General features: G+C 67.0%; 55 protein-coding genes, 1 tRNA gene, 1 other RNA gene and 1 pseudogene (2 of these 58 only partly in view). 23 read left to right on the top strand and 35 right to left on the bottom strand.

Annotated elements, in window-relative coordinates:
* Both ACOEQ2_RS07520 and ACOEQ2_RS07515 read right to left on the bottom strand, forming a co-directional pair.
* Positions 1 to 515, bottom strand: partial view of an SDR family oxidoreductase gene (locus ACOEQ2_RS07520; protein WP_419730753.1) — the 5' portion only. It extends 259 nt beyond the left edge of the window; only the first 515 of its 774 coding nucleotides appear in the window; the start codon lies at positions 513 to 515; its stop codon lies beyond the left edge, outside the window.
* 193 nt (positions 516 to 708) lie between these two features.
* Positions 709 to 1,503, bottom strand: a complete 795-nt coding sequence (locus ACOEQ2_RS07515) for an SDR family NAD(P)-dependent oxidoreductase (RefSeq protein ID WP_419730752.1) — start codon at positions 1,501 to 1,503, stop codon at positions 709 to 711.
* A gap of 100 nt (positions 1,504 to 1,603) precedes the next feature.
* On the opposite strand from ACOEQ2_RS07515, the gene ACOEQ2_RS07510 reads away from it, so the two are divergent.
* The gene (locus tag ACOEQ2_RS07510; protein ID WP_419730751.1) at positions 1,604 to 2,494 is read left to right on the top strand and encodes a LysR family transcriptional regulator; all 891 of its coding nucleotides are present in this window, start codon (positions 1,604 to 1,606) and stop codon (positions 2,492 to 2,494) included.
* A gap of 132 nt (positions 2,495 to 2,626) precedes the next feature.
* On the opposite strand, the gene ACOEQ2_RS07505 is transcribed toward ACOEQ2_RS07510, so the two are convergent.
* The 5 genes from ACOEQ2_RS07505 to ACOEQ2_RS07485 are packed head-to-tail and all read right to left on the bottom strand — an operon-like array spanning position 2,627 to position 8,402.
* Positions 2,627 to 3,547, bottom strand: a complete 921-nt coding sequence (locus ACOEQ2_RS07505; protein WP_419730750.1) for an SMP-30/gluconolactonase/LRE family protein — start codon at positions 3,545 to 3,547, stop codon at positions 2,627 to 2,629.
* Between the two features lie 3 nt (positions 3,548 to 3,550).
* Positions 3,551 to 4,663, bottom strand: coding sequence for a substrate-binding domain-containing protein (locus ACOEQ2_RS07500; protein WP_419730749.1), 1,113 nt, complete (start codon positions 4,661 to 4,663; stop codon positions 3,551 to 3,553).
* Positions 4,664 to 4,707: 44 nt separating this feature from the next.
* Positions 4,708 to 5,769: an ABC transporter permease gene (locus ACOEQ2_RS07495; RefSeq protein WP_419730748.1), complete on the bottom strand. Its 1,062-nt coding sequence runs from the start codon at positions 5,767 to 5,769 to the stop codon at positions 4,708 to 4,710.
* Positions 5,766 to 7,319: a sugar ABC transporter ATP-binding protein gene (locus tag ACOEQ2_RS07490; protein ID WP_419730747.1), complete on the bottom strand. Its 1,554-nt coding sequence runs from the start codon at positions 7,317 to 7,319 to the stop codon at positions 5,766 to 5,768. Before ACOEQ2_RS07490 ends, ACOEQ2_RS07495 begins: the two co-directional genes overlap by 4 nt.
* A gap of 27 nt (positions 7,320 to 7,346) precedes the next feature.
* A complete protein-coding gene (locus ACOEQ2_RS07485; protein WP_419730746.1) occupies positions 7,347 to 8,402 on the bottom strand; it encodes an L-idonate 5-dehydrogenase in 1,056 nt (351 codons plus the stop codon).
* 171 nt (positions 8,403 to 8,573) lie between these two features.
* Between ACOEQ2_RS07485 and ACOEQ2_RS07480 the strand changes: the two genes are divergently transcribed.
* From ACOEQ2_RS07480 to ACOEQ2_RS07465, 4 genes are all read left to right on the top strand, one after another.
* Positions 8,574 to 9,350, top strand: coding sequence for an SDR family oxidoreductase (locus ACOEQ2_RS07480; RefSeq protein WP_419730745.1), 777 nt, complete (start codon positions 8,574 to 8,576; stop codon positions 9,348 to 9,350).
* Positions 9,351 to 9,365: 15 nt separating this feature from the next.
* Entirely contained in the window at positions 9,366 to 10,298 is a 933-nt protein-coding gene (locus ACOEQ2_RS07475; protein ID WP_419730744.1) for a 2-hydroxyacid dehydrogenase, read from the top strand.
* A 123-nt stretch (positions 10,299 to 10,421) separates the two neighbouring features.
* Positions 10,422 to 10,718 carry an ArsR/SmtB family transcription factor gene (locus tag ACOEQ2_RS07470; RefSeq protein WP_419730743.1) on the top strand — a complete coding sequence of 99 codons (297 nt, stop codon included), beginning with the start codon at positions 10,422 to 10,424 and terminating at the stop codon, positions 10,716 to 10,718.
* A gap of 68 nt (positions 10,719 to 10,786) precedes the next feature.
* Entirely contained in the window at positions 10,787 to 11,533 is a 747-nt protein-coding gene (locus tag ACOEQ2_RS07465) for a glucose 1-dehydrogenase (RefSeq protein WP_419730742.1), read from the top strand.
* 56 nt (positions 11,534 to 11,589) lie between these two features.
* Here the strand turns inward: ACOEQ2_RS07465 and ACOEQ2_RS07460 are convergent, their stop codons facing one another.
* From ACOEQ2_RS07460 to ACOEQ2_RS07450, 3 genes are all read right to left on the bottom strand, one after another.
* Positions 11,590 to 11,805: a DUF1127 domain-containing protein gene (locus ACOEQ2_RS07460; protein WP_419730741.1), complete on the bottom strand. Its 216-nt coding sequence runs from the start codon at positions 11,803 to 11,805 to the stop codon at positions 11,590 to 11,592.
* A 102-nt stretch (positions 11,806 to 11,907) separates the two neighbouring features.
* Entirely contained in the window at positions 11,908 to 12,045 is a 138-nt protein-coding gene (locus ACOEQ2_RS07455; protein ID WP_419730740.1) for a hypothetical protein, read from the bottom strand.
* A 17-nt stretch (positions 12,046 to 12,062) separates the two neighbouring features.
* A complete protein-coding gene (locus ACOEQ2_RS07450; protein WP_419730739.1) occupies positions 12,063 to 13,001 on the bottom strand; it encodes an oxidoreductase in 939 nt (312 codons plus the stop codon).
* Between the two features lie 365 nt (positions 13,002 to 13,366).
* On the opposite strand from ACOEQ2_RS07450, the gene ACOEQ2_RS07445 reads away from it, so the two are divergent.
* Complete coding sequence (locus ACOEQ2_RS07445; RefSeq protein ID WP_419730738.1) at positions 13,367 to 13,888, top strand: CinA family protein; 522 nt, start codon at positions 13,367 to 13,369, stop codon at positions 13,886 to 13,888.
* Between the two features lie 355 nt (positions 13,889 to 14,243).
* Here the strand turns inward: ACOEQ2_RS07445 and ACOEQ2_RS07440 are convergent, their stop codons facing one another.
* A complete protein-coding gene (locus tag ACOEQ2_RS07440) occupies positions 14,244 to 15,179 on the bottom strand; it encodes an isopenicillin N synthase family dioxygenase (protein ID WP_419730737.1) in 936 nt (311 codons plus the stop codon).
* Between the two features lie 3 nt (positions 15,180 to 15,182).
* Positions 15,183 to 15,779, bottom strand: a complete 597-nt coding sequence (locus ACOEQ2_RS07435; protein WP_419730736.1) for an NUDIX domain-containing protein — start codon at positions 15,777 to 15,779, stop codon at positions 15,183 to 15,185.
* A 127-nt stretch (positions 15,780 to 15,906) separates the two neighbouring features.
* Between ACOEQ2_RS07435 and ACOEQ2_RS07430 the strand changes: the two genes are divergently transcribed.
* The 3 genes from ACOEQ2_RS07430 to ACOEQ2_RS07420 all read left to right on the top strand — a co-directional run bounded on the left by ACOEQ2_RS07430 (position 15,907) and on the right by ACOEQ2_RS07420 (position 17,505).
* Positions 15,907 to 16,494 carry a TIGR00730 family Rossman fold protein gene (locus ACOEQ2_RS07430; RefSeq protein ID WP_419730735.1) on the top strand — a complete coding sequence of 196 codons (588 nt, stop codon included), beginning with the start codon at positions 15,907 to 15,909 and terminating at the stop codon, positions 16,492 to 16,494.
* Positions 16,495 to 16,567: 73 nt separating this feature from the next.
* Positions 16,568 to 16,644: transfer RNA gene (locus ACOEQ2_RS07425), tRNA-Pro, on the top strand.
* A 258-nt stretch (positions 16,645 to 16,902) separates the two neighbouring features.
* Positions 16,903 to 17,505: a hypothetical protein gene (locus tag ACOEQ2_RS07420; RefSeq protein ID WP_419730734.1), complete on the top strand. Its 603-nt coding sequence runs from the start codon at positions 16,903 to 16,905 to the stop codon at positions 17,503 to 17,505.
* Between the two features lie 198 nt (positions 17,506 to 17,703).
* Here the strand turns inward: ACOEQ2_RS07420 and ACOEQ2_RS07415 are convergent, their stop codons facing one another.
* The 11 genes from ACOEQ2_RS07415 to queA form a co-directional block, all read right to left on the bottom strand.
* On the bottom strand, positions 17,704 to 18,219 hold the full coding sequence (locus ACOEQ2_RS07415) for a site-specific integrase (protein ID WP_419730733.1): 516 nt from the start codon (positions 18,217 to 18,219) through the stop codon (positions 17,704 to 17,706).
* A gap of 705 nt (positions 18,220 to 18,924) precedes the next feature.
* Entirely contained in the window at positions 18,925 to 21,699 is a 2,775-nt protein-coding gene (locus tag ACOEQ2_RS07410; protein ID WP_419730732.1) for an MGH1-like glycoside hydrolase domain-containing protein, read from the bottom strand.
* Positions 21,618 to 22,346, bottom strand: a complete 729-nt coding sequence (locus tag ACOEQ2_RS07405; RefSeq protein ID WP_419730731.1) for an N-acetylmuramoyl-L-alanine amidase — start codon at positions 22,344 to 22,346, stop codon at positions 21,618 to 21,620. The genes ACOEQ2_RS07410 and ACOEQ2_RS07405 overlap by 82 nt, the downstream gene beginning before the upstream one ends.
* Positions 22,347 to 22,352: 6 nt before the next feature.
* Entirely contained in the window at positions 22,353 to 23,195 is an 843-nt protein-coding gene (locus ACOEQ2_RS07400) for a TerB family tellurite resistance protein (RefSeq protein WP_419730730.1), read from the bottom strand.
* A gap of 143 nt (positions 23,196 to 23,338) precedes the next feature.
* The gene (locus ACOEQ2_RS07395; RefSeq protein ID WP_419730729.1) at positions 23,339 to 23,521 is read right to left on the bottom strand and encodes a hypothetical protein; all 183 of its coding nucleotides are present in this window, start codon (positions 23,519 to 23,521) and stop codon (positions 23,339 to 23,341) included.
* A 226-nt stretch (positions 23,522 to 23,747) separates the two neighbouring features.
* Positions 23,748 to 24,044 carry a hypothetical protein gene (locus tag ACOEQ2_RS07390; protein WP_419730728.1) on the bottom strand — a complete coding sequence of 99 codons (297 nt, stop codon included), beginning with the start codon at positions 24,042 to 24,044 and terminating at the stop codon, positions 23,748 to 23,750.
* Between the two features lie 240 nt (positions 24,045 to 24,284).
* Positions 24,285 to 24,638, bottom strand: a complete 354-nt coding sequence (locus ACOEQ2_RS07385) for a hypothetical protein (RefSeq protein WP_419730727.1) — start codon at positions 24,636 to 24,638, stop codon at positions 24,285 to 24,287.
* Positions 24,639 to 24,723: 85 nt separating this feature from the next.
* Entirely contained in the window at positions 24,724 to 24,966 is a 243-nt protein-coding gene (locus ACOEQ2_RS07380) for a ribbon-helix-helix domain-containing protein (protein WP_419730726.1), read from the bottom strand.
* On the bottom strand, positions 24,966 to 26,012 hold the full coding sequence (queG, locus tag ACOEQ2_RS07375; protein WP_419730725.1) for a tRNA epoxyqueuosine(34) reductase QueG: 1,047 nt from the start codon (positions 26,010 to 26,012) through the stop codon (positions 24,966 to 24,968). The genes ACOEQ2_RS07380 and queG overlap by 1 nt, the downstream gene beginning before the upstream one ends.
* On the bottom strand, positions 26,009 to 27,130 hold the full coding sequence (tgt, locus tag ACOEQ2_RS07370; RefSeq protein WP_419731162.1) for a tRNA guanosine(34) transglycosylase Tgt: 1,122 nt from the start codon (positions 27,128 to 27,130) through the stop codon (positions 26,009 to 26,011). The genes queG and tgt overlap by 4 nt, the downstream gene beginning before the upstream one ends.
* Positions 27,131 to 27,140: 10 nt before the next feature.
* Complete coding sequence (queA, locus tag ACOEQ2_RS07365) at positions 27,141 to 28,226, bottom strand: tRNA preQ1(34) S-adenosylmethionine ribosyltransferase-isomerase QueA (RefSeq protein ID WP_419731161.1); 1,086 nt, start codon at positions 28,224 to 28,226, stop codon at positions 27,141 to 27,143.
* A gap of 120 nt (positions 28,227 to 28,346) precedes the next feature.
* Here queA and ACOEQ2_RS07360 point away from each other — a divergent pair, with 120 nt between their 5' ends.
* Both ACOEQ2_RS07360 and ACOEQ2_RS07355 read left to right on the top strand, forming a co-directional pair.
* The gene (locus ACOEQ2_RS07360; protein ID WP_419730724.1) at positions 28,347 to 29,723 is read left to right on the top strand and encodes an MATE family efflux transporter; all 1,377 of its coding nucleotides are present in this window, start codon (positions 28,347 to 28,349) and stop codon (positions 29,721 to 29,723) included.
* 114 nt (positions 29,724 to 29,837) lie between these two features.
* Positions 29,838 to 31,295 (top strand): MATE family efflux transporter, encoded by a 1,458-nt coding sequence (locus ACOEQ2_RS07355; protein WP_419730723.1) that lies wholly within the window; start codon positions 29,838 to 29,840, stop codon positions 31,293 to 31,295.
* Positions 31,296 to 31,316: 21 nt separating this feature from the next.
* On the opposite strand, the pseudogene ACOEQ2_RS07350 reads toward ACOEQ2_RS07355, so the two are convergent.
* Positions 31,317 to 31,450 (bottom strand): annotated as a pseudogene (locus ACOEQ2_RS07350) (SDR family oxidoreductase); the annotation flags it as partial.
* 154 nt (positions 31,451 to 31,604) lie between these two features.
* On the opposite strand from ACOEQ2_RS07350, the gene ACOEQ2_RS07345 reads away from it, so the two are divergent.
* Complete coding sequence (locus ACOEQ2_RS07345; protein ID WP_419730722.1) at positions 31,605 to 32,006, top strand: hypothetical protein; 402 nt, start codon at positions 31,605 to 31,607, stop codon at positions 32,004 to 32,006.
* Position 32,007: 1 nt separating this feature from the next.
* Here the strand turns inward: ACOEQ2_RS07345 and ACOEQ2_RS07340 are convergent, their stop codons facing one another.
* Positions 32,008 to 33,099, bottom strand: a complete 1,092-nt coding sequence (locus tag ACOEQ2_RS07340) for an NADH:flavin oxidoreductase/NADH oxidase (RefSeq protein WP_419730721.1) — start codon at positions 33,097 to 33,099, stop codon at positions 32,008 to 32,010.
* 73 nt (positions 33,100 to 33,172) lie between these two features.
* Here ACOEQ2_RS07340 and ACOEQ2_RS07335 point away from each other — a divergent pair, with 73 nt between their 5' ends.
* Positions 33,173 to 33,544: an ArsR/SmtB family transcription factor gene (locus ACOEQ2_RS07335; protein ID WP_419730720.1), complete on the top strand. Its 372-nt coding sequence runs from the start codon at positions 33,173 to 33,175 to the stop codon at positions 33,542 to 33,544.
* Here the strand turns inward: ACOEQ2_RS07335 and ACOEQ2_RS07330 are convergent.
* The 5 genes from ACOEQ2_RS07330 to ssrA form a co-directional block, all read right to left on the bottom strand.
* Positions 33,483 to 34,142, bottom strand: a complete 660-nt coding sequence (locus ACOEQ2_RS07330; protein ID WP_419730719.1) for a flavin reductase family protein — start codon at positions 34,140 to 34,142, stop codon at positions 33,483 to 33,485. The genes ACOEQ2_RS07335 and ACOEQ2_RS07330 overlap by 62 nt on opposite strands.
* Positions 34,143 to 34,144: 2 nt before the next feature.
* A complete protein-coding gene (locus ACOEQ2_RS07325; RefSeq protein WP_419730718.1) occupies positions 34,145 to 34,537 on the bottom strand; it encodes a VOC family protein in 393 nt (130 codons plus the stop codon).
* A gap of 17 nt (positions 34,538 to 34,554) precedes the next feature.
* Complete coding sequence (locus ACOEQ2_RS07320; RefSeq protein ID WP_419730717.1) at positions 34,555 to 36,228, bottom strand: fumarate hydratase; 1,674 nt, start codon at positions 36,226 to 36,228, stop codon at positions 34,555 to 34,557.
* A gap of 80 nt (positions 36,229 to 36,308) precedes the next feature.
* On the bottom strand, positions 36,309 to 36,878 hold the full coding sequence (locus ACOEQ2_RS07315; RefSeq protein ID WP_419730716.1) for an SspB family protein: 570 nt from the start codon (positions 36,876 to 36,878) through the stop codon (positions 36,309 to 36,311).
* 137 nt (positions 36,879 to 37,015) lie between these two features.
* Positions 37,016 to 37,338, bottom strand: a transfer-messenger RNA (tmRNA) gene (gene ssrA, locus ACOEQ2_RS07310).
* A gap of 53 nt (positions 37,339 to 37,391) precedes the next feature.
* On the opposite strand from ssrA, the gene thyX reads away from it, so the two are divergent.
* Positions 37,392 to 38,348, top strand: a complete 957-nt coding sequence (gene thyX, locus ACOEQ2_RS07305; protein ID WP_419730715.1) for an FAD-dependent thymidylate synthase — start codon at positions 37,392 to 37,394, stop codon at positions 38,346 to 38,348.
* Between the two features lie 76 nt (positions 38,349 to 38,424).
* Positions 38,425 to 38,601, top strand: a complete 177-nt coding sequence (locus tag ACOEQ2_RS07300; RefSeq protein ID WP_419730714.1) for a hypothetical protein — start codon at positions 38,425 to 38,427, stop codon at positions 38,599 to 38,601.
* A gap of 24 nt (positions 38,602 to 38,625) precedes the next feature.
* Here the strand turns inward: ACOEQ2_RS07300 and ACOEQ2_RS07295 are convergent, their stop codons facing one another.
* A complete protein-coding gene (locus ACOEQ2_RS07295; protein ID WP_419730713.1) occupies positions 38,626 to 39,825 on the bottom strand; it encodes an Mrp/NBP35 family ATP-binding protein in 1,200 nt (399 codons plus the stop codon).
* A gap of 200 nt (positions 39,826 to 40,025) precedes the next feature.
* On the opposite strand from ACOEQ2_RS07295, the gene ACOEQ2_RS07290 reads away from it, so the two are divergent.
* The 5 genes from ACOEQ2_RS07290 (at position 40,026) to ACOEQ2_RS07270 (ending at position 46,587) form a co-directional block, all read left to right on the top strand.
* Complete coding sequence (locus ACOEQ2_RS07290; protein WP_419730712.1) at positions 40,026 to 41,231, top strand: OpgC family protein; 1,206 nt, start codon at positions 40,026 to 40,028, stop codon at positions 41,229 to 41,231.
* Between the two features lie 18 nt (positions 41,232 to 41,249).
* Positions 41,250 to 41,882: an SGNH/GDSL hydrolase family protein gene (locus ACOEQ2_RS07285; protein WP_419730711.1), complete on the top strand. Its 633-nt coding sequence runs from the start codon at positions 41,250 to 41,252 to the stop codon at positions 41,880 to 41,882.
* A 119-nt stretch (positions 41,883 to 42,001) separates the two neighbouring features.
* A complete protein-coding gene (locus ACOEQ2_RS07280; protein WP_419730710.1) occupies positions 42,002 to 43,702 on the top strand; it encodes a DegQ family serine endoprotease in 1,701 nt (566 codons plus the stop codon).
* 10 nt (positions 43,703 to 43,712) lie between these two features.
* Positions 43,713 to 44,795, top strand: a complete 1,083-nt coding sequence (locus tag ACOEQ2_RS07275) for an FUSC family protein (RefSeq protein ID WP_419730709.1) — start codon at positions 43,713 to 43,715, stop codon at positions 44,793 to 44,795.
* 73 nt (positions 44,796 to 44,868) lie between these two features.
* Positions 44,869 to 46,587 (top strand): methyl-accepting chemotaxis protein, encoded by a 1,719-nt coding sequence (locus ACOEQ2_RS07270; protein ID WP_419730708.1) that lies wholly within the window; start codon positions 44,869 to 44,871, stop codon positions 46,585 to 46,587.
* A gap of 4 nt (positions 46,588 to 46,591) precedes the next feature.
* On the opposite strand, the gene ACOEQ2_RS07265 is transcribed toward ACOEQ2_RS07270, so the two are convergent.
* A complete protein-coding gene (locus ACOEQ2_RS07265) occupies positions 46,592 to 47,197 on the bottom strand; it encodes a hypothetical protein (RefSeq protein WP_419730707.1) in 606 nt (201 codons plus the stop codon).
* Between the two features lie 66 nt (positions 47,198 to 47,263).
* Complete coding sequence (locus tag ACOEQ2_RS07260; RefSeq protein WP_419730706.1) at positions 47,264 to 48,847, bottom strand: alginate export family protein; 1,584 nt, start codon at positions 48,845 to 48,847, stop codon at positions 47,264 to 47,266.
* Between the two features lie 376 nt (positions 48,848 to 49,223).
* On the opposite strand from ACOEQ2_RS07260, the gene ACOEQ2_RS07255 reads away from it, so the two are divergent.
* From ACOEQ2_RS07255 to ACOEQ2_RS07245, 3 genes are all read left to right on the top strand, one after another.
* A complete protein-coding gene (locus tag ACOEQ2_RS07255) occupies positions 49,224 to 50,732 on the top strand; it encodes a glucan biosynthesis protein (RefSeq protein ID WP_419731160.1) in 1,509 nt (502 codons plus the stop codon).
* A gap of 41 nt (positions 50,733 to 50,773) precedes the next feature.
* A complete protein-coding gene (mdoH, locus tag ACOEQ2_RS07250; protein ID WP_419731159.1) occupies positions 50,774 to 52,858 on the top strand; it encodes a glucans biosynthesis glucosyltransferase MdoH in 2,085 nt (694 codons plus the stop codon).
* Between the two features lie 124 nt (positions 52,859 to 52,982).
* The gene (locus ACOEQ2_RS07245) at positions 52,983 to 53,222 is read left to right on the top strand and encodes a hypothetical protein (RefSeq protein ID WP_419730705.1); all 240 of its coding nucleotides are present in this window, start codon (positions 52,983 to 52,985) and stop codon (positions 53,220 to 53,222) included.
* A gap of 25 nt (positions 53,223 to 53,247) precedes the next feature.
* On the opposite strand, the gene ACOEQ2_RS07240 is transcribed toward ACOEQ2_RS07245, so the two are convergent.
* Together ACOEQ2_RS07240 and ACOEQ2_RS07235 are read right to left on the bottom strand one after the other, a co-directional pair.
* Positions 53,248 to 54,012, bottom strand: coding sequence for an SDR family oxidoreductase (locus tag ACOEQ2_RS07240; RefSeq protein ID WP_419730704.1), 765 nt, complete (start codon positions 54,010 to 54,012; stop codon positions 53,248 to 53,250).
* Between the two features lie 61 nt (positions 54,013 to 54,073).
* Positions 54,074 to 55,040: the 3' portion of a substrate-binding domain-containing protein gene (locus tag ACOEQ2_RS07235; RefSeq protein WP_419730703.1), read on the bottom strand. Its footprint extends 59 nt past the window's final position; the window shows 967 of its 1,026 coding nt (coding positions 60-1,026); the start codon falls outside the window, past its right edge; the stop codon is at positions 54,074 to 54,076.

Here is a 55,040-nt window from a genome sequence, read left to right as displayed (position 1 = left end):
TGCGACAGGGATTCGACAGCCGCGAAGGTCGACGTGACCGCAGCCAGGCCGAGCTTTGCCCGTGCCCCGGTGCCGCCTGTGAGGAAGGTCATCGAGCCGCCAGCCGGCATGTGCGGGGCGGCATGGCGGGCGCAGGCCCAGGTGCCCAGGAACTTGCCCTCCAGGTAGCTGCGGACGCCGCTCATGTCGGCATCCATGAAAGATCCCCAGGACCCCAGTTCCGGTCCGGCGGTGACGACGAGGTGGTCGAAGGGGCCGATGGACTCGAACGTGGCTTGCACGGCCACCTCGTCGCGGATGTCCAGGACGACCTGGTCAAACGCCGCCAGGTCGGGCCGCTCAGCGGCCGAGACGTTGCGGCGGCTGGCGACCGTGACGGCCGCGCCCATGGCGTGGGCGGCCTGGGCAACCCCGAGGCCGATCGCCTTTTTTCCGCCAACGACGACCACGCGCTTGCCGGTGAGGTCGAACGATGGTGCCGGCGGACGTGTCTGCTCGGATGTGGATTTGCTCATGACTGGTGCCCTGCAATTTATGGGTAAGTCCGGGCGTAAGCGCATCGAGGGGACGATTGGCGGCTTGCCAACGCCCGCGCGAGCGCCTGGCCATCGGCGCCGCAAGCTATGATCGCTCAGCCGAGGAGATCCCGCGGATCACGACCTGGACGAAAGACACTTGCAAGAACGCAAGCCGCCCTGGAAGCGGCCCTTACGCTATCGTCCGAACGACGCCACCATCGACACGCAATGAAGCACCTGTTGTGGCAGACGCCTGCTCCGAACAGACATAGACGACCAGGTTTGCGACTTCCTCGGTTGTCGCGAAGCGATGGAGGAGCGTGGTCGGGCGCGACGTTTTCAGGAACTGCTGCTCGGCTTCCTCACGCGTGATGCCTTGCGCGTCTGCGTTCGCCTGCGCCCAGCCTCCCATGATCTCCGAATTCGTCGGACCAGGGAGCACCGAATTGACGGTGACGCCGGTTCCGCCGACCACCTCGGCCAGGCCCCTCGAAATGGCGAGCTGAGCGGTCTTGGTCATGGCGTAGTCGATCATGTCCTTGGGGATTGCGAGCGCGGACTCGCTGCTGATGAAGACGACGCGCCCCCAGCCGCGCTTCATCATGTTCGGGACATAGTGGCGGGACGCGCGAATGCCGCTCATGACGTTGAGCTCGAAGAGTTCGGTCCACTCGCTGTCCTCGACGTCGAAGAAGGACTTCGGGCGCCCGGTTCCGACATTGTTGACGAGAATGTCCGCATCCGGCACCTGCGAAAACAGGTCTGCCGCACCTTCCGGAGTCGCGAGATCCGCGATGACGCCGGTAAACTCTGCGTTCGGCAGGAGTTCGCGAAGCTCACGAAGCGCCGTGGAGACGCGCTTCTCCGTGCGGCCATTGATCACGACCGCGGCGCCGGCGCGCGCCAGCCCCTCGGCGATCGCCCGGCCGATCCCGGCGGTCGATCCGGTGACAACGGCCTGGCGACCCTTCATCTCGATAATCATGACATCGTTCCTCACGTTCGGAGAGACTCCGACGTAGGTGATGTCAGGGCCAGCCATAATCCCTTAGGTTGCCATATGATCAAGTCCTGTGAGGAATGAGTTGGACAGGCTTCATGAGCTGAATGCCTTCATAGCCGTGGTTGAGGCGGGCGGTTTTTCCGCTGCGGCGCGAACAACCGGCGATTCGCAGTCTGCCATCAGCAAGGCAGTCGGCTCATTGGAGAAGCGGCTGGGCGTGATGCTGTTCAACAGAAGCACACGGCGGGTCACCCTGACGGATCAGGGACAAAGATACTATGATCGCACGAAGCCGCTCATCGATGAGATGCAGGATGCGGATACCGAACTGACCAAGGGCACACTCGGTGTATCGGGTCTCATTCGAATCGCCGCATCCGCTACGTTCGGCCGCCTTCATATATTGCCCCTCATCCCCATCCTGTTGTCACGCAACGCCGGCCTGCAGGTGGACCTCATCCTCTCGGACACAGTGCGCGACATGGTGGAGGACCGGATCGACCTGGCGATCCGTGTGGGGGCGGTCGATGAACCCGATGCGGTTGTCAGGCGCGTCGCGGTGACCCCGCTGATCTGCGTCGGATCCCGTCAATATTTCGAGCGCCACGGCATCCCTGAGGTTCCGATGGAGCTTGTCGACCATAACTGCCTTCTGTATGGCGGCCTGGCAGAGTCGAAGAATTGGCCGTTTGTCGGGCGCGACGGCCGGTTCAGCGTGCCGGTTCGGGGGAACCTGTCGTCCAACAGCGTGGAAACGATCCGGACAGCTGTTCTGGCCGGTGTCGGGATTGGCATGTTCGCTGGAGTTTCTCTTTCCGAAGAGCTCAGTCATCCTGATATTATGATCATCCTCAAAGACTTCACGGGTGATGTCAGGGATATAAACCTCGTCTGGCCGAAACGCCGTTTCGTACCGGCCCGCGTCCGCCAGGTGACCGACTTCTTTGCGGAAGCCATTCCGCAGCGGATCTGAAATCGTGCCGGCTCGGTCACCCGTGCGACCGCTGCCGGCTCTCGAAGCGGAGCCGGCTGCCGATCGGTCGGTACAATTCTCTACAGAATGACGGCCTGCCCTGAACCGCCGGACGTGGGCGCGGCGACGTGCTCAGGCCTGTCCCGGCACCCGGGCGCCGCGACGGTTCAGGTAGATCGCATAGACCTCGTGCGTCGCGCAGATGAACAGCCGGCTGTTCCGGTGGCCGCCGAATGTCACGTTGGCCACATGCTGGCCGATCTTGATGCGCCCGATCAGGTCGCCCTCGGGGCTCACGCAATGCACCCCGTCGCCGGCGCTGGTCCAGATGTTGCCGTCGGTGTCGGCGCGGAACCCGTCCGCCGCACCCACCGACGGCGCGTAGAAGTCGCGCTCATTGCCGATGCGGCCGTTCTCCGCGTCCAGCACATCGAACTTGTGGATCTGCCGCTGCACCGTCTCGTCGTGCATGCGGCCGGTATCCGCAATATAGAGATGGCGCTCGTCCGGCGAGAAGCACAGTCCGTTCGGGCCGCTGAACGCATCCGTCACCACCTTCAATTGGCCGTTGCGTGGATCGAAGCGGTACACCTGGGTGGGCAGCTCCTCCTCGGCGAGGCCGAAGCCCTCGTAATCCTGCGCGATGCCGTAATGCGGATCGGTGAACCAGATGGTGCCGTCGGACTTCACCACCACGTCGTTCGGCGAGTTCATGCGCTTGCCCTCGTAGCGGTCGACGAGGGTTGTGAGGGTGCCGTCATGCTCGGTGCGCACGACCGCACGTGGGCCGTGCAGGCACGATATCAACCGCCCCTGCAGATCGCGCGTGTTGCCGTTCGAGTAGTGGCTCGGCTTGCGATACACCGAGATGCCTTCGCCCTCGATCCAGCGCAGCATCCGATTGTTCGGGATGTCGCTGAATAGCAGGCAATTCGCATCGCCGAACCAGACCGGCCCCTCGGCCCACCGGCAGCCATCGGCGATCCGCTCGAGATCCGCATTGAACAGCGTGTACTGTTTGAAGCGCTTGTCGATGACGTCGTAGATGCTCACGGTTCAGCGTCCCCAGATCTGCCGGTAGGCGGCACGGTAGTTGTTGTCCGGGTCATAGATGTCTTTCTTGCCGCCATCCAGGTCGACGTTCTTCGCCGTGACCAGGTGCACCGGCGCCACGTAGCCCGATGCGGGCTGTCCCGCGAACCCGCGATTGAGCTCGTCGATCACCTGCCAGCCCTGCAGCAGCAGCGGCTCGGGCACCGTCGCCGCCTGGAACTGGCCGCCGCGGATGCGCTCGTACGCCGAGTTGCTGCCATCGCCGGCGCTGATGTTCACCGGCGGCCCGGCGGGATCACGGCCGGCGGAGATCAAGGGCGGTCCGATGAAGTCGTAATACAGGTCGTTGATCGCCAGGCTGTAGGTCCATTTCGTGCCATAGCGCTGTAGCAGCGACGTGGTCAGCTGCGAGATGCGCGTGGACGTGTCGGCGAGCGGGGTGTCCTCGAACGACAGCACCGTGCAGCCGGTGCAGGTCTTCATCTCGTCGCGCATCATCTGCGCCTTCGCCAGTGCGATCGCGTAGGCGCTGTCGGTGTAGATGATGACCCCGGCCTTGCCGTCGCTCTCGGCGATCGCGTAATCGGCGGCCACCTTAGCCACCCTAGCGCTGTCGCTGCCGACATTGCTGACGACGTCGTACTCGGGCAGCGGACCGGGTTTCGGCGCGCCGTGCCAGGCCGCGATCTTGATGCCGCTTGCCGCCGCCTGCTTGATGTCGGCGCCGTTCTGCACGATGTCGTAGCCGCCGATGATGATGCCGGCCGGCTTCAGCGCCACCGCCTGGCTGAACGCGGAATGGATGCCGGACACGCTGCCCTGGCCGTCCAGCACGCGCACGTCCCAGCCGATCGCCTTGCCGGCTTCCTTGACGCCGTCGCTGACTTCCTGGATGCCGCCATTGCGCAGATCGGCCGCGACATAGATCACCGTCCGCGCGCTGGCCGCCTTCGGGCCGGTGGTGGGACCGTCCCACTTGGAAGCCGGTGCCGTTGCCGCGGCGACAACCGTTTTCGCCCGCGCCACCACGTCATCCTGGGCATGCGCTGCGCCGGCGCCGATCACCACCGCCAGCCCGATCCCGGCCGAGGCTAATTTCGCTCTGTTCGATGTCATGGCTTCCATTCCCCGTTGATGGCCGCGTTTGTGCGGCGCGTTTTTCATGTGCCGGCTTTATCCGGTACTGGTGGTCGTGCACGTTGCAGCACCCGGCCCATGGCGCGTCGCCGTCCGGTCCAGCCGGCCAGCCCGATGGCGATCAGCAGCGTGGCGCCGTTGAAGGCGGGCTCCACCCAGAAGGCGCCGCCCAGCTGCTCGATGCCGGAGATGCCGATCGCCAGGATCACCACGCCGACCACCGTGCCCCAGATATTCACCCGTCCCGGCGTGATCGTGGTCGAGCCCAGGAAGGCGCCGACCAGCGCCGGCAGCAGGAACTCCAGCCCGACGCTGGCCTGGCCGACGCGCAGCCTGGCGGCCAGGATGATACCGGCGAACGCGGTGATCAGCCCCGACACCATGAAGGCCAGCATGGTGTAGCGCCGGGTCGGGATGCCGTTCAGTTCGGCGGCCCGCGGGTTGGCGCCGATCGCGTACAGGTAGCGGCCGAGCGGCGTGTAGGTCGAGATCACCCACAGCGTCAGCGCCAGCCCGATCACGTAGAAGGCCGGGATCGGTATCCCGAAGATGCGCGCGATATCGAGCTCGAAGAACGCCTGCGGCAGATGCCCGATCACCTGCCGGCCGCCGGTCCACCACAGCGCGATCGCGTAGGTGATGGTGCCGGTGCCGAGTGTCGCGATGAAGCTGTCGATCTGCACCACCTCGACCAGCAGCCCGTTGAGCAGCCCGAACACCAGCCCGAGGGCGAGCACGATCAGCACCGCGAGCGGCCACGGCACGCCGCTGATCTGCAGCGAGATCGCCAGGATGTGCCACAGCACCACGCCGTATCCGACGGTCAGGTCGATCTTGCCGGTCATCATCGGCACGGTTGCGGCCAGCGAGAGCATCGCCACCACCGCCTTGTCGCCCAGCATCGAACGCACGTTCAGCCAGGTCGGAAAGGTGTCCGGCAGGATCGCCGAGAACAGCAGCGCCAGCACGACGGTCAGCACCACGAGCCCGTAGACCGGCAGCAGCCCCATGACCCGGCGGCCGAGCGGCAATCCGCGCTGGCTGCCCGGTGCCGGCTCGAGGGCGGTGGATTTCAGCGACGTCATGCCGGATGTCCTTCGTATGGCGCGGCGGCGGCGAGGGGGGCCGATTGCGGGGTGCCACCGGCGGAGGCAGCGGCGAGCAGGCTCTGCACCGACAGCGCGTCGCGGCCGATCTCCGCGCACACACGGCCCTGGCTGAACACCACCGCCCGGTGGCAGATGGCCGCGACCTCCTCGAAGTCGGTGGCCACCACGATGATCGAGAGCCCGCCCGCCAGCGCCTGGCGCAGCAGCCCGTAGATCTCGGCCTTGGCGCCGACATCCACGCCCGCCGTCGGCTCTTCCAGGATCAGCAGCCGCTTGGCGATGCCGAGCCAGCGCGCCAGCACCACCTTCTGCTGGTTGCCGCCCGACAGCGTCTCCACCGGGCGGCCCGGGTCGTTCGGACGCAGGCTCATCCGCGCCCCGGCCGCGATGCAGTCGGTGCTCTCGGCGCCGGGCGTGCGCAGGCTGAACAGCGCGTGGCCGTGCGCGCCCGGATTGAGGAACACGTTTTCCCGCACGCTGAGCGGCATCCCGAGGCTCTCGCCGACCCGGTCACCGGCGACCAGCCCGACCCCCGCCGCCATCGCCGCCGCTGGCGACACGGGCCGATACTCCCGCCCGCCCAGCGTCATGCGGCCGGCCTCGATCGCGCGGCAGCCGAACAGCGCCCGGCCGATCGCGTCCTGGCCGGCACCGCGCAATCCCACCAGCCCGACCATCTCGCCCTGTCGCAGCGTCAGGCTGACCGGCCCGGCCTCGTCCGCCACAAGCCCGTCCAGCACCAGGCATGTCTCCGTCCCGGCGGCTCCGGGGTGCTGGAACACCTGCTCCGGCGGACGGCCGACGATCATCGTGACCAGGTCGGTGGGGTCGGTCTCGGCGATCCGCTTCACCGCCACCAGCCGGCCATCGCGCAGCACCGCCACGTCGTCCGCCACCTGGAACACCTCGTCGAGCCGGTGCGACACGTAGATCATGCCGATCCCGGTGCGGCGCAGGTCACGCAGGACCGTCAGCAGCCGGACCACCTCGTCGGCGGGCAGGCTGGCGGTCGGCTCGTCCAGCACCAGGATCTCGGCCTTCGCCGCCAGCGCCCGGCCGATCGCCACCAGCGACCGCTCGGTGCGGCTCAGATGCATGATGCGCGCGTCCGGATCGATGTCGGCGCTCATCGCCTGCAGCACCGACAGCGCCTGCGCCCGCGACGCCGACCACGAGATCAGCCCGTGCCGGCGCCGGTAGCCGACACCCAGCGCGATGTTCTCGGCCACCGTCATCCAGTCGATCAGCCCGAGATCCTGATGGATGAAGGCGACCGACTGGCGCGCACCCTTGGCCGCCTTCAGGTGATGATACGGCTGGCCATGCACCAGGATCTGCCCGGCATCGGGGGTGTGGATGCCGGCCAGCATCTTGATCAGGGTGGATTTGCCGGCGCCGTTCTCGCCGAGCAGCGCCAGGATCTCGCCGGCGCGCAGGGTCAGCGACACACCATCGACCGCGAGTGTGCCGCCGAAGCGCTTGGAGACGCCGTCAAATTCCAACAAGGCCGCGTCGGCAGTGTTCATTGCGGCTGCTCTCCCGGCCCCTGTGTCTCAGCCGATATCCAGATGGACCTTGATGGCGCGTCGCCGGTCGCCGGCCATGAGGAACGCGTCGTTGGCCTCCCGAAGCGGAAAGGTTGCCGACAGGATCGGGGTGACATCGATCCGTCCCGCGGCGAGCGCCTGCACCGCGATGTCGAAGGCCTCGTGGAACCGGAACGACCCCACCAGGTCGATCTCGCGCGACATCAGCAGGTTGACCGGCAGCGGCACCGCACCCGGCGGCAGCATGCCGAGCTGGACGATGCGACCGCCCGGCCGCACCAGCAGCGGCATCCGCACCACCGAGGCCGCGGCACCGGTCGCCTCGATGGCCACGTCGAAGCCACCGAGCTCGTCCGCCGCACGGTCGAGCCGGTCCGGATCTGCCTGCACGTCGATGGTGTCGGTCGCACCCATGCGGGCCGCCACCTGCAGCGGCTCCGGAAACAGGTCGGTGATGGTGACGCTGGCAGCCCCGGCGTGGCGGGCGGCGGCGAGGCACAGCAGCCCGATCGGCCCGGCGCCGGCGATCAGCACATGCCGCCCGACCACATTCCCGGCGCGGGCGATCGCATGCAGCGCTACGGCGAGCGGTTCGGCACAGGCGGCGAAGCGGTAGGACATCGTTTCGGGCACGGCGACGCACTGGTCCGCGCGCAGCACGACATGCTCGCTGAAGCCGCCCTGCACGTGCGGCATCAGCGCGGCACTGCCGAGAAAACGCATGTTGCGGCACAGATTGCTGCGGCCGGCGCGGCAATAGCGGCAATGCAGGCAGGGCCGGCTCGGATTGATCGCGACCCGGGTGCCGACCGTCAGTCGCGACGGCAACGGCCAGTCCGCCGCGGGCGCCAATTCCGCCACCGTGCCGGACACCTCATGCCCGAGGGTGAGCGCCTCGCGGACGCGAAAATCGCCGACGCCGCCCTTGTTGAAATAGGAGAGATCGGAGCCGCAGATCCCACCGCAGGCAACCCGCACACGGGCCTCGCCCGGAAGCAGCGCACGATCGTCCCGATGTTCCACGCGCAGGTCATGCGCGCCGTGCAGCACGGCAGCAAGCATGTGGTTCCCCCTCGGTCACTACCGGCTTTTGCTGCCGGCTCTTGCAATGTGACCGTTCCCATCGCTATGCCATTTCGCCCCGGTCGACGGAAGCCCATTTGTCGGTTCAGCCGCACCAGTGTGAGCCAGCCGCGCGAGCGTGAGCCAGCTGCGGCAGCATAAGGATGTTCTATGCCGGGGATCAGCGCCTTCGACCTGACCGGCCGGCTCGCGCTCGTCACCGGATCCAGCCAGGGGATCGGCTTCGGCATCGCCGGCGGGTTGGCTGCAGCCGGCGCCCGTGTCGTGCTCAACGGCCGCAACGAAGCCCGTCTCGCCGAGGCGGCCGCCCGCATCGGCGAGACCGCGTTCAGTCCGGCGGGTGGCCTCGGCGTGTTCGACGTGACCGACGCGGATGCGGTCGAGGCCGGCATCGCACGGATCGAGCGCGAGGCGGGCCCGATCGACATCCTGGTCAACAATGCCGGGATCCAGCGACGCATGACGCTGGAGGAGTTTCCGGTCGAGACCTGGCACGAGGTGATGCGCACCAACCTCGACAGCGTGTTCTTCGTGGGCCAGGCGGTGGCGAAACGCATGATCCCGCGGGGCCACGGCAAGATCATCAATATCGCCAGCCTGCAGAGCGAGGCCGCGCGTCCGACGATCGCGCCGTACACCGCCTCCAAGGGGGCCGTGAAGATGCTGACCCGCGGCATGTGCGCCGACTGGGCGCGCCATGGCTTGCAGATCAATGCGATCGGGCCGGGCTATTTCGAGACCGAGCTCAACCGTCCGCTGCGCGAGGATCCGGTGTTCGACGCCTGGCTGTGCCGTCGCACGCCCGCCGGACGGTGGGGCCGCGTCGAGGAACTGAACGGTGCTGCGGTGTTTCTTGCATCGGCTGCCTCGGACTTCGTCAACGGCCAGGTCATCTATGTCGATGGCGGCGTTCTTTCGGTCTTGTGAAAAAGGAGGCGCACCATGAGCGTCAAGCTGCTCCAGCTCTGCCCGGTCCTGCCCGCGACCCAGACGGTGCTCGATGCCAACTACACCGTCCTGCGCATGCCGTCCGCGGCTGGTGACGAGTGGTTCGCCGAACATGCGGGCGACATCGAGGCGGTGGTCACCGGCGGACATCTCGGGATCGAGACGTCGCTGGCCGAGCGGCTGCCGAAACTCCGCATCGTCGCGATCAACGGCGTCGGTTACGACCGCATCGATCTCGACGCGATGCGTCGCCTCGATGTGCGCGTCACCAACACCCCTGACGTGCTCACCGACGATGTCGCCGACCTGGCGATCGCCCTGATGCTGAACGCGATGCGCGGCCTGCCGGCGGTCGAGCGTCATGTGCGCGAGGGACGCTGGCCGGCAGCGCAACCTGCGCTGACACGGCGCGCCTCCGGGTTGCGCTACGGCATCGTCGGAATGGGTCGGATCGGTCAGGCAATTGCCCAGCGCCTGTCAGGCTTCGGCGGCAGCATTGCCTATACCGGACCGTCGCGGAAGGCGGTGCCGTACGACTATCACGCCGATCTTCGAAGCCTCGCCGCCGCGTCGGACGTCCTGTTCCTGGCCTCGCCGGCCTCGGCGGCGACGCGGGGGATCATCGACCGTGGGGTGCTCGACGCACTCGGGCCGCAGGGTGTCCTGGTGAATATCGCCCGCGGCTCGATCGTCGATGAGCCGGCTCTGGTGGACGCACTTGTCGAGCGTCGTCTCGGTGGTGCCGGGCTCGACGTGTTCGAGAACGAGCCGCATGTGCCGGCGGCGTTGCTCGATCTGCCGCATGTCGCACTCGCCCCGCATGTCGGCAGCGCCACCGTCGAGACCAGGCATGCGATGGGACAGCTGATGCTGGATAATCTCGAGCGCTTTTTTGCCGGCGAGGCGCTGCTGACGCCGGTGGTGTAAATGTGACGATGGCTGGCGGCTGAAACAGGCCCGGAACCGCTGGCCGCCGTTGGTCCAATTCGTGCCGGCGCTTATATCCTGCGCATGGCGCGATGCACCCGTCCCGGACTGACGACAGACACCATGACGCTCGTGATGCGCGCGCTGGGCGACCCGCGGCGCTATGACATCATGATGCAGCTTGCTGCCGCCGACGCGCCGGTCCCGTGCTACGCCCTCGACCAGACCGCCCAGGTCAGTGCGTCGACCATGTCGCATCACCTGCAACAGCTCGAACAGGCCGGGCTGATCGACGTGTCGCGCGACGGCAGGTTCACCGTGCTGCGGTTCGTCAGGGCCCGCTACGAGGACTTCCTCCGTCAGCTTGCAGACAGCGCCGCTCCGGCAAGCCCGGCAGTCGCAGAGGCCGACGCGATCTGACCTGACGCCTTGAACGTGGCCGTGTCCGCACCCACACTTCGATAACCATCGAAATGTCAGGGAAAATCATGACGCAGCTCACAGGCAAGGTCGCTCTGGTCACCGGCGCCTCCAAGGGCATCGGGGCCGCCATCGCCGAGGCGCTTGCCGCGGCCGGCGCATCGGTTGCGGTGAATTACAGCAGCAGCCGTTCCGGCGCCGATGCGGTGGTCGGTCGAATCGCCGAAAACAGCGGCCGCGCGGTCGCCGTGCAGGGCGATGTCTCGAAGACCGAGGATGTCCGGCGGATCTTTGCGGAAACGACGAAGGCGTTGGGGCCGATCGACATCCTGGTCAACAATGCCGGCGTCTATGCGATGGCGCCGCTGGCCGAGGTGACGGAGGCCGAATACCGCCGCATCTTCGACACCAACGTGTTTGGCCTGCTCGCTGCCAGCCAGGCCGCCGCGGCGCAGTTCGGACCCGATGGTGGCAGCATCATCAACGTCAGCTCGATCGTTTCCCGCATCACGCCGCCGGGTTCGTCGATCTACACCGGCACCAAGGGTGCGGTCGATGCCATCACGCGCGTGCTGGCGAAAGAGCTCGGCCCGAAGCGGGTGCGGGTGAATGCGATCAGCCCTGGCCTCGTCGATACCGAAGGTACACAGACCGCCGGCTTCATCGGCAGCGAGTTTGCCAAGGGAGCAATCGCCGGGACGCCGCTGGGCCGGATCGGGGAAGTCGACGACATCGCATCCGTCGCCGTGTTCCTCGCCTCGAACGACGCGAAGTGGATCACCGGAGAAGTCGTCAGCGTGTCCGGCGGCGCCTGACGCCGCGCATCGTCCGGGGCGGCGAAGCTGCTGCCCCGGCGTCGGTCAGACCTGGTTCAGCGGGTGTACTGGCCGGCAGCGACGGCCGGGATGTCAGACCGGCTGAAGCCGAGATCGCTCAGCTCGCGGTCCGAATAGCAATACAGCTCGTTGCGAACCCGGGCGCGCTTGCGGTGCTGCTCGATGGAGTTGCGGGCGACATCGACCAGTGCGCGTGCCAGCACTGAGAGATCGATCGTTGAGCGGGGGGCGTATGCGCTGACCTGTGCCATCGGGGTGGCTCCAAATGATTGTGCAATGCAACATAAGCGACCCTACCCATCTTTGGAAGGGCTTTTTGTTGCATCGCACAAATCTTTTGCTGGAGGCCGGTCTCAGGGCCCGTGCGCGGACCCAACCGGCGTCATGCCGTCCGCATCCTGGCCCATCGGCGGGGCCGTGCCGGTCTGCTGGCAGGCCCCGAGGCAAACCGCGCAGGTCAGCGCCAGAACGATCGATCGCAAGCGGGTCATAGGAATCTCCTGTCGTGTCATGAGCCCAACGCCGGATACGTGACACCGGTCAGCTGCTCCGAAATCGTCCACAGGCGCTGCCACACCGCCCGGTCGAGCGCATGCGCCGAGATCCGGCCGGACTTCGGGGCGCCGCGGATCTCGAGGAAGCCGTCCGGCCCCCAGAACTCTCCGCCGATGACGTCAGGCATCGTCGCCGCGTAGAGGCCGGGCAATGCCCCCTGCGCCGCATCCTGGCCGAAGACGCCGATGCCGAGATTGACGGCCGTCACCATCACGCGAGGCATCCCGATGGCGGCGACGAACCCGGTCGCGGCGATGCCCGGATGCGCCGCCACACTGACCAGGCGAGAGTGGGCCGCACGGGCGCGCCGGTCGAGCTCGAGCGCGAACATCAGGTTGGCGAGCTTCGACTGGCTGTAGGCCTTGCTGCCGTTGTAGCCCCGCTCGCCCTGCAGGTCGGTGAAGTCGATCCGGCCGCGCCGGTGGGCGATGCTGCTGATCGCCACCACGCGCGGGGCCGGCGCTTTCAGCAGGGCCGGCATCAACAACCCGGTCAGGGCGAAGTGGCCGAGATGGTTGGTGCCGAACTGGCGCTCGAAGCCATCGACCGTGACTGCCCGCGCCGCTTGCATGCCAAGCCCGGCATTGTTCAGCAGCACATCGACCTGCCCGCCGCTGCCACTCTCGCCAAGCATGCGGTCGGCGAATGCGCGCACGCTCGACAGGTCCGCCATGTCGAGCAGCGACACCGACAGCCTTGCGTCCGGATGGCGTGCGAGAATGCGTTTGCGGGTTGCGTCGCCACGCCGCTGGTCGCGCACTGCCAGCACGACCTCGGCGCCCCGTGCGGCAAGTGCGGCGGCCGCCGTCTCGCCGATGCCGCTGCTCGCACCGGTGATGATCACCCTGCGGCCGCTCTGGTCCGGGATGCTCGCCGTAGTCCATGCCGTCATCGGTACGATCCTTCTTCTCGAGGTGCGCCGGAGGTCAGTGACACATCCCCGATCGTCTCATACGTCGCCGGCACGCCGACGTTTGCCCGTCAGGCGGGTGGGGGACCGGCAGCCTGCTCGGACCGGCTGGAATTGCAACTCCGGGGCCACCCGCTGCCCCAATCAACGCAATGGATCGGGGTCTGGATGCCGAACCCGGGGGCCCGTGGCGCGCCTCCCGTGCCGGCATGCCAGAGCATCATCCGACCGACCGCGCTTATCGGTCGGATAAAGACGCACGCCAAAACAACGAGCTAGAGTTTTTTCCGGTCCCTTCCGATCGGGAAAAGCTCTAGGCTTGCCCGACAGGCTATACCGGGTGCGGCATGCAGGATCTGATCGACGTGGCGGCAACAATTGTGGAACGGCTCCGCGCACGCGGCGAGACTGTCGCTGTCGGCGAGTCTTCCTCCGGCGGCCTGATCGCGGCGGCGTTGCTGGCCCAGCCCGGTGCGTCGGCGGTGTTTGCCGGCGGCGGCGTCATCTATAACAGGGCCGCGATGGTGGCACTCGCCGGCTTCACGGCGGCGGAGGCTCAGGCGGTGCGAAGCGCCAGCGAGCCCTATGCCGGGCAACTCGCGGCGCGCATGCGCGAACGTCTCGGCGCCACCTGGGGCCTGGCTGAGACAGGTGCCGCCGGACCGACCGCGAACCGCTCCGGCGACCCGCCCGGTCACTGCTGCTTCGCCGTGTCTGGCCCGCTCGACCGGGCGCAGACGATCGCGACCGGCAGCGCCGACCGGCCGGGCAACATGCGGAACTTCGCGTTGGCCGCACTGGTGTTCATGCAGGCGCAACTCGATCTGGCCGGCCCGGCGGGAACACGTCCCGACACTGCATCTCCCTGAACCCGCCTGCCCGGGTGCGAGGCTGGCCGCCACGGCCGCCCTGCAGCGCGATCGTCCGCTGGCCGTCGCGCGCCGCGATCCCGTCCATCAAGGGGGGCCCGTACGGGCGGCGCCGGAGGGTTTCAGCCAGCCGGGGGCGGGCGTCCGGACTGGGGAGTGCGCGACGGTTTCCCGCTGGTGCCGAAGCCGCCCCGCCGGGCACGACGGTCGCCTGCCTGTTCGCCCGTACCGATGCCCCGGAGTTGCGGAGGCTCGGCCGTGATCGGGTCTGCCCGCAGACGCCAGCCGGTCGCGTCATCATGCCGGTCGCCGGCCTCTGCGTCCGGTCAGCGCGAGTTCGTGCAGGCGGGATGGCTCACGCTGTCTGCATGCGGATCTCGCGCAGGCGCTGCATGAGGTAGTCGTGCGCGGTGATCGGCTCCGGATAGAGGTCGCCGCCCTCGCCGATGCAGCCCGGCAGGGTCTCGATCACGAAGTCCATGTTCGGCGCCAGGAAGAACGGCATCGAGTAGCGGCTGCGGCCCGCTGCCTCGCCGGTCGGGTTCACCACCCGATGCGTGGTGGACGGATACACCTGGTTGGTCAGTCGCTGCAGCATGTCGCCGACATTGACCACCAGCGTGCCGGGCTCGGCCTCGATCGGCAGCCAGGCGCCGTCGCGGGTGAGCAGCTCGAGCCCCGACGCGGTGGCGCCGACCAGCAGCGTGATCAGGCTGATATCCTCGTGCGCCTCGGCCCGCACCGCCGGCAGGTGTTCGGGCGCGATCGGCGGATAATGCAGCGCGCGCAGGATGGAATCGCCGCGACCGGTCAGGCCGGCAAAGAAGTCCGGTGCGAGCCCGAGATCACGTGCGATGGCAGAGAGCACGCGCTGCCCGGCTGCCTCCATCGCCGCGTACAGCGCCACCCCATGCGGCCGGAAGCCTGGCACCTCGTCGGGCCAGAGATTGGGACGCAACACCGGATCGTCCGGAGCCGCATCGCTGCGACCGATATGGTAGAATTCCTTGAGGTCGGGGATGTCGCTGGTGCGCGCGGTCTCGACCCGGAAGCCGACATAGCCGCGGCCCCCGCCGCCTGCGGTCCGGACGGTGTACTGCGCCTTGGTCCCGGTCGGGAGTGCGAAGAAGCGGGCAAATTCGGTGTAGGCGGCCTCGATCAGCGCGGGATCGATGCCGTGATGGCTGAAGCAGCAGAAGCCGAACTGGCGATACGACTCGCCCAGTTCCGACACCAGGCCGTCCGGGTCATGGTCGAGGCGGCGCAGATCGAGGGTGGGGACGTGCTGCATCACTCAGATCAGTCCCTTCATGCGCAGCAGGCCGATCGCCGCGATCGTCACCATGCAGCTGATGCGGCCGTCGCAGATCATCGCCTCGACCTCGGCCAATGGAAAGCTGCGCGCGATCATGTCCTGCTCCGTGGTCTCGCGGCCGGTCGCGGTCGCGGTTAGGTCCCTCGCCAGGAACAGGTGGCCCTTCTGGTTCGAGTAGCCTGGCCCCTGGAACAGCACCGCGACGTGGTCCATGCGGGCGGCGATCAGCCCGGTCTCCTCGGCGAGCTCGCCGGCGGCGATCATCCCGGGCGTGGCGTCGGGCCGTTCCTCCCACATGCCCATCGGCAACTCCCACAGGCGCTGGCCGATCGGATAGCGGAACTGCTCGACCAGAGTGAGGCTGCGGTCGGCGTCGAATGCCGCGATCACCACGAAATCATCGCGCTCGACCACACCATACAAGCCGTCGGAGCCATCCGGCCGGCGGATGATGTCCTCGCGCAGCCTTAGCCAGCGGTTCTCGTAGGCGATGCGGCTGGAGAGGGTGGTGTAGCCGCCGTCGTCTCGCGTGGGAGCGGACGGTATGGACGCGGGTGGCGGGGAGGCGCTTGGCATCGGGTGGGCGCCCTGTGCTGTTGATGCGCGCCAGCATACAGGTCGCGCCGGCCTCCGGGAGCCGCCATGATGGGGCCGCCAGAGGGAAGCATCCCTTCGCCCGAGCCCAAGCGGAGTTCCAGTGCCGATGCCGAATGCCTTTTCGTCCGTTGCCGTGTTCTGCGGCTCGCGCTTCGGCACCGATCCGGCCTACCGGCTGGCGGCCGAGGCGACCGGACGCGGCCTGGCGGAAGCGGGTATCCGGCTGATCTATGGCGGCGGCAAGGTCGGGCTGATGGGTGTGGTGGCGGATGCGGCGCTGGCGGCCGGGGGTGCGGTGTCGGGCATCATCCCGCACTTCCTGCAGACCCGCGAGATCATGCATGCGGGTGTCGCGGACCTCACGGTCACGGACTCCATGCACAGCCGCAAGCAGCAGATGTTCGCCCAGGCCGACGCGTTCCTGGTGCTGCCTGGCGGCCTCGGCACGTTCGACGAGGCGTTCGAGATCCTCACCTGGCGCCAGCTGCGGCTGCACGACAAGCCGATCCTGATCGTCGACGTGGGTGGCTGGGCACGTCCGCTGATCGCCACGATCGATGCCGCCATCGCCGACGGTTTTGCCGATGCCTCGACGCGCGCGCTGTTCGAGGATGTCCCGGACGTGCCGGCGGCGCTGGCGCGGCTGGGAGTCCTGCCGCGTCCGACCCACACCGGCGACCCGGCATTGCTCTAGCCGCGAGGCCCCGGGGGGGGGCTGTTTCGTCCCCTTGCCTCCTCGGGCGGTGGCCTGTATGACGCGCTCCAGCCGGAGTGTAGCTCAGCCTGGTAGAGCACTGTGTTCGGGACGCAGGGGCCGGAGGTTCGAATCCTCTCACTCCGACCAGCCTTGTCAAGGGGTTCGGTCCTAAGGCAACAGAGTATGTCGGTACATGCGTACCGGAGCTGGAAAATCTGGCAGCGGAACCATAGTCGGCGAAGGCTAAAGGCGTGGTTTGCTTTCAATTCACCCCACTGATGCCGCAAAGAAGCGTTGGTTGGTGTTGCGTCTCGTCCCGTCTAGAAGCGGCGTCGCGCGGCCTTACGAACAGCATCAGGTTTCATCTGCAGCAACAGCCGACAGCTCTGCGTTGAGTTGCAGCTAATGCCGAGGCAGGTAGTCGTAAAGTCAGAAAACTTCCTAGTAGGTCCAGAAGCACTTTCTGCTCGTCCTGGGACGGCAAAGCTAATGCTTGAAATAATCGCAACATGGACCTTGATCGACCACTATGTTGGAATGATGTTCTGCTGCCTTTTGAACGGTGAGGAAACCGCAGCGTTCGATATATTTCACTCTTTCTTCGATCTGGGTCCTAGAAAGCGAGCATTCTTGATCGTAGCCAACAAGAAGCTTCCGGACAAACGCCTCATTGCAGATCTAACTAAATTCCTTGAGAGCTTGCGCAGTAAATCAGGATTAAGAAACAAGGTGGCTCATGGTCTCTGGGGAGCATCTGATGAATTCCCACACGAGATTCTTCTCCTTGACGGGCAGTCGTTTAACGCCCGGTTCATGCTCAAAATCAAAAAGGCGCAGACTGATATAACTCTTGAGGAATTACATAAGGATAAATATAGCCATATGAACGCTGAGGCTTTTAAGGATCAGGAGTTCTTCAGAGATATCGAATCCCTAGCGGAACTCTCTCATGTTACGCTGCGTCTGGCGGCTAGAATGATACCCCACGTCGCTCGTCGAACATCTTGATCGCTGATTCTGCCAGAAGTTCAGCGCCAGTTCTGTCACAGAGGAACGAAAACTCTTCTCCATTGCCGTAGCCGAAACGATCTAAAATCACGTCAGCAATACATTCGTTCAGAGCTTGTTTCTCGTTGTGGTCAAAGGGCATGTTGATCGCTCCGACATACGCCACTCTAGGCAGGCGCTCTCATTGGTAGGGATGCTTTAACCGAGTGCCGCTGAAGCGTGGCTTAGATGATCCGGGTGGTGATGCCCGTATGTCTCCTCAAGCATCCTGGGACTTGTGTGTCCCATCATCCCTGCGATCTCCCACCAAGGCACGCCCTTCTGCGCCATCCAGGTCGCTGCAGTGTGCCGAAGCGTGTGAGGTGTGACCTGAGCAAGTTTCGCGCGCGTCGCAGCTGCTCGGAAGCCGGTTTTTATAGACGCGACCTGACCGCCAGCCCACTCGATGACGTGGTTGGTCGTGCGGGCCTCACTCGCCACCCGCAGCGCCTCGAGCAGGGTGTCGTTGATCGGCACCTGAGCGCGGCCTTTTTTCGTGCTGGCGCGACCCGGCAGCCGGAAGTCGATCCGTCGCTGCTCCAGGTCGACACGCTCCCAGGTGAGCTCAAGGATCGCCGCCGCACGCGCGGCTGTTTGAAGCGCCAGGAGCACGAAGAGCCGGATGTGGGGCGCCTCGCAGCCATCGATCAGCCGCGCTGCCTCAGGCCGGGTCAACCACCGCTCCCGCGCCGGCGATCGCGCCGGGAGGGGCAGCTTTGGCGCCTTCACGATCAGCTTCTTGCTCTCGGCCCAGACGAGGGCGGCCCGGAGTGCCTGGATCTCCGTCCTGATCGTGCTCGGCGCTATACCGGCTGCCTGGCGCTGTGCCTGTTACGCCCGGCAGTCGTCTTCCTCGATCGACTCCGGGGGGTGCCGCACCGAAGTGCACCGACGGTGGCTTGTGCGCCCACCTGAGGCGCTCGGCGCCGGGCTTCTTCAGCTCCTGGCGGTTGGCGAGGTAGCGCTCGAGGATCCCGGTGATCCTGACCGCCGTCAACTGGGCCCGCTCAAGGTCCTTGGCATACGCCGCAGGACGAACTCTGCCGACGCGCGATCCTTGCAGCCCGTAGAGATGCGACGGCGCTGGTGACGGATGACCCATGCATCCCGACCGGCTGTTCGGACGAGGCGGGGGCGCGTGAAACTGGCATCGGGCCTCGTACTCAGCAACAGCGGCGATCGGCACGCGGAGGAGCTTCTCGCCGATTCGAAATGCGTTCAGGTGACCGTCGGAGATCAGGCCTCGGACTTTGCCCGGCGAGCAAGCCCACCGGTCCGCAAGGTCGCGGATCCGGTAGCACACCGGCTCATGTCGCATTCTGCTCTGATGGCGTTTTTGCGTCCTGCGCGGAGGGTTCGAATCCTCTCACTCCGACCAGGCTATCCTACCGGGTCCACACCGGTCGCAATATCCTGCGGCCAGTGCCAGGCCAGGTTGTGGATCAGCATCGCCACCAGCCCCGACCAGCCGGTCTGGTGCGACGCCCCGACACCGCGGCCGTTATCCCCGTCATAATATTCGTAGAACAGCAGAAGGTCGCGGAACGCCGGATCTTCCTGCAAGACCGGCACATCGCCATGCACCGCGCGCCTGCCGTCGGGCCCACGGGTGAACAGCCCGATCAGCCGTTTCGAGAGCAAGGCCGCGACCTCGGCAAGCGTCGCAGTCGTGTCCGACCCGGTCGGGCAGGCAATGCGGTAGCCGTCCCCGTAATAGCGGTCGAACCGGATCAGGCTCTCGAGCAGGAGGTAGTTGACGGGCATCCAGATCGGGCCGCGCCAGTTCGAGTTGCCGCCGAACAGCCGGGAGCGGCTCTCCGACGGCTCGTAGCCGAGTTCGAAGTGCTCGCCTGCAAGATCGAGCCGATACGGCGCCGCCTCATGTGCTTTCGACACCGCCCGGATGCCGTTCGGCGCCAGGAACTCGCTCTCGTCCAGCATCCGCTGCAGCGTCCGGGTCATCCGGTGCGTGCGCAGCAACGACACCAGCACGGTGCCCCCCTGACCGACCCTGTCCCAGTTCGACACCAGCCCTGCGAGGTCCGGACGGTGCTCGAGGAACCAGCTCATCCGTGACGCGAAGGCCGGCAGCCGCTTGATTTCGTCATCCTGCAGGATGGTCACCGCGTTGAGCGGGATAAGCCCGACCATGGAGCGCGCCCGCAACGGGATGCGGGTGCCGTCGGGCATGCCCAGCATGTCGTAGAAGAACCCGTCCTCGTCGTCCCAGAGCGAGTTTCCGTCGGCCGCCGCGATCAGCAGGAAATGCTCGAAAAACTTGATCGCCACGTCCTCGTAGGCGGTGTCCTGCAAGGCGAGCTCGATCGAGATGTGCAGCAATGACAGCGCGAACGACGCCATCCATGCGGTGCCGTCGGACTGCGCCAGGGTTCCGCCGCCAGGCAATGCCGACGACCGGTCGAAGATGGCGATATTATCGAGCCCGAGGAAACCGCCCTGGAATATGTTGCGGCCCTCGTCGTCCTTGCGGTTCACCCACCACGTGAAATTCATCGACAGCTTGTTGAACACGCGCTTCAGGAAGTCGTGGTCGGGCTTGCCGGTGAGGGCGCGGTCTGTCTCGAACACGCGGATGGCTGCCCACGCATGCAGCGGCGGGTTGGCATCGCCGAACGACCACTCATAGGCCGGCAGCGCGGCGTTCGGGTTCATATATCCCTCGCGCGTCAGCAGCATCACCTGCCCCTTCGCGAAATCCGGGTCGACAAGTGCCAGAACCACCGATTGCAGCGCCAGATCCCACGAGGCGAACCAGGGATATTCCCATTTATCGGGCATCGAGATGATGTCGGCAGCGTTGAAGTTAGACCAGTCTGCGTTGCGAATGTTGCCGCGTGACGCTGCCGGCTTCGGAAACGCCGGATCGCCCTCGAGCCACCGGTGAACATCGTAGCGGTAGAACTGTTTCGACCAGAGCATTCCGGCCAACGCCTGTCGTTGCACCAGGCGTGCGTCCGCGTCGGCGACTTTCTCCTGCAGGGCTGCATAGAATTCGTCGGCCTCGGTGATGCGTTGGGCGAACACGGCATCGAAGTCGGCCAGACCGTCGCCGGCCAAATCCTGGCGCACGCAGAACCGCATCCGCATGACGTACTCGCCGCCCGCGGCCACGTCGATCCGGCGCAGATTGGCACATTTCGTGCCGGTGCGCCCGGGATTGATCGCGGTCTCCTGGCCACCTACGATGAAGTCGTTGATGCCGTCCTTGAAATAGCCTGGAGCGCTCTGCCCGTACAGACGGTTGACGTTCGTATCGTTGTCACAGAACAGCAATTCGCCGCCATGTTCGACGAGCAGTCGCATTTCCGGCATGGACGGATGCGTCGCCATGACCTCGGTGTCGGAGATCGCTCGCAGCAACGGCTTCTCGAGATTGCCGGCCCATGACCAGACATTGCGTGCCCAGAGCTGTGGAAGCAGCCATAGCGGTGCCGCATCCGGACCGTGATTGACCACACGCACACGCATCAGGATATCGTCGACAGCCGCTTTCGCATACTCCACGAACACATCGAAATATCGGCCGTCCTTGAAGATGCCGGTATCGATCAGCTCATACTCGCCGACATCCTGACCACGCGATCCGTTCTCTCGCACGAGATCATCGTATGGATACGCGGCCTGCGGATACTTGTAGAGCATCCGCGCGTAAGAGTGCGTCGGTGTGCTGTCGAGATGGTAATAAAGTTCCTTGACGTCCTCACCATGATTGCCTTCCTGGTTGGTGAGTCCGAACAGCCGTTCCTTCAGGATTGGATCACGGCCGTTCCAGAGCGCCAGCCCCAGGCACCAGCGCAGGTGGTCGTCGCCAAAACCGCCGATGGCGTCTTCGCCCCAGCGATAGGCACGACTGCGAGCATGGTCGTGCGGCAGGTAGTTCCAGGCCTCGCCATCCGGAGAATAATCCTCCCGCACGGTTCCCCATTGGCGGTCGCTGACGTACGGCCCCCACGCCTTCCAGGCGTCGCCAGCGTGTTCCGAGCGTGCGGCGATCAGTCGCCGGCCTTCCGCGGTCGCGAAGATCTTCGGGCTCTCGGGCGTCTTGGCGTCTGTCATGGGACAAGAAGTGCCAACGCGGCCGCCCGCGCGCGCGTGCCATGATCGGCACGTCCATTGACCGCTTCGGGTCGCCAATGGCGCTGGAACGCTGTCAGGACCAGCATGAGTTTCTCGTCCAAGGCACCCTCCGTCTCGATGTCGAAGCCGATCCGGATGAGCGCCTGTCGTACCGGGTGCATGCGCTCCGCATCCGTCACGACGTCGCCGGTCCCCGGGTCGGGCGGGGCTGACGGGTAGATCCCGATCCCGGACGCGGCCAGCGCTGCCCAAGGGAACAGTTCGCCGGGATCCTGCTTCCGGTCGGGCGCGATGTCGCTATGGGCCACCACGCCGATCGGAGGGATCGGATGACGCGCCAATATGCCGACGCAGAGCCTGCGCACGGCTTCGATCTGTGCCGCCGGAAACGGACGGTAGCCCCATTCGTGCCCCGGGTTGACGATCTCGATGCCGATCGAGGTGTCATTCAGCATCGACCGGCCGCGCCAGAACGAGATGCCGGCATGAGCGGCACGCAAATGCTCTGGCACCAGGCGGAAGATCCGTCCGTCCTCCTCGACGACGTAGTGCGACGATACCGCGGCCTCAGGGTCGCACAGCCGCTCGATCGCCGCTTCTCCGCTCTGCATCCCGGTGTAGTGCAGTACCAGCGTATCGATCACCGACCCCGGGTCCCGCTCGCGGCAGTTCGGACTCGGCCGCTCGATGATCGTCTCGGTCATTACGCGCTAAATTCCCCGGTCGCGTTTGATGCGATCCCAGGCGGCGTTGACACGAGCCACACGCTCCGACGCCCCGGCGATCTCGGCCGCCTGCGCCCCGCGTGCAGCCAGCGAATCCGGATGGATCTCGCGCATCAGCTTGCGCCAGGTCGCACGCACCTCGTTATCGCTCGCATTACGGCGCAGTCCCAGCACGGCATAGGCGTCCGGCTCGCTCGTGGAGGGCCGCGCGGCTCCGTTCTCGGCTCGGTCCCAGGCAGCGTGCGCCAGTCCGAAGGCGTGATGGGTGGCGCCGAGGAAGTCGAGTTCCTGGCGAACCAGCGGCCCATCGGAGCGGGCAATCGAGAACAGCGCCGCCAGCACCTCCTCGAGGACGTGGGTCTGGTCGCTGTAGGCCCGACCCAGCTCCTCGGCAAACGGCACGAAATCATCCGTCCGGGTGCGGGCCTGGTCGAACAGCCGGCCGATCTCCCGGGTGGATTCGGACGGGATCCGGAAGCTGCGCTTGAAGCTGTCAATCTCGTGCCGGTTGACCGGGCCGTCGCACTTCGCAAGCTTGGCCGAGAGCACGACCACGACGATCGCGAACAGCTGGTCGCGTTTCCCGGCGACCGCAGCCATCTTCACGGCAACACGCAAGGCCGCTCCGTTCGGGTCCGCCGCCGCCCGTGTGCGCGGATCGCTCCCAAGGAACCCGGTGCCGCCCCAGCTGCCCCAGCTTCCGGCCGGAGGATCGAGCAGTGCCCCCCGATCGGCGGCATGCCCCAGTGCCGTGCCAAGCATGGCTCCAAGCGGGCCGCCCATCGCGAAGCCGGTCACGCCGCCGAACAGTTTGCCCCAGATCGCCATGCCCTGCCTGTATCATGAGCCCGCATTGGACGCGTATCAGTCTTAACGGGCAAATGGGACCGGGTTTTCCACTATGGGCACGTCGCGCGCGTCCGGGCTGGCTCGGACGCGCTGCCAGGGTGCGGACCATCAGCCGCCGGGTCTCAGCGCCGGCTCGGCTTGTCGGAGCAGACGCTATGCGCCAGTCGCAGCAGGCGGGCGGCACTGGCTGGCATTCCCGCCCGGTGCGCATCTTCGGCCAGGGAAAGGAGCTGGTGTGAAAGCAACAGCGGGCTGATGGCAGCGGTGCGGGCAATCGTGCCGGCATTGTCATTGATCGGGTGCATCGGAATTTTTCCTTCGGGTCGCGGCCCCTGTTGGCGCCGGTGAACCCACCTTGGGCGCCTAATGGTTAACAGTGCCCTAACACGCGGCGATTTTGCAGAAGCGCAATCTTCAGGCTGATCAGCTCGGCCGCCCGAACCGGATCACGCCACAGGCGCCTCCTGGGGGTGTCTCTCCCGGGGCGACCTGCACCGACGCTCTCTTCGGCTGCTGACCCCGGAGTGGCGGTCAGACCTTCCGCACCGACGCGATGAAGCTGTCTACCTCCATCGAGAGCTGCTCGGCCTGACGGAAGAGATCCCCGGCCGACCTCGCGCCCGAAGCTGACGACCAGATCCTCCAGGCGACGGCTCCGCTGCTGGCGACGGTCCTGCGCAGTCGCCTGCTCGAGCGCAAGGCGGTCGGCATGCTGTCCTTGAACACCTGAACGGCGGCTGCCATTGCGCCGATCTCGTCGCCTCGACCAGCTCCGGGGATGATCGCAGTCATGTCACGGTTCGCCAAAGCGCGCATGGTGGCGGTCATCGCAGCGAGCGGCCGGGAGATGTGGCGGATCAGGCTGGCTGCGGTGGCAGCACTCAGCAGCACCGCTATGACGCTACCGCAGATAAGGAAACTTCGCGTCGTGGCATGGACGTTGCGGCTGACGTCGGGCCTGCTTCTTTCCAGTGGCCTCGTTGTAGCTCATGTCCCAGATCATGAAATCCCTAAGTTCCGGATACGACCGGAGAGCTCTCTAAAACTACTCGTGTTTATCTCGATAACTCATGAAGCTCTGGTGTGCCTGCATCTCAGCGTCGGCAAGCTTATATCGAGGCCATAGGATGTCGAAAACGGTCGTGTAGCGGGTTCGCTCCTCGCAAAGACCATGCGTAATTCTGCGCGTCGGGCATCCATCAACGCGACGGCCAGCAGCCCGCTTTGCGCCGCGCTCGCCAAGGGATTGGCGCGGATGATCCCGGCAGTATCGTTCATCGCACCCATTCGGCTCAGCGCGAACACGCCGAGCAGCGCCGTCACCCGGGTCAGTGCGGCAAAGCCCGCGCCCAGCTTGATCCCAATCGAGAGGCTGCGCCCGACGTTCGGATTGCCTGGCGGATGAGGTGTGGCGGGAGTCATGGCCCAATCCCTGTTCAACCCCCGGACCATGCCGAACAAAGGTTACCAGCCGGTTAGGGCGCGTCGGTCCCGTCGGATCCCTGGCTCATCGCTCTGCGGCGCGAGTGCCCGCCTGGAGAGCCCGCACACGCAGCGCCGAAGCCAGCGTGCGGGCGGGATCGCGTGCGGCATCTTCCGAAGCGACGAGAGCAACCAGGGTCACGCCCTGGGCCGCCGCCAGCGCCTCGAGTGCCATCCAGAACTCCGCTTCGAGCGCCACGCTGGTGCGGTGCCCGGAGAGCGACAGGCTGCGTTTCACCAGGCCGCGCCCGTCCTGACGCGCCTGCATCAGCCGGTGAGCCGTCCGCACGCCCACGCCGCAGCGTCGGCGACCACTGGATCGGTGTCGGCAGTGAGGTCGCGGGCCGCCGGCAGCAGGTCCGGGAGCCCCGAATTCCCGATGGCGATCAACACGTTGCGCACGAAGCGGCCCCGCCCGACGCGCTTGATCGGCGAGCCCGAAAAGAACGCGCGAAAGCCAGCGTCGTCGAGCCGCGCCAGCGCGTCCAGGCGTGGGGCGGTGAGGTCTTCCCGCGCCTGCAGCTTGGCCGTATGGCCGGCCACCGCGAACCGGTTCCAGGGGCACACCGCCAGGCAGTCATCGCAGCCATAAATTCGGTTTCCCATGGCGACGCGGAACTCCACCGGGATCGGTCCCGGGTGCTCGATCGTCAGGTACGAGATGCAGCGCGTCGCATCCAGGCGGTAGGGTGCCGGAAACGCATCGGTCGGGCAGGCGGCCAGGCAGCGTGTACAGGTACCGCACGACCCGGCGCGCGGCGGCGTCGTGGGCAATTCGAGCGTCGTGTAGATCTCGCCCAGGAACAGCCACGAGCCGTGCTCGCGCGAGATCAGGTTGGTGTGCTTGCCCTGCCAGCCGAGACCGGCGCGGGCGGCGAGCGGCTTCTCCATGACCGGTGCGGTGTCGACGAACACCTTCACCTCCGGCATTCCGGCCGCTCCGGCTTTCACCACGAACTGCGCGAGGTGCTTTAACTTTCCCTTCATCACCTCGTGGTAATCACGGTGCCGGGCATAAACTGAGATGCCGCCGCGATCTGGCCGCGACTGGATCTCGAGCGGATCGCCGTCCGGAGCGTAGGAGAGTCCAAGTGCGATCACGCTGCGCGCCTCGGCCCATAATGCCTGCGGATGGCTGCGCTGCTCGGTCCGTTCCGCGAGCCAGCCCATCTCGCCGTGGTAGCCGGCTGCAAGAAAATTCCCGAGCCGCGTGCGGGCTTCCGGACCGAGTGCCGCGTCGCAGATGCCGAACGCGTCGAAGCCGAGCGCCAGCGCCTGGTCGCGGATCTGCCGAACCAGATCCGGCGCACTCACGGCTGCTCGCCTCGCTGCCACCGACTCCGCAGATCCGCGGCATGTGCGTCCAGGCGCCCCTCCAGGATCGCCGCGCGGATGCCCGCCATCAGGCGCTGGTAGTACGTCAGGTTGTGCCAGGTGAGCAGCATCGGACCGAGCATCTCGTCTGCACGGAAGAGGTGGTGCAGGTAGGCGCGGCTGTGTCGGGCGCAGGCAGGGCAGGGGCATCCGGCCTCGAGCGGCGCCGGGTCCGTGGCATGGCGGGCGTTGCGCAGGTTCAGCGTGCCGAACCCGGTATAGGCGCGTGCGGTGCGTCCGGCGCGGGTCGGCATGACGCAGTCGAACATGTCGATGCCGCGCATCACCGAGCCCAGCAGGTCGTCGGGCGTGCCGACCCCCATCAGGTAGCGCGGCTTGTCCGCGGGCAGCAGCGGCGCCGTGGCATCCAGGGTCGCGAACATCAGCTCCTGGCCCTCGCCGACCGCCAGCCCGCCGATCGCATAGCCCTCGAAGCCGATCCCGGTCAGGGCGCGCACGCTCTCGGCGCGAAGCTCCGGCTCGGTGCCACCCTGGACGATGCCGAACTGCGCATAGCCGTCGCGCGCCACGAACGCTTCCCGGGATCGCGCCGCCCACCGCATCGACAGCCGCATCGATGCAGCGATCGTCTCGACAGACGCAGGCAGTGCGGGGCATTCGTCGAAGCACATGCTGATGGTGGCATCGAGCGCCCACTGGATCTCCGTCGAGCGCTCGGGTGTCAGCCGGTGCTCGCTGCCGTCGAGATGCGAGCGGAACGTCACGCCGTCCTGATCGAGCTTCCGCAGGCTGCCCAGGGACATCACCTGGAAGCCGCCGGAATCGGTCAGGATCGGACCGGGCCAGTCCATGAACCGATGCAACCCGCCCAGCGCCTGCACCCGCTCGGCACCTGGCCGCAGCATCAGATGGTAGGTGTTGCCGAGCACGATGCCGGCGCCGGTGGAGCGCACGGCGTCCATCGTCATCGCCTTCACGGTGCCGACGGTGCCCACCGGCATGAAGGTCGGCGTCGCCACGATGCCGTGTGCGGTGTGCAGATGACCGGCGCGGGCGGCCCCATCCAGCGCCTCCGGCTGCCAGCCGAAATCGCTGATGCGAGACCTCTCAGGCAACGTCCGGCACCCGATGCAGCAGGGTCGCGTCACCGTACGAGTAGAACCGGTAGCCGCCGGCGATGGCATGTGCGTAGGCGTCCCGCATCGTCTGCTGGCCGGCGAACGCGCACACCAGCATGAACAGTGTCGAGCGCGGCAGGTGGAAGTTGGTCAGCAGCAGGTCGGCGGTGCGGAACCGGTGGCCAGGCGTGATGAACAGACTGGTCTCGCCGTCGAATGGCCGCACCTCCCCGTCAGGCGACGCCGCGCTTTCCAGCAGGCGCAGCGACGTTGTGCCGACCGCCACGATCCGCCCGCCTGCCGCGCGGGTCGCGTTGATCGCGTCGGCCGCTTGCCGAGTGACGATGCCCCGCTCCGGATGCATCCGGTGTGCGCTGACGTCGTCCTCGCGCATCGGCAGGAACGTGCCGGCGCCGACATGCAGCGTCACCGTCACGTGTCGTATGCCGCGCTCCAAGGCCTGTGCCAGCAGGGCCGGGGTGAAATGCAACCCGGCTGTCGGTGCCGCCACCGCACCGTCATGAGAGGCGAACATCGTCTGGTAGTCGCTGGAATCGTCCGGGGTCGGGCCGTCCGGCCGCGCGATATAGGGCGGCAGAGCCAGCCGGCCGGCTCCACGCAGGAAGCTGTCGAATGTCGCCGCATCCAAGACGGCGCTCGCCTCGTCATCGATAGCGGCCGCGACGAACCGCAACACCGCAGTGCCCCCGACCTCGCGCGACAGCACCCTGGCCACGATGTCGGTGCCCTCGAAACGCAGCACATCCTGATCGCGCAGACGTCGGGCGTTGCGCACCAGAACGTGCCAGGTGCCGTCCGGCAGCATGCGGTCGAGTGTGATGCCGATGCGGGCGTCGCCGCGCATGCCCGTGAGTTGTGCCGGGATCACCCGCGTATCGTTGGCCACGACGAGATCGCCCGGCTGCAGCAACGACGGCAGGTCGGCCACAACCCGGTCGATCGGCATCCCGGCGCGCACCTCGAGCAGCCGGGCGCTCTCCCGCGGTCGCGCCGGAGCCTGGGCGATCCGCTCGGGCGGCAGCGGAAAATCGAAGTCGGACGCGAGCAGGCTCATGGTGCGCACGATCTACGTCCTGGCGTCCGGAACGGCCAGCCCCGCAGGCCACGAACCCGCCGCACGACCGAGCCTGGCAAGCGCTGGCGGAAGCCGTTCGGGTGTGGTTTGAACGGCCCCATGCCTGCGCCCGCCACCACCATGGCTGTCACCGAGACGCGGCCGGTCTGGAAAAGCTTCCTCGCCTTCCTGGCGCCGATGATGCTCAGCAACATCCTGCAGGCGCTGTCCGGCACGATCAACAACATCTATCTCGGCCAGATGCTCGGCACCGCGGCCCTGGCGTCCGCCAGCGTGTTCTTTCCGATCATGTTCTTCTTCATCGCGCTGATCATGGGCACCGGCGCCGGCGCGTCGATCCTGATCGGCCAGGCCTGGGGCGCGGGTGAACGGGATCGCGTCAAGGCGGTCGCCGCCACCACCCTCACGACCGGCCTCGCCTTCGGCCTCTTCGTAGCCCTGGTGATGACGCCACTCATCCGCCCGATGCTGGCAGCACTCGGCACGCCCCCCGACGTGCTGGACGGTGCCGTCGGCTATGGCACGGTGATCGTCGTTTGCATGCCCGCCCTCGTGGTGTTCCTGCTGGCGACCCAGCTCGTCCGCGGCGTCGGCGACACCGTCACGCCACTGAAGGCGCTGGCGATCTCGATCACCATCGCGATGACCCTGACGCCGCTGCTGATCCGCGGCCGGCTCGGTCTGCCGCCGCTCGGCGCCGCCAGTGCCGCCTCGGCTGCGGCGATCTCCTGGACCCTGACCGCCTGCTGGATGGGCTGGTACCTCCGCCGCCACGACCATCCGCTGGCCCCGGACCGCGTGTTCCTCCGGCACATGCTGCCGAGCCTGCAGATCCTCAGGCTGGTGCTCCGCCTGGGCGTGCCGTCGGCGGTGCAGATGGTGATCATGGCCCTGGCCGAGATGGTGCTGGTCAGCCTGGTCAACCGGTACGGCACCGACGCCACCGCGGCCTACGGCGCCGTCAACCAGGTGATGGCCTACGTGCAGTTCCCCGCAATGTCGGTGATGATCACGGTGTCGATCCTGAGCAGCCAGGCGATCGGCGCCCGTCGCCTCGAGATGCTGCCGCGGATCCTGCGTGCCGGACTGCTGTTCAATCTCGGCCTGACCGGCTGCCTGGTGCTGCTCGCGTACCTGTTCTCCGGCAGCATCGTCAGCCTGTTCCTGACAACGCACGGGGTGGTGGCGCTGACCCAGTCGCTGCTGCACATCGTGCTCTGGAGCGTCGTGCTCTATGGCGCCGCCGGGGTGTTCTCGGGCCAGATGCGGGCAAGCGGCGACGTGCTGATCCCGACCGGCCTGTCTGCGCTCGCCATCCTGGCGGTCGAGGTTCCGGTCGCCTGGCTGCTCAGCCGGATGATCGGCATCGATGGCGTCTGGATCGCCTACCCAGCCACCTTCGTGGCGATGCTGTTGTTCCAGTTCAGTTACTTCCAGCTGTCCTGGCGCCACAAGACGATCGCACGGCTCATCTGACCGATCCTGCTGGCGAAAACGCGACCGGTTCTGGCTGCGCGGACGGTGGCGCTCCGACGTGCGTCATGGCACATGAGGGCACGTGAGAGCACGCCGCACGATGAACCCCTGGGCATGCTGACGGTGCCTCGCCCCAACGCATCCGTACAGCCGAGACAGCCCCGTTTCTGCACCGGCTCGATCATGCGCCACACCGCGGTCATGGCCGGCACCGGCGCCATCGGGCTGGTCGCGGTGTTCGCGGTCGACCTGCTCAACCTGTTCTATATCTCCCTGCTCGGCGATCGCGGCCTGACCGCGGCAATCGGCTTCACCGGGGCCGTGGGCATGCTGCAGATCGCGGTCTCGATCGGCATGTCGATCGGCCTGGGTGCGGTGACGTCGCGGCTGATCGGGGCCGAGCGGTTCGAGGAAGCCGGCGCCGTTGCCAGCTCGGCGCTGATCGTGATGGCGGCGATCATGCTACTCATCGGGCTGGTCACCGTGGCGCTGCTGGACCCGATCCTGACCATGCTCGGCGCCACCGGCAGCACGTTCCATGCAGTCGCCGGCTACGTGCGGATCGTGTCGCCGTTCCTGCCGCTGATCACCCTCGGCATGGGCTTCTCGTCGCTGCTGCGCGCGCTTGGCGACGCGCGGCGCTCGATGACGGTCACGCTCTGGGGTGCGGCTGCCTCCGCCTGCCTCGACCCGCTGCTGATCCTGGGCCTCGGCTTCGGCCTGCATCTCGGCCTGACGGGGGCCGCGATCGCCACCGTGATCTCGCGTGGCCTGACCGCGTTTCTCGGCTTCCGCAGCGTGCAGCGCCATGGCCTGCTGCAAGCGCCGCATCCGAGCCGCCTGCTGCCGGACTCCAGGCGCGTGGCCAGGGTCGCGATGCCGGCGATCCTGACCAACCTCGCAACCCCGGTCGGCGGCGCCTTCGTGATCCACGCGCTCTCGAGCTTCGGCCTGCAGGCGGTGGCCGGACAGGCGACGATCGACCGCATCACCCCGGTGGCCTTCGCGTTCATCTACGCGCTCACCGGCTCGGTCGGGCCTATCATCGGGCAGAACCTCGGCGCCGGGAAATTTCCCCGGGTGCGCGAGACCCTGCGGGCGTCGCTGCTGCTGGTGCTGGCCTGCGTCGCCGTGATGTGGGCGGTGCTGGCGACGTTCCAGGATCAGGTGGTCGCGCTGTTCTCCGCCACCGGCACCGGCGCGCAACTGATCCACGTGTTCTGCTCGGTCACCGTCGCCGGCTTCCTGTGGGTCGGTGCGCTGTTCGTGGCCAACGCGGCGTTCAACAATCTCGGCTTCCCACTGCTCTCGACGCTGTTCAACTGGGGCCGCGCCACCCTGGGCACGATCCCGTTCGTCACCATCGGCATGCGCCATGGTCCGGTCGGCGTGCTGGTTGGGCAGGCGGCCGGCGGTGTGGTGTTCGGCAGCCTGGCGGTGATCACGGCGTTCCTGGTGACGCGGCGGCTGCATCCGCGCATGGCCGGCCCGGGTCCCGCCATCGACGTGCCGGCCGGCACCGCGAAGGCCGCGATGGCCGAGTTGTCCGAGATCGACGGCACCGACCGGTAGCGCGAAGCCGCCGCAGTCCGCTCAGAGGTACACCCCGCCGCTGACCTCGATGCGCTGGCCGTTGATCCAGCGATTATCGTCGGACAACAGTGCGGCGATCATCGGTCCGATATCGTCGGGCAGGCGGCGCGTCCGAGTGCCGTTGCCTCCGCGACCTGTCCTGGATGTTGGCCTGCTGCCGGATGCCACGATTGCCGTGGTAGGTCGGAACCAGCTGTGACAGCAACTTCGCATCGACCGCGCGCATACGTGCTCCACCATCGAGTATGACAGATGAACTTTCAAAAGCGCTTCATGACGATAGGATGCATGACCATCCTGTTTCAATCCACAGCTGCCTGGGCAGGAGACTGCCGGTCACCGGCTCCGATCGAGTTCCGCAAAGGCAGTAATGCGGCAGGCGTGCATGGCGGGATCGTCCGCGCCGAGGATGTCTGTTACGCGCTCGTCGCGCGTGCCGGGCAGCATATCGAGGCGGATATCCAAAGCCCGGACGAGAACGTGGTCTTCTCGCTCTACGCACCGGGATACCGAGTGACCCCGGGCACGGATGGCGTCGATATCACCGGCCCGACCTTGCCGGGCGCGGGAGACGAGGACGATGCGACATCCCTGCACGCCACGCTCCCGGCAAACGGCCGTTATCTGTTCCTGCTTGGAACCAAGCGTGGCGCCGGCGGCGACTATCGGCTGCAGGTGCGGGTCCACTAGGTCAGCGATAGCGGGCCAGCCAGTGCGCGTAGGGCGGCGGCAAGGTCGCCCAGGCCGGGTTCTCGACACCCAACGCCTTTGCGGCGGCGTACGGCCAGTGCGGATCGGCGAGCAGCGGGCGACCGAGCATGACGAGGTCGATCTTGTCCTCGCGCACCAGCGTGTCGGCCTCCTCGGGCTTCGAGATATACCAGCTTGTCGTCCCGGGCAGGCCGGTCTCCTGGCGGACCTGCTGGGCGATCCCGCCCATGAAGTTCGGCGCCCACGGGATGCTGGCCTCGGGCGTGTTGAAGCCGATCGAGACGTCGACGAAATCGAGCCCTTCCTGCTTCATGCGCGACAGCAGCGTGATCGCCTCGCCGAGCATCGCGTCGTTGCCGTCGAACTCGACCACGCCCAGCCGGATGGTCAGCGGCCGGTCCTCGGGCCACACCCGGCGCACCGCCACCAGCGTCTCGAACAGGTAGCGGGCACGGTTCTCGGCGCTGCCGCCGTACTGGTCGGTGCGCTTGTTCGAGAGCGGCGAAAAGAAGTTCTGCGCCAGGTAGCCGTGCGCCATGTGCAGCTCGAGCCACTCGAAGCCGAGATCGCGCGCGCGGGTCACGGCGGCAACGGTGTCGCGCTGCACCCGGGCGATGTCGTCGAGGCTCATCTCGTGCGGCACCCGCGGCAACCCACCGCCGAACGCGACCGGCGACGGCGCGATCGTGGTCCAGGAGTTTGGCTCGCCCTCGGGGATGTGGTCGTCGCCTTCCCAGGGACGGTTGGCCGACGCCTTGCGTCCGGCATGCGCGATCTGGATGCCGGGCACCGCGCCGGTCGCCTTGATCGCAGCAACCAGGGGCCGCATTGCCTCGGCCTGGGTGTCGTTCCACAGCCCCGTATCACCCCAGGTGATCCGGCCTTCGGGCGCCACCGCAGTCGCCTCGACCACCACCAGGCCGGCGCCGCCGCGGGCCAGCGAGATGTAATGCACGTGATGCCAGTCGTTGATCACGCCGTCCTGCGCCATGTACTGGCACATCGGCGACACCGCGATGCGGTTGCGCAGCGTGACGCCCTTGAGCGTGTAGGGGTCGAACAGACCGGGCATCGCGTGAACTCCTGAAACGTGTAATGAGGCTTAGTTCGATATTTATCGAACAAAGGCAAGGGGTGCTGGGGTGATGGGGGATGGCGCACACGCGCAAGCCGGTGACCACGACGCGCCGTCAGGGCCTGCGCTGCGGCTGGACAAGGTGTTTCAGGCGCTCAGCGATCCGGTGCGTCTCGGCATCGTGATTCAGCTTCACCGCGAGGGTGAGAGCAGTTGCGCGGCACTTGATGGTGGCCGGCCGAAATCCACGATGTCGCACCACTTCCGGGTGCTCCGGGAGGCCGGGCTTGTCGAGACCCGTGCCCAGGGCGTGACCCACATCAACACTCTTTGCCGGGATCGCCTCGATGCGGCGTTTCCCGGCCTGCTGGACGCGATCGTCAGCGCGGCGGGAGCGAGCCGTTATCGGGCCGACGCATATGAAAGAACGCCTCGGGGGTGACCTCGATATAGGCCGTCGGACCGCCGCCACGCAGGATCGGCCGGGCGCTTGCGGTGTCGTAGATGCCGTCCTGGATCAGGCTGAGGTCGATATGCACCGCCACCACCTGGCCGATCGTCAGCCAGGTCTGCACGGCGCGGCCCTCCAGATCGTGCAGTTGCACCTGCTGCAGCAGCCGGCACTCGAACGCGACCGGACTCTCGCCGACGCGCGGCACTTCGATCAGCCGGGACGCCACCGGTGTGAGCCCCGCGAGCTCGAACTCGTCCACCTCCGGCCCGACCGTGGCGGCCGTGGCATTCATCGCCTCGGCCAATGGGCGCGTCGCCAGGTTCCAGGTGAAGTCGCGCGTCCTGGCGATGTTGGCGACGCTGTCCTTCCAGCCGGTCGAGGAGAAGCCGATGATCGGCGGCGTGTAGTTGAACGCGTTGAAGAAGCTGTACGGCGCCAGGTTGAGGTTGCCCGCCTCAGCACGACTGGCGATCCAGCCGATCGGCCGCGGCCCGACGATCGAGTTGAACGGGTCGTGCTTCAGCCCGTGACCGTGCCGCGGCTCATAGAAATGCATCGCCGCATCCGGCCGGATCTCGTTGCTCATGGTCAGCCCTGGTAGGAGGCGATCTCGATCAGGTTGCCGTCCGGATCGTGGCAATAGACCGAGGTGGTGGGGCCGAGTGCGCCCAGGCGGGCAACCGGTCCCTCGGTGATCGTCACGCCGCAGCGGCCCAGATGGTCCACCACGTCCACGCTCTCGACCGCGGTGACGAAGCAGAGGTCCTGGCTACCCGGCAGGCTGTCCTCGGCGGTGATCCAGCCCTCCGCGCCATACGGCCGCAGGTTGATCTTCTGGCCGCCGAACTTCAGCGCACAGCGGCGGTTGCGGCCGTACTCCTCATGCTCCATCCCGAGCACGCGCTGATACCACGACGAGGATTTCTCCACGTCGCGGCAGGTGATGACGATGTGATCGAGCCGGTCGACGGTGAAGCGCATCGGTCAGGGCAGCCTGTTCAAGTCAGTCCATCGTAGAAATCATGGCCCTTGTCGTCGATCACGATGAAGGCCGGGAAGTTCTCGACCTCGATCCGCCAGACCGCCTCCATGCCGAGCTCCGGGTATTCGAGGACCTCGACCTTGCGGATGCAATCCTGCGCGAGCCGTGCCGCCGGGCCACCGACCGAGCCGAGATAGAAGCCGCCATGCGACTGGCAGGCATCCTTGACCGCCTTCGAGCGGTTGCCTTTCGCCAGCATGACGAACGATCCGCCCGCTGCCTGCAGCATGTCGACATAGCTGTCCATGCGGCCGGCAGTCGTGGGCCCGAAGGAGCCGGTCGGCAGGCCGTCGGGAGTCTTGGCCGGGCCCGCGTAATAGACCGGATGGTTCTTCAGGTAATCCGGCAGCCCCTCGCCACGATCCAGCCGCTCCTTGAACTTGGCATGGGCGATGTCGCGCGCGACCACCACCGTGCCGGTCAGCGACAGCCGGGTCTTGACCGGGTACTGCGACAGCAGCTTGCGGATCTCCCACATCGGCTGGTTGAGATCGACCGGCACCACCTCGTCGCCGAGCACCGCGTCGGTGGCCTCGGGCAGGAAGTGCGCCGGGTCGGTCTCGAGCTGCTCGAGGAAGATGCCCTCGGGCGTGATCTTGGCCTTGATCTGCCGGTCCGCCGAGCACGACACGCCGATCCCCACCGGCAGCGACGCGCCATGCCGCGGCAGCCGCACCACGCGCACGTCGTGGCAGAAATACTTGCCGCCGAACTGCGCGCCGATGCCGAGCGACTGGGTCAGCTTGTGCACCTCGGCCTCGAGCTCGACATCGCGGAAGGCGTGGCCCAACTCGGAGCCCGCGGTCGGCAAGGCGTCGAGATACTTGGTCGAGGCGAGCTTCACCGTCTTGAGGGTGAACTCGGCCGAGGTCCCGCCAATCACGATCGCCAGGTGATAGGGCGGGCAGGCGGAGGTGCCGAGCGTGCGGATCTTCACGCCCAGCCACTCCAGCAGCTTCTCCTTCGACGCCAGCAGCGCGCGCGTCTCCTGGAACAGGAAGCTCTTGTTCGCCGAGCCACCGCCCTTGGCGATGAACATCAGATGCAGCTCGTCGGCATGGTGCTCGCCGGGTGCCGCGTTGATGTCGAACTGCACCGGCAGGTTGTTGCCGGTATTGACCTCGTCGAACATCGTCAGCGGCGCCATCTGCGAGTAGCGCAGGTTGGTTTCGGTGTAGGTCCGGTGGACGCCGTAGGAGAGCGCCTCCTCCTCGTTGCCGAGGATCCACACACGCTGGCCCTTCTTGCCGAACACCATCGCGGTGCCGGTATCCTGGCACATCGGCAGCACGCCGCCGGCGGCGATCGAGGCGTTCTTCAGCAGGTCGAGGGCCACGAAGCGGTCGTTCGGCGAGGCCTCGGGGTCGGTCAGGATGCGCGACAACTGCGCCAGGTGGCCAGGCCGCAGCAGGTGCGAGACGTCGCGGAACGCCTGTGCTGCCAACTCCGACAGCGCCTCGGGCGCGATCTTCAGGATCGTGCGGCCATCGCAGACGGTCGTCGAGACGCCCTCGATCTCGAGCTTGCGCCAGGGGGTTTCGTCCTCGCCCAGCGGGAACATCGGCGAGTAGGCGAAGGCTTTGGCGGTCTTCCCGTCGGAGGAGGCACGGCGAGGCGGCAGGGCGTTCATGGCGGTTCCGGTTCAGGCAGCGTCCGTCTGGCCGGGCAGGCCAGCCCGAAGACGCGCAGGTGAAAAGGAAACGGTAGCGATCAGGTGGGTGTGGACCCGCCGCGCTTGCGGAAGGCATCGAGGCTGACGACCTGCGGCGTCGGGTCCGGAGCCGGGCCGGTGTCGGCTTCCTCGTCCTGCATGTCCGCCTTGCCCGAGGATACCGGACTCTCATCCACGATCTCGACCGCATCCTCGGTTCCGGGCGTGAACCGCAAGACCAGGCGCACGAACGGGTCGGCGAACCCGGTGATGGCACGCAACGGCACCACCAGCGTCGTCGGCACGCTGCCGAACGACAGCCCGACGGAGAGGGTCTGCGCCTCCTCGTCGATCTTGAGGTCCCAGAACTGGTGCTGCAGGACGATGGTCATTTCCTGCGGGTACTGCGCCAGCATCCGCTTCGGCACCACAGTGCCCGGATCGTCGGTCCGGAAGGTGATGTAGAAATGATGGCCCTCGGGGAGGCCGTCCGCCGCGGCATGGTTGATTGCCCTGGCCATCACCTGGCGATATGCGTCCTCGATCCAGCGGTCATACGGCAGCAGGCTGTTCGGCATGCCGCCTTCGTCGCCGCCGCCGGAGATACCACCGACATCGTCCTCGGCCATGCGGGCCCCCTGGTTCGTGCCGGATGCCGTGCGATGGCCCTGGCCTCAATCGTGCAGCCATGCGGCAAAGCCCCAGGCGGCGCAAGCTGATCTCACAAAGAGCCATCGCACGGAAGCGATGACCAGGCGGTTAACGAAGTGGGGGGGCTTCTGTTGCCCGGTGCCCCCCCGAACCGCGCTTATCGCTTATGCAGCGACAGCGAGCGCCTCATGGTTATCATTGGCACTTGTGATATGACCCGATAACGGCGGTATCATGCCGGGCAAAAGGTGAGTCTTTACCACGCGTGTCGAGCCTGTTTCGTCCCCATAAGCCTGGACCTTGCGGACCAGATTGGTGGAGACGCCGGGCACTGCCCCCGGGTCCACAACGTTTATTCCAATCACCGTTTATCGCCATAGCTGGGGTTGCCCCCTCGCACCGCCATACATAGGGCGCCCCACCCCCCGCGTCCAGGGCGCCTTGTTTCCCGGGGTGATGGAATTTCCCTCGCCGCGTGCTACGCCCGATCCATGCCACTCAGCCCCGACCAGCTCGCCGAGATCGACCAGCACAGCCAGGCCAGCGCGCCTACCAGGCGGGCCACCGTGCCTGCATTGGAGGCGATGCTGTATCGCCCGATGCCGGTGCTCGATCACGGCTTCGTCCGCGTCGTGGACTACATGGGCGACGATGCAGCGATCGTACAGGCGGCGCGCGTTTCCTACGGCCGCGGCACCCGCAAGGTGTCGGAGGATGCCGGGCTGATCCGCTATTTGATGCGCCACCGGCATTCGACGCCGTTCGAGATGTGCGAGATCAAGTACCACGTGAAGCTGCCGATCTTCGTGGCGCGCCAGTGGATCCGCCACCGCATGGCCAACGTGAACGAGTACTCGGCGCGCTACTCGATCCTCGACCGCGAGTTCTACATCCCGGAGCCGGAACACCTGGCGGCGCAGAGCCAGAACAACCGGCAGGGGCGCGGCGCGGTGCTCGAAGGCGAGGCGGCGCGCGAGGTGCTCGACCTGCTGCGCGACGACGCCGCCCGCTGCCACGATCACTACGCGCTGATGCTCGGCGACGAGGATGCGGACCAGCCCGGCGACCAGCCGCCCGCGGAAACCGCACGTCGCGGCTACGGCCTGGCGCGCGAGCTGGCGCGGATGAACCTCACGCTCAATACGTACACGCAATGGTACTGGAAGTCCGACCTGCACAACCTGCTCAGCTTCCTGAGCCTGCGCCTGGACAGCCACGCGCAGTTCGAGATCCGGGTCTATGCGGAGGCGATGCTCGAGACCGTGCGCGCCTGGGTGCCGACCGCCTGTGCCGCGTTCGAGGATTACCGGCTTGGCGCCTTCACCCTGTCGAGCTCGATGCTGGACGTGGTCAGGCGGCTGCTGGCCGGCGAGGCGCTGGAGCAGAAGGCGAGCGGCCTCAGCAGGCGGGAATGGGACGAGCTGATGCAGGCGCTCGGGCGCAGCTGAGCCGGGAACACGGGATCCTGAACGGTGCGGTATCGATCCGTATTGCGAACTCCGTCGACAGGCCTACACTCCTGTCATGGCTGACCCAGGTAAGCCGAGCCCGCTCCCGAGCCTGATGCCGTTCATCGTGATGGCGGTGCTGCTGGTCGTCATCTATGGCGGGTTCCTGCTGTTCCCGATGATCAAGTCGATCATCAACCAGCAGGACTGCGTCGCGACCGGCCGCAACGATTGCTACCAGCGTTCCGGCTAGTGCCCGCCGCCCGACAGCCAGCTATCAGCTAGCCCGCGGCCTCTGCAGATGCGGCCGCAGCGCTTCCGCCACGCGGGCCGCGATCGCGTCATAGGCGCGGCCGGCCTCGCTGTCGGGGTCGCGTGCCAGGATCGGCGTGCCGGCATCTGCGCTGAGCCGGATGTCCATCAGCAGCGGCACCTCGCCGAGGAACGGCACCCCCAGCGCCTCCGCCTCCTTGCGCGCGCCGCCATGTCCGAACAGCGGCGTCGCGTGGCCGCAATTCGGGCAGCAGAACACGCTCATGTTCTCGACGATGCCCAGCACCGGCACGTTGGTCTTCTCGAACATCGCGACGCCGCGCCGCGCATCCAGCAGCGCGATGTCCTGCGGCGTCGACACGATCACCGCACCCGCCAGCGACACCTTCTGCGCCATGGTCAGCTGCGCGTCCCCGGTGCCGGGCGGCATGTCCACCACCAGCACGTCGAGCGCGCCCCATTCCACGTCGCTCATCAGCTGCAGCAGCGCGCCCATCACCATCGGACCGCGCCAGATCATCGCCGTGCGCTCCTCGACCAACAGCCCGATCGACATCGCCTTCAGGCCCCACGCCGCGATCGGCATCATCCGCTTGTCGCGCACCTCCGGCTGGTAGGTGCTGATGCCGAGCATGCGCGGCAGGCTCGGCCCGTGGATGTCGGCATCGAGCAGCCCGACCGACAGCCCGAGGCGCGACAGCCCGATCGCCAGGTTGACCGCGGTCGTCGACTTGCCGACGCCGCCCTTGCCGGATGCGACCGCGATCACCGCGCGCACGTCGGGCAGCAGCTTGGCCGGTTCCGCCGCCGGACCGCCGCCCAGACTGATCGGTCGATGACCGCCCCCGCCGGACGCCGGCCCCCCTGAAGGTGACGCCCCTGATGGTGCCCCCCCTGATAATGGCAGAGCGGGCGGCGCCGAGGCAGGAGCCTGGCCGGCGCCACGATGCGCGGTCAGCACGACGGTCGCGTTCATGACGCCCGGCACCGCACGCAGCGTGCGCTCCACCGAAGCCCGTACCGGATCGAGCGCGGCTGCATGGGCCCGATCGGTGGCCAGCGTCACCTGCACCAGCCCGCCCTGGACGCGGACGCTCTCGACCAGGCCGGCGGTCACCAGGTCCTGGCCGCTGCGCGGATCGATCGCCTGCTCGAGCGTGCGCCTGACGGCCTGCTCGAGTGCCTCGCTGGTTGCGTCCGCCATGCTGCCTCCCGTCGCCGACCCACTCACGACCGGGATCGGCTGGAGCAACAGATGGACGTGGGGCGGGCATAATGCAGCCGTCCCGCCGCGGCAAACGTTGGTGCCCGTAGCAGAGCGTAACGCAGGCACCGTTGCCCTGGAACCTGGACCGCGAAGGTCCATAGTATCGGCGGGATGGGGCGAGGCAGGGGGAGGCGTCGATGAACATGACCATGGCGCTCAGCCCACCGCCGGACACCGCCGCCGTGTCACCGGCGCCGCGTCCCACGCGCGATCACCGGGTGGACGCGCTGCGTGGCGTGGCGCTCACCATGATGTTCGCCGACCACATCCCGCAGAACCTGCTGAACCGCCTTACCCTGCGCAATCTCGGGTTCTGCGATGCGGCAGAGGTGTTCGTGCTGCTGGCCGGCTTCGCTTCGATGCTCGCCTATGGCCGTGCCTTCGAGCGCCAGGGCGTGGCGACCGGCGTGTCCATGCTGATGCGCCGGGTGATCCGGCTGTACCTGTTCCAGATGGGCATGCTGCTCACCACGGTGACGGCGATCAGGCTGTGGCGCCGCTATCATCCGGTGCCGGTCGACTTCCTGGAGCCGGAGCTGGCACACGGGGTGCACAGCTTCTGGCGCGTGCTGTCGTTGCAGGCGCTGCCCGGCAATCTCAACATCCTGCCGCTCTACATGGTGCTGCTGATCCTGTTCCCGGTGATCTACCTGGCGCTGAGGATCAACTGGCGCGTAGCACTCGCCCTCAGTGCCGCGGTCTGGCTGCTGATCAACATCGACCCGCGGCTGAACCTGCCGAACTGGTTCGACCCGGATGGCTGGTATTTCGACCCGTTCGCCTGGCAGTTCCTGTTCACCATCGGCGCCTGGACTGCGATGGCGACCCGCACCACCGGCGGCGACATCGGGCACTCGCGCTGGCTGGTCGCCGTCTGCTGGCTGTATCTCGGCTTCAGCGCGATCCAGTCGTTCCCCTGGTCGCAATGGGGCTTGCCCAACCTGGCACTGCTGCCGATCGCACCCCCGCAAAAGACCCCGCTGTCGCCGCTGCGGTTGATCGACGTGCTGGCGATCTTCTACCTGGTGCTGAGCAGCCGCCTCGCCAGCACAGTGTCGGCGATGCGGGTCGGCCAGGTCTTCGCGGTGTTCGGCCGCCACTCGCTCGAGGTGTTCTCCGTCGGCACCGTGCTCGATCTGCTGTTCAGGCTGGTGATGACCACCTATGGCAGCGGCTGGCCGATGCAGATCGCGGTCAACGTGCTCGGCTTCGGCACGCTCTATCTGATGGCGACCGCGCTGGACCGTCGCAAGCAGGCCCGCAAGGAGGTCGAGCGGCGCCGGGCCGATGACCGCGGCAAGGCGGAGCGGGTGCCGGGTTCTGCCGCCGTGTCCAACACCTGAACGAAGCGCCTGATCTCGATGAACAGCCTGTCCCGCCTGCCGCTCCTGCCTCGCACCCACGCCCGCCATCTCGGCCCGTCGGCACCCTTGCGCATCGTCGCGTTCGGCTCGTCGACCACCGAGGGCTCCGGCTCCAGCGGCCCGGCGCACACCTACCCGGCGGTGATGCAGGCTACCCTGCTGCCGGCCTTTCCAGGGGGCATCGTGCTCTCCAACCAGGGCGTCGGCGGCGACAACGCGGTGTCGATGGATGCTCGCCTGGACGCCGTGTTGGGGGCCGAGCCCGACCTCGTGGTGTGGCAGACCGGATCCAACGACCCGTTGCAGCAGGTGCCGCTCGAAACCTTCGAGCGCCTGACCCGCGCCGGCATCCGGCGGTTGCGCGCGACCGGTTCGGACCTGGTGCTGGTCGACCAACAGTACTGCCGGGCGCTCGAGGAATGCGCCGATTTCCCGCCCTTCCTGGACGCGCTGCACCGGATTGCCGCCGAGGCAGGGGTGCCGGTGTTCGATCGCTACCGCCGGATGCGCGAGTGGTGCACGGGCGATTTCACCCGGGACACCCTCTCCCCCGACGGCCTGCACATGGCAGATCCCGGCTACGCGCTGCTGGGCCAGGCCATCGCCGCCTGGCTGCTCGAACGCGTCTGATCCGTCGCCGCCGGCTCTTGCCCGCGACCGGAGCCCGTGAGCAGACTCGGAGCGCGACCGATGTCGTCCGGCGATCCATGATCGTTCCTGTAAGCCTCCTGCTGGAGACATTTCGACCCATGCGCTTCGCGACACCGCGTTCCGGCGGAAGCGCCGTCTCCCGCCTGCGAGCCGGTCTGCTGGCTTCCTCGGTTGCCATTGCCGCCACCTGCGGCGTGGTCCCGGTGGCCACGTCGCCGACACCGGCCTTCGCCCGCGGCGCTCCCGACAGTTTCGCCGACCTCGCGGCAAGGCTGCTGCCGTCGGTCGTGAACATCTCCTCGACCGAGACCGTGTCCGACGACAGCCAGGAAGACGATGACGATCCCGACCAGGGCGCCCCAGGCAACCCGCCAGGAGACAAGGACCAGAGCGGCAAGGACCAGGGTGGCAAGGACCAGAACCAGGTGCCGATCCCGAGCTTCCCGCCGGGCTCCCCGTTCGAGAAGTTCTTCCACGATTTCATGAACAAGCACGGTGGTGGCCAGGGTGGGGGCCCCGGTGGTCCGGCAGCACCTGGGCACAAGATGCAGAGCCTGGGGTCGGGCTTCATCATCGACCCGTCCGGCCTGATCGTGACCAACAACCACGTCATCAAGGGCGCCGACAGCATCACCGTGACGCTGCAGGACAACACCGTCCTGAAGGCCCGCCTGCTCGGCCACGACGACAAGACCGACCTCGCCCTGCTCAAGGTCGACACCGATCACAAGCTGCCCGCGGTGGCGTTCGGCGACAGCGACAAGGCGCGGGTCGGCGACTGGGTGGTGGCGATCGGCAATCCGTTCGGCCTGTCCGGCACGGTCACTGCCGGCATCGTCTCGTCGCGCGGCCGCTCGCTCGATAGCGGCCCCTACGACGACTTCATCCAGACCGACGCGCCGATCAATCGCGGCAATTCCGGCGGACCGCTGTTCGACATGGACGGCAACGTGATCGGCATCAACACCGCGATCTACTCGCCGTCCGGCGGCTCGATCGGCATCGGCTTCTCGATCCCCTCGAACGAGGCGCGCGGCGTGATCGACCAGCTGCGCCAATACGGCAAGGCGAAGCGCGGCTGGATCGGCGTGCACATCCAGGACGTGACCCAGGACATCGCCGACAGCCTCGGCCTCAAGACCGCCAAGGGCGCGCTGGTCGCCGGGGTGGAGTCGAACGGTCCGGCGGCAAAGGCCGGGCTTCGCAGCGGCGACGTGATCCAGCAGGTGGGTGGGACGGACGTCGATGGCCGCTCGCTGCCCCGCGTGGTCGGCGAGACCCCGGTCGGCCAGAGCGTGCCGCTCGGGATCTGGCGCGATGGCAAGGCCCAGACCATCCAGGTGACGGTGCGCGAGTTCCCCGAGGACCAGCCGAAGCCCGCCGCCGCGGCGCCGGCGAAGAAGCCCTCCGCTCCGGCCGCGGTCGATCTGGCCGGGCTCGGCATGAAGCTCGCCCCGCTGGATGACGGCCTGCGGCAGAAATACCAGCTCGGCGACAGCCAGAAGGGCGTGGTGGTGACCGACGTCACGCAGTCCGGAGCGGCCTCCGATCGCGGCATCCGGCCGGGCGACGTGATCATCGAGGTGCAGCAATCCGAGGTCACCACACCCACCGACGTGCAGGCCCGGATCGCCGATGCGCGCCGGCAGAAGCGGCCGTCGGTGGTGATGCTGGTGCAGAGCGGCGACGGGATGCGTTGGGTGCCGTTGCCGATCGAAGGGCTGCAGCCCGGAAGTGCCCCTGGAATCGGATCCGATCGGATTCCCAACCCCCCACGCCACTCCGGAAACCACGACTAGGACCCAGCCGGTGGTGATCGAACCGGCGTCGCCGCATGCGTTCGGGCGCCTCGTCTCGCGGCTGGCAGGCTGGACGCCGGAGCTGCGCCAGACGGTGCGCACGCTGGTGTCGGTCTTCCTCTCCGGCCTGATCGCGCATGCGCTGCATCTGCACGAGGCGGCCTGGGCGCTGATCACCGCGGTCATCGTCACCCAGGCTCGGGTCAGCTCGAGCCTTGAGGCCGGACGCGACCAGATCCTCGGCACGCTGATCGGGGCCGTCGCCGGCGTGGTGGCGATCGTCCTGTCGCTCGAGGGTCTGCCGGAGCTGCCGGTGTTCGCCGTGCTGATGGTGCCGATGGCGCTGATCGCCGCTTTCCAGCCGAACCTGCGGCTCGCCGGGGTCACGCTGGTGGTGGTGTTCCTGTTCCCCGCGCAGGGCGGCGGCCCGTTCAGCCGGCCGGTCGATCGCGTGCTGACGATCCTGCTCGGCGCCGGCGTGTCGCTGGTGGTCTCCTACCTGGTGTTCCGCAGCCGGGCCCGCAGGCTCGCGTTCCAGGCAGCGGCGGCGATGCTGGACACCCTCGACGAGACGCAGCGGCGCGTGTTGACGCACCGGATCCGGATCCCGGAAGTGGAGACGCTCAACGACGCCGCCACGGAGTCGCTCAAGGCGCTGGTGACGGCGATCCTGGAGGCGCGACGGGAGCGCCTGGGCTCGATCGAGCGCCATGAGCCGCTGATGGTGCGACTGGCGCCGATGCTGCGCCGGCTGCAGAGCGACGTGCTGTTCGTCGCACGGGCGAGCGACGAGACCGCGGTGGCGGGTCCGACGCCCGACCGGGATGCGCCACTGGTGCCGCAGATGGCGGCCGTGTCGGAGGCGATCACGGCTGCGTTGCAGGCGCTCCGCACGGCGATGCAGGACGAAGCCGACAACAACAACCATGCGCATGACGAGGCGGTCCACGCGGCAGATCGGTTGGCCGCGGTAGTCGGCCAGCTCGGCGACGATGCCGGTCCGCTGCCGCGCTTCACCTTGCAGATGCTGAGCCGCGACATCAGCGACACGGCGCTGGCACTCCGGCCGGAGAACAACGACCGCTCCAGCTGAACCTGCACGCCGAAGCCCGGGCCCTAACCGTTGCTTAACCAGTCTCGGCCATGTTCGCAGTCCTGGAGCCGTCATGGGCTTCGATGTCCGGGAGGCGAGCGCTTTGTTCCAGCTTTTGCAGAACGTCAGCGTTCGCGCCAAGGTCATCATGGCATTCGGCATCGTGCTGGCCTTCGGCGTCGGGCTCGGCCTGTTCGCGGTGGTGCAGGTGAAGCAGCTGAATGCGTCGGCTGCTGTCATCCATGACGATGTCACCGGCATGCGTCTGATCTCGACGATGGCCCTCCAGCTCGAGCGGATGCGCGGAACCGATGCGCTGCTGGGGATCGCGCGCACGGATGCCGAGCGGCAAAGTCTCGTCGATGCGGCGACGTCCGCACGGGAGGAGTTCGACAAGAGCTATGCGCGTTATGCCGCAACCGCCGATGCCGGCGAGGACCGCCTGATCGTGCAGGCGATCGACGCCGGCTGGAAGCGGCTCAGGACGGCCGAGCTCCCCTTGGGCAGGCTCGTCGGGGACCGCCACCTTGACCAGTCCAGCGCGCTGCTGCTGGACGGCATGCGCAAGGAGGGCGTGAGCCTGCGCCGCGAGATCGCCCGAGCCAGCAGCTACCAGGACCGGCAGGCGGATGCCTCCTCACGGGAGGGCCTGGCGATCGGCCGGACCGCACAGACCTGGATCATCATCGTCCTGCTGGCGCTGGCGGCGGGCTGCCTCGCGGTCGGCTGGTCGATGATCCACGGGATCTCCCATCCGATCGCCGCAATGACGGCCGTGATGCGTCGCCTGGCGGATCGCGATATGGCCGTCGTTATTCCCGGCACCGGGCGCGGCGACGAAATCGGCGGCATGGCCGTGGCTGTCCAGGTGTTCAAGGACAACATGATCGCAGCCGACCACCTCAGGGCGGAACAGGCCTTGGCGGAGATTGCCCGGCAACAGCGGACCGAGCGTCTCGAGACGCTGGTGCATGGTTTCGAAGCCAAGGCTGGCCATCTTGTCGGCAGTCTGGCCTCCGCCTCGACCGAGCTCGAGGCGACGGCACGGTCGATGTCGTCCATCGCGACCTCGACGAACCAGCAGGCCGGAACCGTCGCGGGAGCGGCCCGGGATGCCGGGACCAGCCTGCAGACAGTGGCCGCCGCCGCCGAGGAGCTCAGCGCCTCGATCGGCGAGATCAGCGGCCAGGTGGCGAGATCGGCCAGGATCACCGGCAAGGCGGTCGAGGACGCGCATCGCACCGATGCGATCGTCCACGCACTGGCTGCGAGTGCGCAGAAGATCGGCGATGTGCTGGGGTTGATCGCGAACATTGCGACGCAGACCAATCTCCTCGCCCTCAACGCCACGATCGAGGCGGCCAGGGCGGGCGACGCCGGGCGCGGGTTCGCCGTCGTGGCATCCGAGGTCAAGGGGCTCGCGCAACAGACGGCCCGCGCCACCGAAGAGATCGGCGTGCAGATCGCGCAGGTCCAGTCGGCCACGCGGGAGGCGGTCGAGGCGGTGCGCACGATCGCTGCCGTCATCGAGGATGTGGGTGCGATTGCCGCGGGGATTGCCGCTGCAGTCGAGCAGCAGGGGGCGGCCACTGCCGAGATCGCGCGCAACGTGCAGCATACCTCGCAGGCCGCGCAGGCGGTGACACTCAACATCGCCGGCGTGAGCAGCGCCTCGAACGATACCGGCGCCGCCTCGACTCAGGTTCTGGGCGCCGCCGCTGACCTATCGCGACAGGCCGAGGAGCTTTCTGCCGAGGTCCGCCTGTTCGTGTCGGCAGTCAGGGCAGCCTGACACCTCAGCGCGCGTTCGGCGTCGGAACATTGGCGGGCAGCGCCGCATTCGACGTGCCTGGTTGCGGCGACGCGCTGGAGGCGCCCGGGGGTACCGTGCCGGTATTCGAACCGACGGCCGGACTGGACGCGGTCTGCCGGCCACTGCCGGCCGGCGCGGTGTTGCGGAGATCCGGGTGTCGTCCAAGCCACCCGAGGCAGGTGCGCAGGATCGGCGCGCAATACGCATCCGGCGACAGGGTGGCGTTCTTCTCTCCGGAATACATGAGCTGCGTCACCCGGCCCTGATCCACTCGGAAGGTCGCGTGGCAGTAGCCGCCGTTCGACAAACCGAGGCCGCCGACGATCGGGACCGAGTAGCTCATCGAGCTGCTGGAGGTCGCGTAATAGGTCAGCACATCGGTCGTGCCGAAGCTCGCATGCTGGTCCGGCACGCCGAGGCAGGCTTCGAGATCGACCTCGCTCAGCCCGATCAGGCGGGTCTCCGCGCTGTGTGCGATGTGGCTGTCCTCGACGGCGCAGCCGCCGAGCAGCATGGACAGGCAGAGCGGCAAGGCGAGCCGGAAGTCGGGCCGTGCGGCTGGGAGATCGCGGATGACGAAAAATGACAAACAGAACCTCTGGATGCGTTGACTGGGCGCCGCCAACACGTCGCCCGCAACTGCAGTTCGCTTGTCTTAGAACCTGAAGGCAAGGGTGGAGAGGTAATACGTGCCGTTCGAGGCCCCGGCCTTCTCGATCGAGCGGGACGCGAAGTAGCGTGCCAGGTCGTGGGTCCAGGTCAGATGGCGGGTGATCCGCCAGGCCAGGGTCGCCTGTGGGAGGGTGCCGATGAAACCGCCGCTGTATTTGGCGCGGAATGGGTAGATGCGACCCGACCCATAGACCGCGTCATCGGCATTCTCGCGCCACAGAACCGGCACCTTGAAGCGCAACAACGTCGATTGGCTCGGCGTGTATTCGATCTGCGGGGCCAGGCTGACCAGGTTCGACGCGGTGAAATAGGTCGTGGTATCGAGGTAATTGCTCTGCGGGTTGTATGGCGCGATGTAGGTGCCCTCGCTGCCGGTCTTCTTGCTGTCGTTGCCGCCCGAATAGACGTCGGTCTGCACCCCGACCAGCGGCCGCCCATACACGCCCTGGAAGCGATAGCCGAGGAAGCTGTTGACCGCGAAGGCATCGACATCGCGGGTCTTGGAACTGTTGGCGTAGCGGAATTCGCCACCTTGATAGATCCCGCCAACCGAGAATTCGATCGGCCCGGCGCGGCCCCAGATCCGGGTGCCGTAATTGTCGCGCAGCGTCGAGCCGGCCTGGGTGCTGGTTGCGGTGGCGATCGCCGCCGGGGTGCCGCCCAGCAGGTAGCCGATATAGAACAGGTCGACGAACACGTGCCCGGGCTCGCCGAGCAGCTTGAAGTCGGGCAGGGCGTAGGAGCCGTTGCCGCCGAACAAACGCGAATTGTAGTTCTCGTTGTCGCGGAACATCTGCGTCGGCACGGTATTCGTCTGCACGAAATCGTATGCATCGAAGCGGATCCGCGGCCAGATCGCATATCCGCGCACGCCGTTCCAGGACAGCGGCAGGTTCGGCGTCTCGCGCAGATAGACCACGTAGTTCGGCGCATCCAGGAATTCCTGGCGCCCGAACAGCACGCCGGTCTTGGCGCCGGCGATATTGGCCTTCGCCTCCACGAACAGCTGCTGCACGTCGAGGCGCGAGCGGTAGGTCGTGTTGTAGCCGTAGCCGCCCCAGCCGGCGGCGTCGCCGTTGATGAGCTCGCCGTACACCCGCAGATGATCGCCGACGTGCAGGTCTGCGCCGACCGTGTTGCGCAGGGTCATGCGGCCGGAATCAGCGGGTTTCTGCTGGCCGAGGAAGGGGCGGTTCTCGAACCAGTTCTTGAGCCGGCTTTCGCCGCTCAACGTCAGGTAGATGCTCTTGCTGTCGTTGAGCGGGATGAACTTGAGCGGATCGAAGACATCGTCACGCAGCTTCGGGTCGCGCAGCGCTCTCCAATCCTCCGCCCACCGGGTCACGCCGTACCGTGCGACCGGCCCGAACCCCGCAGGCGACCCGTCGAGCTGGTTGAATACTCCCCAGTCACCGGTATGGATGGATTTCGGAGCCTGCGCCTTCGTCGGGTTGGACCGCGCCTGGGGCAGGGCCGAAAACTCCGGCGTGGTGTGCAGCGTCGCGGAGCGTCCCTGTGCGTGCGCGGCACCGCAGCCGCCGGCCACCAGGAACAACGGCGCAGCCATCAGCGCAGCGGCAACCGCTCCCTGCTGCGACCAGCTTCGGAACTGCCCGGATCTCGGCGTGACCATACAAATTCCCGCGGGCTAGGGATATAACAACACTCAAGGACAGGGGTTTGACCAACTGCCGCTCAATTGACGACTATCCATAGTATTTCCCGGAGTGCAACTATCGTCCCGGGTGGTGCAACGAAAATCCCTCCCTCGACTCAGCTGCAAGGCTTCCGGCGCCGTCAAATTGCCACAGCGAGGGGGGACTGTTAGGAGCGCGGACGGATTGCAGCCGGCCGCCGGTACCGTCAGGCGGCGGGCCGGAACAGGGAGGACGCGGTTGGCTCTGCTTCGACGTGACGTGGTCCAGGCCGGTGCCGGTGCATCGATGATGGCGCTGCTCGCCGGTGTCGCCTTCCCCGGCGCGGCAGCCGCGGACACGAAGCCGGACGCCGCTCCCAACGCGGCACCGGGCCCGTTCGACGGCGCCACCGTGCGGCGATTGGCGCAGGCAATGGCGAAGCACGCCTACCAGGCACCCGACAGCCGGCTTCCGGGCGCCATCGACAAGATGGATTTCGACCAGTATCGCGGCGTCCGCTTCAAGAAGGACAGCGCGCTCTGGCGTGGCCAGGGGCTCAACTTCCAGATCGAGTTCCTGCCCCGCGGCTTCCTGTATCGCCCGCGTATCGACATCTTCGAGGTGACGAACGGCCAGTCGGTGCGCGCACCCTACAACCCCGATTTGTTCACCTACGACGATCCGAAACTGCGCGTGCTCGACGACATCGGTTTCGCCGGCTTCCGCATCCACTACCCGATCAACCGGCCGGACTATTTCGACGAGATCTGCGTTTTTCTCGGCGCCAGCTATTTCCGCGCCGTCGCCCGGGGCCAGACCTACGGCCTGTCGGCGCGTGGGTTCGCCAACGGCACCGGCGATCCGAAGGGCGAGGAGTTCGCGTTGTTCCGCGCCTTCTGGCTGGAGAAACCGCAGCCCGGCATGACCGCAATCGTGGTGCACGCGCTGCTCGACAGCCCGACCGTCACCGGCGCCTACCGCTTCACCATCAGGCCCGGCGACGAGACCATCTTCGACGTCGAGAGCGTCGTGTATCCGCGCCGTACGATCGCCGGATCGGGCATCGCACCGCTCACCGGCATGTTCTATTTCGACGCCAACGACCGGCAGCATGTCGATGATGCGCGCCCGGCTGCGCATGACAGCGAAGGCCTGTCGATGTGGAGCGGCAAGGGCGACCAGCTCTGGCGACCGTTGGTCAACCCGATCGACCTGCAATTCAGCGCCTTTTCCGACGTGACGCCGAAAGGCTTCGGCCTGATGCAACGCAAGCGCGCGTTCGCCGACTTCCAGGACCTGGCTCTGTCCTATGAGAAACGCCCGAGCCTGTGGATCGAGCCGATCGGCGACTGGGGCGAGGGTGCCATCGACCTGGTCGAGTTGCCGACACCGAACGAGGTGAACGACAACATCGTCGCGTTCTGGCGCCCGAAGGCTCCACTCACGGCGGGTGGCGAGTACACCTACACGTACCGGATGCATTGGGGCTGGGACAATCCCTGGTCGAGCCGCTTCGCCCGCGTCAGCGAGACCCGGATCGGCGCCACCGGCGACCACAAGGGCCGCTTCGTCATTCTCGATTTCACCGGGGATGCGGTGAAGTCGCTCGGGCTCGACGCAAAGCTGCATGCCGATCTCGGCACCAATGCCGGCGACATCCGCAACGTCGTCGTGGTGCCGAATCCCGAGATCCAGGGCTGGCGCATCACCTTCGAGTTCTACCCAGGCAGCGCGAAGATCGCCGAGCTGCACTGCATTCTTGCCAGCGAGCAGGCGCCGCTCTCCGAGACCTGGGTCTATCGTTGGACACCCTGACATTGCAGTGTCCGGCGCTGCCTCCGGAGGCGCCGCTGTCGATGCCGGTGCAGTCGCTCTCCTCTGCGCCGCACGTCGATGTCCGCCCCGGCCCCTCGACGCGCGCACCGACACTGTGGCTTCGCCGCCTGGGCGTGATCGGCGGCGCCGTTCTGCTGACCCTCGGCGGCGGCTACGAGATGTATTTCGTGCTGAACGGCAACGGCCCGAACACCCTCGGCCTGATGGTGCTGGCCCTGTTCGTCGTGCTGTTCGCCTGGATCGCGCTCGCCTTCACTTCGGCGCTCGGCGGCTTCATCCCTTTATTACGGGGTGGCGGCCTTGGGCTCGGCATCGTCCGCGATGGCCCGCTGCCGGAGCTCACCACGCGCACCGCGCTGTTGCTGCCGACCTACAACGAGGATCCGACGCGGGTCATGGCCGGCCTGCGCGCAATCTACGAAAGCCTCGACGCTACCGGTAAACTCCCCCATTTCGACCTGTTCATCCTGTCCGACACCACCAACCCGGATGTTTGGCTCGAGGAGGAGGCGGCCTTCCTCGCGCTCAGAGACGCGACCGGCGGTCACACCCGCATCTTCTATCGCCGGCGGCCGAAGAACACCGAGCGCAAGGCCGGCAATGTCGGCGAGTGGGTGCGCCGCTTCGGGGCCGCCTACCCGCAGATGATCACCCTCGACGCTGACAGCGTCATGGATGGCGGCACCATCGTGCGCATTGCGGGTGCGATGGAACGCCACCCGGGGGTCGGCCTGATCCAGACGCTGCCGGTGATCGTCAATGGCAGCACCCTGTTTGCCCGCATGCAGCAGTTTGCCGGCCGGGTGTACGGCCCGCTGATCGCCTACGGCATCGCCTGGTGGCACGGCCCGGACAGCAACTACTGGGGCCACAACGCGATCATCCGCACCCGTGCCTTCGCCGAACAGGCCGGGCTGCCGGTGCTCGAGGGCCGCCGTCCGATCGGCGGCCACATCCTCAGCCACGATTTCGTCGAGGCGGCGCTGATGCGTCGCGGCGGCTGGTCGATCCACATGGTCCCAGGCCTGGCCGGCTCCTACGAGGAGAGCCCGCCCTCGCTCACCGACATCGCCATCCGCGATCGCCGCTGGTGCCAGGGCAACCTGCAGCATGCCGGCGTGCTGCCGGCGCGTGGGCTGCACTGGGTCAGCCGGCTGCACCTGCTGATGGGGATCGGCTCCTACGTCACCTCGCCGCTGTGGCTGGTGTTCCTGCTGTGCGGCATCCTGATCTCGCTGCAGTCGCGTTTCGTGAAGCCGGAATATTTCGGCGGCACCAAGACGCTGTATCCGAACTGGCCGCAGGTCGATCCGGTGCTCGCCAAGTGGGTGTTCATCGGCACCATGGCGGTGCTGCTGGCGCCGAAGCTGCTGGCCTACGTGGCGTTGTTGTGCAATCCGGCCGATCGTCGCGGTGCCGGCGGGGCGGTGCGCGCGCTGCTGTCGCTGCTGATCGAGACGCTGCTCGGCGGCCTGATCGCGCCGATCGCCATGCTGATCCAGACCAACGGCGTGATCTCGATCCTGGCCGGCCGCGACTCCGGCTGGAACGCCCAGCGTCGTGACGACGGCCGCATCCCGCTCCGGCTGATCTGGGCCGGCTACTGGCGCTACATGGTGTTCGGGCTGGTGCTGGCGGGGATCGCCTGGGCGGTGTCGCCGGCGCTGTTCGCCTGGATGTCGCCGGTGCTGCTCGGGCTGGCACTGGCGGTGCCGCTGGTGTCGCTCACCGCGGGGCGGAGTTCGGGCCTGGCGCTGCGCCGCCTCGGCCTGCTGCGGATCCCCGAGGAAGTACGGCCGCCCGCCGTGCTGGCCCGTGCGGTGGCGCTGCAGGCTGTTGCGCGTGATGCAGCAGACGGTCCCGGTGCCAGCCTGATCCGCATGCTCGAGGATCCGTCACTGCTGGCCGCACATCGTGCGATGCTGCCGCCGGCCAGGATCCCCGGACGCGACCCGTTCGAGCCCTTGCTCGCGCTGGGCCTGGCCAAGCTGTACGAAGCGACGACCTTCGATCAGGCGCTGGGCCTGCTCACACTCCCCGAGCGGGCTGCCATCCTCGGTTCGGATGCCGGCCTGGAGCGGCTGCAGGTCTTGAGCCGGCTTTAATCCCCGCAACGTGACAGTGCAATTAAGATTGCACACCAGCGCTTGCACATTCGTTCGCGTTAGCCGATGTTACCGGCACAGATGCTCTGTAGCCAGTTCCGGAACGCGAGCAAAGGGCAATGCCATGTTGAAAAGCGATGTCGTCGAGGTCGACGGCGTGTTCGTCGGTACCGCGATCCTGCAACCGAACCGGACCGACCGCGCGTTCTTTGCCACCCACGACCGCGTCCGGATGCTGCACGGAAAGATCCTGCCGAGCCTGGCATCCGTCCGCTGGCACGCCGCGCGCCAGTTCCACGCCGCTGCCTCGACGACCCTGGCACTGCGGGCCGGGCCCGGATGCCCCGATTGCGTTCCGGGCTGATCCGCGTCGGGCCTGGGTCAGGCAGCTACTGGATGGTGAAGCCGCCATCGACGACCAGGTTCTCGCCGTTGACCATGCCTGCGGCGCCGCTCGCCAGATAAAGCGCCGCCATGGCGATCTCCTCGGGCTGGGCGAAGCGGCGCGTCGGGATCTGCCGCTTCATCGCCTCGCCGACCTCGCCGGCCCAGGCCTTCTTGCCGAGCTCGGTTTCCACCACGGTCGGGCTGATCGCATTTACGGTGACGCCGCGCGGACCCCATTCGAGCGCCAGCACCTTGGTCATGCTGATGATCGCCGCCTTGGATGCGCAATAGGCGAGGTGGCCGTCGATCGCGATGATGCCCGCCTGGCTGGCCAGGTTGACGATGCGGCCGCTCCCCTGGCGCAGCATCTCGCGCCCAACGATCTGCGACAGCACGAACGGCGCCCGCAGGTTGATCGCCATCGTCATGTCCCAGTCCAGCTCGGTCAGGCTGTCGGCGGGCGCCAGGCGGACGATGCCGGCGTTGTTCACCAATACGTCGATGCGCCCGAACCGCGCCAGGATCGCCGCCATCGCCTGCTCGAGTGCGGCGGTGCTGCTGACATCCGCCACCAGCCCCAGATGTCCGGCGTCGCCGAGTCCTGCCGCCGTCGTCTCGACCGACGGATCACGATCGACCAGCGCCAGATGTGCGCCCCGTTCGGCGAATACCCTGGCCATCGCCTGGCCGATGCCGGCCGCACCGCCGGTGACCATGACGACCTTGCCGGTGAAGTCGAAAGCGGCATCGAAAGCGGAAAGGGTCACGATCGAACTCCCTCGAGAATGACCGGGTGGCACCGATAAGCTGCCACCCGGAACGACGGTCCTACTGCTCGGCGTAGTGCCCGTCTGCAAGGTTCTTGTTGATCAGCGCCGGCAGGTCGCTCTCGAACTTGGCCGGGTCGCCATAGAGCTGGCCATAGTAGTGCGCGACGTTGTCCTTGGTGACTTCCGGCATCACGAACATCGCCTGCTTTGGCACGTCCTTGCCCTGGATGTGGTTGATCGCGACCTGCACCGCCATGCCGAGCTCGAGCGGGCCATCCTGCAGGTTGGTCTCGAGCAGGGTGCCGTCGCGGACCGCCCGCATGCCGTCCTTGATGCCGTCGACGGCGGTGACCGGGATCTTCACGCTCTTCTCGCGCATCGCCTGGATCGCGCCGATCGCCATGTCGTCGTTCTCCGACACCACGCCGGTGATCTGGTTGCCGTAGCGCGACAGCCAGTCCTGCATCACCGAGTAGGCCTGGTTGCGCGCCCAGTTGCCCGGCTGGATCGCCAGCAGCTTCACGTCCGGGTACTTCGCCAGGATGTTCTTGATGCCCTTGGTGCGATCGATCTCACCGGACTGCCCGAGCGGACCCTGGATCACCACGATGTTGCCCTTGTGGCCGATCGCATCGACCAGGTGCTGCGCTTCCTGCTCGCCCGCCTTCACGTCGTCCGGCCCGACATAGGACACTGCCTCGGCCATCACCGCGGGCGTCGCCGTCAGGTTCACGATGACAACCGGAATGCCCGCCGCCTTCGCCGCGTCGACCTGTGGGCCGAGCGTCGAGGAGTTGACCGGCGCGATGATGATCGCATCGACCTTCTGGTTGATGAACTGCTGGATCTGCGAGATCTGCGCGTTCACGTCCATGTGGCCCGAGTTCCACAACACGCTGGCGCCGTTCGCCTTGGCGATGGATTCCGCGCCCGCCTTACCCAGCGAGATGAACGAGCTCATGTCGTACACGGTGTAGCCGATCACCGGATGCGCCTTGTCGGCCAGCGCCGGTGCGGCCGAGACC

The organism is Lichenicola sp., from assembly GCF_965198575.1.
In the GTDB taxonomy this organism is placed as follows: domain Bacteria; phylum Pseudomonadota; class Alphaproteobacteria; order Acetobacterales; family Acetobacteraceae; genus Lichenicola.
This window is presented reverse-complemented; position numbering and strand designations above follow the sequence as displayed.

Excerpts from the sequence above, each read along its gene's own strand:
- ACOEQ2_RS07440 (WP_419730737.1), bottom strand. The coding sequence starts at position 15,179 with ATGCAGCACGTCCCCACCCTCGATCTGCGCCGCCTCGACCATGACCCG.
- thyX (WP_419730715.1), top strand. The coding sequence starts at position 37,392 with ATGCCACTCAGCCCCGACCAGCTCGCCGAGATCGACCAGCACAGCCAG.
- ACOEQ2_RS07325 (WP_419730718.1), bottom strand. The coding sequence starts at position 34,537 with ATGCGCTTCACCGTCGACCGGCTCGATCACATCGTCATCACCTGCCGC.
- ACOEQ2_RS07495 (WP_419730748.1), bottom strand. The coding sequence starts at position 5,769 with ATGACGTCGCTGAAATCCACCGCCCTCGAGCCGGCACCGGGCAGCCAG.
- ACOEQ2_RS07290 (WP_419730712.1), top strand. The coding sequence starts at position 40,026 with ATGAACATGACCATGGCGCTCAGCCCACCGCCGGACACCGCCGCCGTG.
- ACOEQ2_RS07390 (WP_419730728.1), bottom strand. The coding sequence starts at position 24,044 with ATGACCGCCACCATGCGCGCTTTGGCGAACCGTGACATGACTGCGATC.
- ACOEQ2_RS07395 (WP_419730729.1), bottom strand. The coding sequence starts at position 23,521 with ATGCACCCGATCAATGACAATGCCGGCACGATTGCCCGCACCGCTGCC.
- ACOEQ2_RS07445 (WP_419730738.1), top strand. The coding sequence starts at position 13,367 with ATGCAGGATCTGATCGACGTGGCGGCAACAATTGTGGAACGGCTCCGC.
- ACOEQ2_RS07330 (WP_419730719.1), bottom strand. The coding sequence starts at position 34,142 with ATGAGCAACGAGATCCGGCCGGATGCGGCGATGCATTTCTATGAGCCG.
- ACOEQ2_RS07260 (WP_419730706.1), bottom strand. The coding sequence starts at position 48,847 with ATGGCTGCGCCGTTGTTCCTGGTGGCCGGCGGCTGCGGTGCCGCGCAC.
- ACOEQ2_RS07490 (WP_419730747.1), bottom strand. The coding sequence starts at position 7,319 with ATGAACACTGCCGACGCGGCCTTGTTGGAATTTGACGGCGTCTCCAAG.
- ACOEQ2_RS07480 (WP_419730745.1), top strand. The coding sequence starts at position 8,574 with ATGCCGGGGATCAGCGCCTTCGACCTGACCGGCCGGCTCGCGCTCGTC.
- ACOEQ2_RS07470 (WP_419730743.1), top strand. The coding sequence starts at position 10,422 with ATGACGCTCGTGATGCGCGCGCTGGGCGACCCGCGGCGCTATGACATC.
- ACOEQ2_RS07315 (WP_419730716.1), bottom strand. The coding sequence starts at position 36,878 with ATGGCCGAGGACGATGTCGGTGGTATCTCCGGCGGCGGCGACGAAGGC.
- ACOEQ2_RS07285 (WP_419730711.1), top strand. The coding sequence starts at position 41,250 with ATGAACAGCCTGTCCCGCCTGCCGCTCCTGCCTCGCACCCACGCCCGC.
- ACOEQ2_RS07245 (WP_419730705.1), top strand. The coding sequence starts at position 52,983 with ATGTTGAAAAGCGATGTCGTCGAGGTCGACGGCGTGTTCGTCGGTACC.
- mdoH (WP_419731159.1), top strand. The coding sequence starts at position 50,774 with ATGCCGGTGCAGTCGCTCTCCTCTGCGCCGCACGTCGATGTCCGCCCC.
- ACOEQ2_RS07340 (WP_419730721.1), bottom strand. The coding sequence starts at position 33,099 with ATGCCCGGTCTGTTCGACCCCTACACGCTCAAGGGCGTCACGCTGCGC.
- ACOEQ2_RS07455 (WP_419730740.1), bottom strand. The coding sequence starts at position 12,045 with ATGACCCGCTTGCGATCGATCGTTCTGGCGCTGACCTGCGCGGTTTGC.
- ACOEQ2_RS07420 (WP_419730734.1), top strand. The coding sequence starts at position 16,903 with ATGCCGAGGCAGGTAGTCGTAAAGTCAGAAAACTTCCTAGTAGGTCCA.
- ACOEQ2_RS07280 (WP_419730710.1), top strand. The coding sequence starts at position 42,002 with ATGCGCTTCGCGACACCGCGTTCCGGCGGAAGCGCCGTCTCCCGCCTG.
- ACOEQ2_RS07360 (WP_419730724.1), top strand. The coding sequence starts at position 28,347 with ATGCCTGCGCCCGCCACCACCATGGCTGTCACCGAGACGCGGCCGGTC.
- ACOEQ2_RS07430 (WP_419730735.1), top strand. The coding sequence starts at position 15,907 with ATGCCGAATGCCTTTTCGTCCGTTGCCGTGTTCTGCGGCTCGCGCTTC.
- ACOEQ2_RS07355 (WP_419730723.1), top strand. The coding sequence starts at position 29,838 with ATGCTGACGGTGCCTCGCCCCAACGCATCCGTACAGCCGAGACAGCCC.
- ACOEQ2_RS07500 (WP_419730749.1), bottom strand. The coding sequence starts at position 4,663 with ATGACATCGAACAGAGCGAAATTAGCCTCGGCCGGGATCGGGCTGGCG.
- ACOEQ2_RS07515 (WP_419730752.1), bottom strand. The coding sequence starts at position 1,503 with ATGATTATCGAGATGAAGGGTCGCCAGGCCGTTGTCACCGGATCGACC.
- ACOEQ2_RS07335 (WP_419730720.1), top strand. The coding sequence starts at position 33,173 with ATGGGGGATGGCGCACACGCGCAAGCCGGTGACCACGACGCGCCGTCA.
- queA (WP_419731161.1), bottom strand. The coding sequence starts at position 28,226 with ATGAGCCTGCTCGCGTCCGACTTCGATTTTCCGCTGCCGCCCGAGCGG.
- ACOEQ2_RS07300 (WP_419730714.1), top strand. The coding sequence starts at position 38,425 with ATGGCTGACCCAGGTAAGCCGAGCCCGCTCCCGAGCCTGATGCCGTTC.
- ACOEQ2_RS07405 (WP_419730731.1), bottom strand. The coding sequence starts at position 22,346 with ATGACCGAGACGATCATCGAGCGGCCGAGTCCGAACTGCCGCGAGCGG.
- ACOEQ2_RS07400 (WP_419730730.1), bottom strand. The coding sequence starts at position 23,195 with ATGGCGATCTGGGGCAAACTGTTCGGCGGCGTGACCGGCTTCGCGATG.
- ACOEQ2_RS07295 (WP_419730713.1), bottom strand. The coding sequence starts at position 39,825 with ATGGCGGACGCAACCAGCGAGGCACTCGAGCAGGCCGTCAGGCGCACG.
- ACOEQ2_RS07270 (WP_419730708.1), top strand. The coding sequence starts at position 44,869 with ATGGGCTTCGATGTCCGGGAGGCGAGCGCTTTGTTCCAGCTTTTGCAG.
- ACOEQ2_RS07255 (WP_419731160.1), top strand. The coding sequence starts at position 49,224 with ATGATGGCGCTGCTCGCCGGTGTCGCCTTCCCCGGCGCGGCAGCCGCG.
- ACOEQ2_RS07345 (WP_419730722.1), top strand. The coding sequence starts at position 31,605 with ATGACCATCCTGTTTCAATCCACAGCTGCCTGGGCAGGAGACTGCCGG.
- ACOEQ2_RS07385 (WP_419730727.1), bottom strand. The coding sequence starts at position 24,638 with ATGACTCCCGCCACACCTCATCCGCCAGGCAATCCGAACGTCGGGCGC.
- ACOEQ2_RS07380 (WP_419730726.1), bottom strand. The coding sequence starts at position 24,966 with ATGCAGGCGCGTCAGGACGGGCGCGGCCTGGTGAAACGCAGCCTGTCG.
- ACOEQ2_RS07435 (WP_419730736.1), bottom strand. The coding sequence starts at position 15,779 with ATGCCAAGCGCCTCCCCGCCACCCGCGTCCATACCGTCCGCTCCCACG.
- ACOEQ2_RS07450 (WP_419730739.1), bottom strand. The coding sequence starts at position 13,001 with ATGACGGCATGGACTACGGCGAGCATCCCGGACCAGAGCGGCCGCAGG.
- ACOEQ2_RS07320 (WP_419730717.1), bottom strand. The coding sequence starts at position 36,228 with ATGAACGCCCTGCCGCCTCGCCGTGCCTCCTCCGACGGGAAGACCGCC.
- ACOEQ2_RS07475 (WP_419730744.1), top strand. The coding sequence starts at position 9,366 with ATGAGCGTCAAGCTGCTCCAGCTCTGCCCGGTCCTGCCCGCGACCCAG.
- ACOEQ2_RS07460 (WP_419730741.1), bottom strand. The coding sequence starts at position 11,805 with ATGGCACAGGTCAGCGCATACGCCCCCCGCTCAACGATCGATCTCTCA.
- ACOEQ2_RS07465 (WP_419730742.1), top strand. The coding sequence starts at position 10,787 with ATGACGCAGCTCACAGGCAAGGTCGCTCTGGTCACCGGCGCCTCCAAG.
- ACOEQ2_RS07485 (WP_419730746.1), bottom strand. The coding sequence starts at position 8,402 with ATGCTTGCTGCCGTGCTGCACGGCGCGCATGACCTGCGCGTGGAACAT.